Here is a 57671-nt window from a genome sequence, read left to right as displayed (position 1 = left end):
CCTGGTAAGCGCCCAGCGGCAGCTCGGTGCGCTCGCGGATGTCGCGCAGGATATCAAGGTACGCGCCCGCCGGTTTCACCATCAGGCAGTCTGCGCCCTGGGCTTCATCAAGCAGGGATTCACGAATCGCTTCCCGACGATTAAGCGGGTTCATCTGATAGGTTTTACGATCGCCCTTCAGCGCCGTGCCTGCAGCTTCACGGAACGGGCCGTAGAAGGAGGAGGCAAATTTGGTGGAGTAAGACATGATGGCGGTGTCGGTAAAGCCCGCCGCGTCCAGCGCCTGACGAATCGCCTGAACCTGTCCGTCCATTGCGGCAGAGGGCGCGATGAAGTCCGCACCCGCAGCGGCAGCCACGACCGCCTGTTTGCCGAGGTTCAGCAGGGTGGCATCGTTATCCACGCCGTGATCGCACAGCACGCCGCAGTGGCCGTGAGAGGTGTATTCGCAGAAGCAGGTATCGGACATGACGATCATTTCCGGCACGGTCTCTTTGCAGATGCGGGACATGCGGGCGACGAGGCCATCTTCTTTCCACGCGTCGCTGCCGGTGGCATCGGTATGGTGGGAGATGCCGAAGGTCATCACCGAGCGGATCCCCGCGTTGGCGATGCGTTCAATCTCTCGCGCCAGATATTTCTCCGGAATGCGCATTACGCCCGGCATGGCTTCGATGGCTTTGTAGTCATCGATCTCTTCTTCGACAAAAATCGGCAACACCAGATCGTTTAAGGTCAGGGTTGTCTCTTCAAACATAGCGCGCAGTGCAGGTGACTTGCGCAGGCGGCGGGGACGTGCAATTAAATCGGTCATGGTATGCCTGATGTTTGTGGAACAAAGAAGGCTAGTGTACCTCAAAGTGAAGACAGGTGTTTTGGTAAAAGTGGGCATTTTATTTTTAAAAATGTGATGGGTCTGATTTTCTGGCATCAATATATAAGATAGGTCAGTGTAACGCTGAAATGGGGATGAGATATTCATGTTGTTTTTATAATAAAGAGAATACATCATTTAAAATGATTCATTATTTATTTTTATATGTATCTCATTTTTTCGTGTTTATTTTAATGCTTTGTTTTTATGGTGTTTATCTGTAGTGGCAGATGCTTTCCAGGTTTTGACCTGTTATTAGTCTGGATACGGACTTAATGGAAACATTCATTGAACCTTTTAGAAATGAAAATGCATAATTCCCTCCGCAATTAAACATTGCAAAATCATTGATGGACAAACTTGCTTACGTCCCTGAGGAGGGATGACCCAATGCAAACATGGAAAAAGAAACTCGTTGTATCTCAACTTGCATTAGCCTGCACCCTGGCTATCGCTTCTCAGGCCAATGCGAAGGATATTTCCGGTACGACATATAATACATTCGGATACGATAATACCGCTTCCACTCCCTGGTATTATGGCTATGCCGACTGGGATTACTCAGACGCGACCCACGACGGCGATATTTATCCGGTGATTAATAAAAGCACCGTGAACGGTGTTATTTCAACATACTATCTGGATGATGGCATCAATGGTCGGGCGAATGCGTTAAGCATTTCCAACAGTACCATTAATGGCATGATTACCTCTAAGTGTATGACCTCCTCGTGTGCTGACGGTCTGGATACCGATGGCACCAATCATTCTCAATACGATCGTTTTAGCCTGACCGTAGATAATTCCACCATCAACGATACCTATGAGCATTATGCGTATGACGTCGTGAACGGGGAAAATACGGAAAGACACTATCTGGACACGTATAATCTGGGTAATGCGATCACCCTGGATGTGGAATCCGATATTGTCATCCAGAATAATTCCCACATTGCCGGTATTACCCTGACGCAGGGTTATCAGGAGTCGGATAACACTCCTTACGACGGTGTGGAAGGCGTAGCCAACAGCAGCAAAGTCTTTACCGACACGCTGGTGGTGAAAGATTCCGTTCTGACCTCAGGCGCATACAGCGATCTGGGGACCAGCGGATTCTATGGCCAGACCGCGAAGCCGAGCGACTACGGTGAAACGAATGCCACGGCGGCGGATGATGCGGCGCTGATCGTTGCCGCTAGCGCGTCTGATAACGCGATGCAGACCACTGCCACGTTCGATCATTCCACCGTTACTGGCGATATTCTGTTCTCCAGCACCTTCGACAATAACTTCTATCCGAACGGCGACCCGGCAACGGATACCACTGATGACGGTGTCTATAACCCAACCACCAACGGCTGGGACGGTACCGATAAGCTGGATGTCACCCTGACCAACGGCAGCAAATGGGTCGGTGCAGCACAGTCCAGCGTCGAGGCTATCGGCCCAGCGCAAATGTATGGTCTGGGCTACAGCAACGTAGACTGGAGCAGCTTATCCCCTAACAGCATTTGGCCGGATTCCGTTTATGACAGCAACGGACACGTTGCGGGTGAAGCGGTGTATCAGAGCGGGCTGTTTAACATCGCGCTGGATAACGGCTCTGAGTGGGATACCCGCAAGCTTTCTAATATCGATACGCTGACGGTAAACAACCAGTCTCAGGTTAACGTTGAAGACTCTGGTCTGCTGGCGGACTCCATCACCCTGACCAATGCTTCATCAATGAATATTGGGGACAGCGGTGCTGTGGCGACCGACCATCTGTATCTGGACAGCTATAGCCGTGCGGCACTGACGGAAGAAACGGCCCAACTGTATGCCAACACCATCACCGTGGATAACGGTGCCGAGCTGGCGCTGGGGCTGGGTCAGGTTGATACGCACAATATGGTTCTGACCGATGGCGGGGTGCTGAACGTTGCCAGCCGTGATTACGTCCTGAACAGCGATCTGAACAACGCACGCTATATCACTAACGATAAATACAATGCCGATTACGACTACGGTGTTGTAGCGATGAACTCAGATGGCCATCTTTCAGTAAACGGTGATGTTGCTGGTAACTACCAGGTGCGCATCGATGATGCGACCGGTGCCGGTTCCGTTGCTGATTACAAAAACAAAGAGATTATTCGCGTCTATGACAATAACGCGGATACCACAGCCAGCTTTACTGCCGCAAACAAAGCCGATTTAGGCGCTTACACCTACCAGGCGCAGCAGCAGGGTGACGCCGTTGTCCTTCAGCAGAAAGAGCTGACCGACTCTGCCAATATGGCGCTGAGCATCCCATCTGCCAATACCAATATCTGGAATCTGCAGCAGGATACCGTCGGCACGCGTCTGACCAACAGCCGTCACGGCCTGGCGGATAACGGCGGAGCGTGGGTGAGCTACTTCGGTGGCAACTTCGACGGTGACAATGGCGTTATCAGCTACGATCAGGACGTGAGCGGTATTATGGTGGGTCTGGACACCCAGATTGACGGTAATAACGCGAAGTGGATCGTCGGTGGGGCGGCAGGTTTCGCGAAGGGTGATACCAGCGATCGTACCGGTCAGGTCGATCAGGATAGCCAGACTGCGATGATCTATGCGTCAGCGAAGTTCATGAACGATCTGTTCCTCGACAGCTCCCTGAGCTACACCCGCTTCAACAGCGATCTCTCCGCTAACATGAGCAACGGTCAGTATGTTGACGGCAATACCACGAATGATGCTGTTGGTTTTGGGCTGAAGCTGGGCTATGACTGGAAACCAAACCTCTCTGGCTACGTTACGCCATATGCAGCCGTATCTGGCCTGTTCCAGTCTGGTGATAATTATCGTCTGAGTAATGACATGCGCGTTGATGGGCAATCTTACGATAGCCTGCGTTATGAGCTCGGCGTTGATACGGGTTACACCTTCAACTACGGCGGCGAACAGGCTCTGACGCCTTACTTCAAACTGGCCTACGTCTATGACGACGCCGATAACAATGCCGATATTAACGGCGATAGCATTGATAACGGCGTGAAAGGCTCCGCTGTGCGGGTAGGGCTGGGCACCCAGTTCAGCTTCACGAAGAACTTCAGTGCGTACACCGATGCCACTTATCTGGGCGGCGGCGACGTTGATCAGAACTGGGGCGCAAATCTGGGTGTGAAATATACCTGGTAATGAATAAAAGCGGGGGAGTGGTTATCTCCCCCGCTTTTTATAGAAGTAATAAAAATAATATTGAACCGACAAATACGGATGTCTTGAGGTCTGCATGAACGTTAATGCGAAACCGCTTTCTGAATTACGCCGGCTCGAACAGTATTTAACAGCGGCCAGTACCCCTTTTACATGTGCGCCCCAGCAATTGATTACGTCAGACGAATGGAATGAACCTTGTACGATCGTATTACAAACCGGCGTTATTGAGGTTTATCGAACTTCTGATGAACTGCTGGTGGGGATTGCGACCGCCCCTTTTATATTCGGGCTGTCTACGGTAGTGATTAATCACTCTCACGAATACAGGGTGATTGCTAAAACAGCCTGTACCGGTTTTTATTTGCCCACGGAAACCACCCGTCAACTCATCCAGCAGTATTCACTCTGGAAAGAGGCCTTCTGCTGGTTATCCTGGATAACTTACATTCTCGAGAAACGCGATAAGCAGCTGGTGGGAAATAACTCCTATCACCAGATCCGTTCGATGCTGCTGAATATGGCGGAATGGGATGAAACGCTGCGTTCAAAAATCGGTGTGATGAATCATATTCAACAAAGTACACGAATTTCACGCTCCGTTGTTGCCGAGGTGCTTGCCGCCCTGAGGCAGGGAAACTATATCAATATGAGCCGGGGCAAGCTGGTCAGTATCAACCGCTTGCCCACGGAATATTAGATTAGTTAGACGCGGTGAGCACCTGGGCTTTATTGGCGCTCAGTTCAGCCACTAAGTTATTAATCCCGTCACTCATATTGACGAAACGCGTATGCGGGGAGCGGGTGACCACCACAAACGCGCCGACGTTTGACTGCGGGATCATGGCCATATAGGTGATGAATCCACCGCCGCCGCCGGTTTTCTGAATAATACCCGGACGGCCATTTTTCGGTGCCATATAGACCCAGCCCATGCCGAGCGCATCGGCTTTACCCGGCACGTCCATCCCGATGACGCGGTGAAGCTGAGTACGCTGATAAATCAGGGTCTGCATGCGATCGGCCTGGCTGCTGCGGGCGTAGAAATCTGAGGAAAGGAACTGCTGCATCCAGCGCATCATGTCGCCAGGCGTGGAATAGACCCCGCCGCTGCCCACGGCCGCGAGGGTGTTATTACAGGGGCTAGCTCCTTTCTCCGCCACCATCAGGCGACGGCACTGATCCGGAGACGGGGTAAAGGTGGTGTCTTTCATACCCAGCGGACGGGTTATCTGCTCTTCAAACAGCTGCGTGTAGGGTTTACCCGCCGCCGTTGAGAGGGCGTCCGCCAGCAGGTCAAAGGCCAGGTTTGAATAAGAGGCCTGTGAACCCGGAGCCGCCTTCAGCGTGGCGGTACTCAGGTAGCTCCAGCGCTGGTCGCGCGTTGGCCAGACAAATACGTCACGGTGCGCCGCCCCGCCTGGCTGCTCGCGCGGCAGGGCGCTGGTGTGGGTGGCAAGGTTCACAAGCCGGATCGGCGTACCCTGCCAGGTTGGAACCCGGGCGCCTGGAGGCGCGTATTTGCTAAGCGGGTCGTCGAGTTTCACCACGCCCTGGTCGAGCAGTTTCACCAGCATTTCGCTGGTCATCAGCTTGGTTAAGGACGCGATGCGGATAACCGAATCCAGCTGCGGGTGAACGTTATTTCCTGGGCGCGTTTCGCCAAAGCTGCGGAACACACGCTGGTTGCCGTCGATGACGACCATCGCCATCCCGGTCGCGCCGCTGCCGTAATAGATAAGGTTCGCGTAGCGATCGGCAATATCTGAAGCTAAAACGGGTGCCGTCAGCGGTTGGGCTGCCTGGGCGGTAGAAAAGCTCACCGCACACAGCGCGGCAAAAGAGAGCAGACAACGTTTCAACGAAAAGCATCCATGAAGTGAATGAGGAAAGTAATGGGTATTTATACTACTAATCGGAACCGCGCAATGCCCCGAATTGCATAACGATAGCTAGAAAAACGTAACCATGGGTAAATATGAACAATTTACTTACGAGCCATCTCCCATTTTATGACATCGGGCTTATGATAGGCACCGGTGTCACTCAATCTTACGGAGAACGGTATGTCTGAGAAGCGTGTGGTTATGGTTGTCGATATGCAGAACGGGGTATTTGAAACCCCTCGTCATCAGCGCGAAAAGTGTGTCTCTCTGATCAACCAGCTTACGCAGGCAGCCGACAAGGTTATTTTTATTCAGCATACCGAGGCCGGGGGCCTGGAAGAGGGGAGCGAGGGGTTTGCGCTACTGCCTGAACTCCATCAGCCTGCTGACGCGCTTTACGTGACCAAAACCGCCTGTGATGCCTTCTACAACACCGTGCTTGAGGCGCTGCTACGTGAGCAGAGCATTCGCGAGTTTGTCATCTGCGGCTGCGCCACCGACTACTGCGTCGATGCGACGATCAAGAACGGCGTCAGCCGGGGTTATCACATCACGGTTGCGGAAGATGCCCATACTACCGCCAATCGCCCGGCGGCAGATGCGCAGATCCTGATAAACCACCACAACGACGTCTGGCGTAACTTCATCGCGCCGGCGAATCCTCTCGCAGTGAAACGCACCGAAACAATTCTCGAAAACTGGAAAGCGAACTAATAATCAACCCTCGGGTCTGACCTTTTTGCCTGAGCCGGGAGGCTGGCTTGGGCACGTTTTTCGTGTGGTAACGTGTTGTGCACAGCAACAGCCATAACAACAAGAAGGAAGCATTATGTTTAAGTCTTTTTTCCCAAAGCCGGGGCCTTTTTTCCTCTCGGCATTTATTTGGGCACTCATCGCTGTCATTTTCTGGCAGGCGGGCGGCGGCGCATGGCTGATGCGTATTACGGGGGCAACGGGCGAGGTGCCGATTAGCGCCGCGCGCTTCTGGTCGCTCAGCTATTTGCTGTTTTACGCCTACTACATGGTATGCGTAGGGCTGTTTGCCCTGTTCTGGTTTATGTATTCTCCGCACCGCTGGCAGTACTGGTCGATCCTCGGCACATCGTTGATTATTTTTGTCACCTGGTTCCTCGTGGAGGTGGGCGTGGCGGTTAACGCCTGGTATGCGCCGTTCTACGATTTGATCCAGACCGCGCTGAGCTCGCCGCATAAGGTGACCATCAACCAGTTCTACCATGAAGTTGGGATCTTCCTCGGTATCGCCCTGATTGCGGTGATCATCGGCGTGATGAACAACTTCTTCGTCAGCCACTACGTTTTCCGCTGGCGTACCGCGATGAACGAACACTATATGGCGCACTGGCAGCACCTGCGCCATATCGAAGGCGCCGCGCAGCGCGTGCAGGAAGACACCATGCGTTTTGCCTCCACCCTTGAAGACATGGGTGTAAGCTTTATCAACGCCATCATGACGCTGATCGCCTTCCTGCCCGTGCTGGTAACGCTCTCGGCGCACGTGCCGGATCTGCCGATTGTTGGTCATCTTCCGTATGGCCTGGTGATTGCCGCGATCGTCTGGTCGCTGATGGGTACGGGTCTGCTGGCAGTGGTGGGAATCAAACTGCCGGGTCTGGAGTTTAAAAATCAACGCGTGGAAGCCGCTTACCGTAAAGAACTGGTTTACGGCGAAGATGACGCCAACCGCGCCTCGCCGCCGACCGTCCGCGAGCTGTTTGGCGCCGTGCGTCGTAACTACTTCCGACTCTACTTCCACTATATGTATTTTAACATTGCCCGTATTTTGTATCTGCAGGTGGATAACGTTTTCGGTTTGTTCCTGCTGTTCCCGTCGATTGTTGCGGGTACGATTACGCTCGGTCTGATGACGCAGATCACCAACGTTTTCGGTCAGGTTCGCGGGTCGTTCCAGTACCTGATCAGCTCCTGGACCACCCTGGTAGAACTGATGTCCATCTACAAACGTCTGCGCAGTTTTGAACGTGAGCTGGACGATCGTGACCTGCAGGAAGTCACCAACACATTTAGCTAATACAGGAAGTTGCTATGTCATTTGCCGTACCGCGCGCGTTACCGTTGTCCTTGCTGGCCGCTCTTGTGCTGGCAGGCTGTGCCGAAAAAGGGGCTGCTCCGCTCAAAAAGGGGGAGAAGCCCGTCGATGTGGCGAGCGTTGTACGGCAGAAAATGCCCGCCAGCGTGAAGGATCGCAACGCGTGGGCAGATGCGCTGGCAAAAACATTTGAAAGCCAAAAGATCGCGCCGACCGAGGAGAATATCTGCTCGGTGCTGGCGGTGGCGCAGCAGGAGTCAATGTACCAGTCAGACCCGGTGGTGCCGGGTCTGAACAAAATTGCCTGGAAAGAGATCGACCGCCGCGCGGAGTCCATGCATATCCCGGTTTTCCTTGTGCATACCGCGCTTAAAATCACCTCGCCGAACGGCAAAAGCTACAGCGAGCGACTGGATGCGGTGAAAACCGAAAAACAGCTTAGCGCCATCTTTGATGATTTCATCAGTATGGTTCCGATGGGGCAGAAGCTGTTTGGCTCACTGAATCCGGTACACACCGGTGGCCCGATGCAGGTGAGCATTGCGTTCGCGGAGAAGCATACCGACGGCTACCCGTGGAAAATCGACGGTACGGTGCGCCAGGAGGTCTTCTCCCTGCGCGGTGGGCTGTGGTTCGGCACGTATCATCTGCTGAACTATCCGGCGAATTACAGTGAGCCGATGTACCGCTTTGCCGACTTTAACGCGGGCTGGTATGCCAGCCGTAATGCGGCATTCCAGAGTGCGGTCAGCCGCGCAAGCGGCGTCAAGCTGGCGCTGGATGGCGATCTCATCGCTTACAGCAGCAGCGAGGCGGGAAGCACCGAGCTGGCGGTACGGAAATTATCCACCACGCTTGGCTTGAGCAACAGCGACATTCGCCGTCAGCTTGAGAAAGGCGACAGCCTGGCATTCGAGAAAACGGATCTGTACAAGAAGGTGTTTGCGCTTGCAGAGAAGAAGAGTGGGAAAGCGTTACCGAGGGCGATCCTGCCGGGGATCCAGCTGGAAAGCCCGAAGATCACGCGTAACCTGACCACCGCATGGTTCGCAAAACGCGTGGACGATCGCCGGGCTCGCTGTATGGGGCTTTAACGGCGGCGGCGAAAGCGCAACACTAACGCCACAACGCCCAGAATCATACATCCCGCGAGGAAGGGGATCAGGCCGAACAGGGTGCTGACACCAAAGCCAATCTCAACTCGCGGGCGTCCGTTATCCTGCACCTGCATCAGGTGTTCATAAACGCCTGGCGCATGGACCAGCATATTGAGCAGCTGTGAGCCGGCCCAGAAGCAGAACAGGACAAACAGGGCATAAGCGATATTACCCGCCGTGGAGGTTTTTGGTTTGCCGCCAAAAATCGGTTTCGACAATGTAAAGTCAGCCATGTTGACCTCCCGTGGTATCACTCTGTATTAATACGCGTCTTACGGGGTGAGTTTGACAGGTCATCGCATTTGTCAATATCAGAATCGTGGTAATTTACGCGCCGGAATCCTCCTGGATTGTCGATTTCTGCAGCACATCACAATTTCATCACTTAAGTGAAATTACGTCGCGTTTCAGAATTTCCGTATCTGCCACAGACCTGGCCGAAAAACTGTGAGAGGATGTCTTTTTTTCCTGCCGGAGTTGTTATGAAGCTCACGTCCAAACTACGCCGTGACTGGCACTACTACGCCTTTGCTATCGGGCTGATCTTTATTCTTAACGGTGTCGTGGGCCTGCTGGGGTTTGAAGCAAAAGGGTGGCAAACGTATGCCGTCGGGCTGGTGACCTGGGTGATAAGTTTCTGGCTGGCGGGGCTGATTATCCGCCGTCGTCCTGAAGAGACGACAGCGGATGAGGCGGAGTCGGCGAAGCGCGCCGATTAACCGTTTACGGAACTTTTAAGCGCGCTGTCGGCGGCGTGACGCTCCAGCGCCAGTTCGATCAGGCGGGTAATCAATTCCGGGTAGCTCAGACCGCTGGCCTGCCACAGTTTCGGATACATGCTGATGTTAGTGAACCCCGGCAGCGTGTTGATTTCATTGATCACCACTTCGTTTTCCGGCGTCAGGAACACATCCACGCGCGCCATGCCGCAGCAGCCGAGCGTCTGATAAGCGCGAATGGCGATCGCCCGGATCTTATCGTTAATCGCCGGATCGATATCCGCAGGAACGACAACCTGCGCGCCTTTGTCATCAATGTATTTGGTGTCGTACGAGTAGAAATCGCTGTTTAGCACCACTTCGCCGCAGGTGCTCGCCTGTGGGAAATCGTTGCCCAGCACGGCGCACTCAATTTCACGGCCTTTAATGCCCTGCTCAACCACCACTTTATGGTCGAACTCAAACGCCAGACGGACGGCCTGCGTAAACTCTGCTTCGCTGGTGACTTTGCTGACGCCCACGGAGGAACCCTGGTTTGCCGGCTTCACAAACAGCGGCAGACCTAGCTCTCCGCTAATTTGCGCGAAGCTGTGCTTGTCACGGTTGGCGCGGGTGAGGGTCACGAATGGCGCAATGTTCAGCCCGGCATCGCGCAGCAGGCGTTTGGTGACGTCTTTGTCCATGCACGCGGCAGAGCCGAGGACGTCCGAGCCGACGAATGGCAGATTGGCCATGCGCAGCATCCCCTGCAGGGAACCATCTTCGCCCAGGGTGCCGTGAACGATAGGGAAGACAACGTCGATCTGAGCGAGAGCCTGTGCGTTGCCGGCGTCGATAAGCTGCCCCTTCACGACGCCGGGTACGGTGGCGACGCTCACTTCCGAAGGATTAAGGGCGATGTGCGCCGGATCGTGAGCATTCAGCAGATACTGGCTGGCATCGTTAACGTGCCACTGGCCCTGTTTATCAATGCCCAGCAGCACCACGTCGAAACGGCTTTTATCGATCGCATCAACGATATTTTTGGCCGATTGCAATGACACTTCGTGCTCAGCTGATTTTCCCCCAAAGACAATACCTACGCGCTGCTTAGCCATCTCACTCTCTTCCAGTCTGACGAAAAGCCAATAACATACCACGATGCCCGGCGGGTTTCGCGGCCTTCTGCCATAATGTTTTGGGGAATGCTGAGGGGGGAGAGTGAAAGGAAAAACGCTGCTGACCGTTTTCATCATTGTGGCCGTTGCAACGGTGGGTTACCGCTGGTTGCCGCCTTACTACAACCCTTTTATGCCACTGACGCTTGACGACCCGCCAGGCCGTATCACCCAGTATAAGCTTCGGCGCCTAACCCCCGAGGCGTGCGCAAGCCTGCTTTCGCAGGCTAACCAAAGAGATCTCATCCGCACCCAGCCGGTGGCCGACAGCGGCGGCGCGTGTCCGCTTAACAACGTCGTACGCGTGCGTGATTTTGGCCCGGTCAGCCTCAACAGTAGTTTCCTTGCCAGCTGTCCGCTGGCGCTCAGCTCTGCACTGTTTATCAGCCAGCAGGCCCGGCCGCTGACAAAACGCTATACGGGCAGCGACCTGGCGCGCATCGATCATCTCGGCAGCTTTGCCTGCCGCAATATTTACCACCGTCCTGACGCGCGACGCAGTGAACATGCCACGGCTGAGGCGCTGGATATCGCCGCTTTTCGTCTGGCGAACGGGGAACGCGTCACGGTGCTGAACGGCTGGAAGGCGGCAACAACGCAGCCATGGCTGAAGGCCATGCTGGCGGCAAGCTGCGGCTACTACGGAAACGGCCTGGGGCCGGAGTATAACGCGGCGCATGCCAACCATTTTCATCTGGGAATGCGCGGTTTCGGACTCTGTCGGTGAAGCATAATATTCCGCCAGAAAATGGATGAATTGTGACTTATTTCACAAATATGATGACTGGGAAGATAAAACACCAAAGTCAGTCAGGCCGCATCTCTGGTGCGACGTCAAAACGCGTAACTTGCTAATCTGTAGGCGAATTCGCCTAAAAATGAAGACTATTTCTTTATGGAATCCTGGAAAGTTAATCTCATCTCGGTCTGGTTCGGCTGCTTCTTTACCGGGCTGGCCATCAGCCAGATCCTGCCGTTCCTGCCGCTGTACGTCTCGCAGCTGGGGGTGACTTCGCATGAAGCGCTCTCCATGTGGTCCGGCCTGACGTTCAGCGTCACGTTTCTGGTCTCCGCCATTGTGTCACCGATGTGGGGCAGCCTGGCGGATCGGAAAGGCCGAAAACTGATGCTGCTGCGCGCCTCGCTCGGGATGGCGATTGCCATTCTGCTCCAGGCCTTCGCCACCAACGTCTGGCAGCTGTTTTTCCTGCGCGCTGTGATGGGGCTGACGTCCGGGTACATTCCGAATGCCATGGCGCTGGTCGCCTCTCAGGTGCCGCGCGAGCGCAGCGGCTGGGCGCTGAGTACGCTCTCCACGGCACAGATCAGCGGCGTCATCGGCGGTCCGCTGCTGGGCGGCTTTCTGGCGGATCACGTCGGGCTGCGCGCGGTATTTATCATCACCGCGATCCTGCTGGTGGTCAGTTTTCTGGTCACGCTCTTTCTTATCAAAGAGGGAGGCCGCCCGGTGATCAGTAAATCTGAACGCCTGAGCGGCAAGGCCGTATTCGCCTCGCTGCCCTATCCGGGACTGATGATCAGCCTGTTTGTGACCACTATGGTTATCCAGCTCTGTAACGGTTCGGTCGGTCCGATTCTGGCGCTGTTTATCAAGTCGATGGAGCCGGAAAGTACAAATATCGCTTTTCTGAGCGGCATGATTGCCGCCGTGCCGGGCGTATCCGCCCTGATTTCCGCGCCGCGCCTGGGAAAACTGGGTGACAGGATCGGCACGGCGCGCATCCTGATGGCGACGCTGATCTTTGCGGTCGTGCTCTTCTTCGCGATGTCGTTTGTCACCTCTCCGCTTCAGCTTGGCGTATTGCGATTTCTGCTCGGGTTTGCTGATGGCGCAATGTTGCCTGCGGTACAAACTCTGCTGGTTAAATATTCCAGCGACCAGGTGACGGGGCGTATTTTTGGATATAACCAGTCATTTATGTATCTGGGGAATGTTGCCGGTCCGCTTATTGGCGCATCCGTTTCCGCGATGGCCGGTTTTCGTTGGGTATTTGCCGCCACGGCGATTGTCGTTTTAATCAATATTATCCAGCTGGCTATTGCGCTGCGTCGCCGCAGACAAATGGCGGAAGCGAAATCGTCGAGATAATCGTTTCGCTGATGTATTATATATTCTTATGGTAGCCGCATTTTTATATAACAAATTGCGGCGCTTCTTTATAGAAAAACGTTTCGCTTACCGCGGCGGTCCTTTATTTTCATTCCTGCATCACTTTTGCATACCATAATAAATTTCTTCTCTTTGCATTATGGATTCAGAATGCTAACTTCAGACAAAACTGAAAAAGGAACTGGCACGATGAAAAATCTCATTGCTGAATTGCTGGTCAAGCTGGCACAAAAGGAAGAGGAGTCAAAAGAGCTGGTAGCCCAGGTCGAAGCGCTGGAAATTGTGGTCACCGCGCTGCTGCGGCAAATGGCGAAAACCGATCAACAGGCGTTGATTGAAAGCGTGGAAGGCGCGCTGGACAGCGTCAGGCCTGAATCGCAGGTTCCGGTTGAGGATGCCGAGATGCTCCACCAGTACGTAAAGAAGCTGTTAAGGCATCCGCGCAGCTAAACCGTCACAGGACGTAACGACGTGTCATAGAATTGTCATGCAGGATGCCTATAGTCGCTCTGTTTTTATTTTTATGTATTTGTACATGGAGAAAATAAATTGAAACAGAGCGCACTTTTCATCGCATTACTTCCCCTGTTAATTACCCCTGCCGTTTATGCAGATACTGCCCAAACCAGCGTGCTGGATAATCGCGCGGCAAAAGGGGATATCACCCAGCCTGGAGGCGCACGCCGTTTATCAGAAGATCAAACTGCCGCTATTCGCGCTTCGCTGAATGATAAGCCGGCGAAAAATATTATTCTGCTGATTGGCGATGGAATGGGCGATTCCGAAATCACGGCGGCGCGAAATTACGCCGAGGGGGCGGGCGGCTTTTTTAAAGGCATCGACGCATTACCGCTGACCGGACAATATACCCATTACGCGCTGGATAAAAAAAACGGTAAACCGGATTACGTCACGGACTCCGCGGCATCAGCCACTGCGTGGTCCACCGGCGTGAAAACCTATAATGGCGCGCTGGGTGTGGATATTCACGAAAAAGATCACCAAACCCTTCTGGAGATGGCAAAAGCGGCAGGCCTTGCGACCGGCAACGTCTCCACCGCTGAACTTCAGGATGCAACGCCAGCGGCGCTGGTGGCGCACGTGACCTCGCGTAAATGCTACGGCCCGTCAGTGACCAGCGAAAAATGCCCAACAAACGCGCTGGAAAAAGGCGGCAAAGGCTCGATTACGGAACAGCTGCTGAACGCGCGTCCTGACGTGACCCTGGGCGGCGGCGCGAAAACCTTCGCAGAAACCGCGACGGCGGGCGAGTGGCAGGGCAAAACGCTGCGCGAGCAGGCGCAGGCCCGCGGCTATCAGCTGGTGAGTGACGCAAATTCGCTGTCAGCCATCACCGACGCGAACCAGGACAAACCGCTGCTGGGGCTATTCTCTGACGGCAACATGCCCGTGCGCTGGGAAGGACCAAAAGCCTCATATCACGGCAATATCGATAAACCTGCCGTAACCTGTACGCCTAACCCGAAGCGCACTGACAGCGTACCGACGCTGGCGGCGATGACCGATAAAGCCATCTCACTGCTGAGCAAGAGCGAAAAAGGGTTCTTCCTGCAGGTGGAAGGCGCGTCGATCGATAAGCAGGATCATGCGGCGAATCCGTGCGGTCAGATTGGCGAAACCGTCGATCTGGACGAAGCGGTGCAGAAGGCGCTTGAGTTCGCGAAAAAAGACGGCAACACCCTGGTGATCGTCACCGCGGACCATGCCCACGCCAGCCAGATCATTCCGCCAGATACCAAAGCCCCGGGCCTGACGCAGGCGCTGAATACCAAAGATGGCGCCGTCATGGTGCTGAGCTACGGCAACTCTGAAGAAGAGTCCATGGAGCATACCGGCACCCAGCTGCGCATTGCAGCCTACGGTCCGCACGCGGCAAACGTGGTAGGCCTGACCGATCAAACCGATCTGTTCTACACCATGAAGGCGGCGCTGGGCCTTAAATAATAAAATCCCGGCGGAAATCACATCTGCCGGGTGGTTTTTTTCCTGTCACGAACCAGACTTACAGGGAATGTTCACAAAAGGATGGTGCAATGAAAACAACATTACTGGTTACTCTGCTCTCTGGCCTGTTCCTGATCGCATCGGCGAACGCGGAAGAGAAAACGCTAACGCCGCAACAACAGCGTATGACCACCTGTAATCAACAGGCGACGTCTCAGAGTCTGAAGGGAGATGCTCGCAAGACCTACATGAGCGACTGCCTTAAAAACGGCGCCGCGAAACCGGCTGAAAAAAGCCTGACGCCGCAGCAGCAAAAAATGCGCGAGTGTAATGCGAAAGCAACCGAGCAGTCCCTGAAAGGGGACGACCGCAGCAAGTTCATGAGTGCCTGCCTGAAGAAAAAAGTGTAGTTCTAACGGGTGAGCGGCTCCGGCGGCTCACCCGAAATTTCATACTTTCCCCGCAGACCCCCTCTCTATAATTTGGGAAAATGTTTCAGAATATTCCCAAAAATGATGAATGATGAAACGTATTACAACAAAAAGCGCATTCGGGAAGAGTGGAATTTAACCCTTTCTCAGGATGACCCTCACCGCGCTGGCATTCAGTTTGCCAGGCGAGTCCGGCTGGCGCGCGCCGTCGGGCTGGCGGCAATGTTTTTCCCCGTTGCGGGGATGCTGGTCACCCATTTTTTACCCGGGGGCTGGTGGCTTTTACTGGTGGGGTGGTCCTTCGTCTGGCCCCATTTTGCCTGGCAGCTGTCCTGCCGTGCCGCTTCACCCCATCAGCAGGAAATTTTCAATCTTAAAATCGATGCCATTATTGCCGGGCTCTGGATCGGCGTGATGGGGATGAATGCGTTACCCACGGCAGCGCTGGTGATGATGGTAGGGATGAATATGATGGGCTCTGGCGGCTGTCGTCTGTTCATCCCGGGGATTGCGTTGACGCTGCTCTCCGCGCTGGTGACCCTGCCACTCGCCGGGAAGGTAGTCGTCTTCAACCCCGACCCCATAGAGTGGAGCCTAACGCTGCCCGTACTCATGCTTTATCCCATGCTGTTTGCCTGGCTCAGCCACCGGACCGCCGTCAGGCTTGCGGAACATAAGCAGCGGCTGGAAATGATGAGCACACGAGACGGGATGACCGGGGTCTTTAACCGTCGGCACTGGGAAATGCTGCTGCGAAATGAATTTGAGCACTGTCGGCGCGACCACAGCACCGCCACGATACTGCTGATTGATATCGACCACTTTAAAAACATCAACGACACCTGGGGGCACGACGTGGGCGACGAGGCGATCGTTGCTATTACGCGCCAGCTCCAGCGGTCAGTGCGGTCAGGCGATGCGATCGGCCGGTTTGGCGGGGATGAGTTTGCGGTGATCATGTCGCAGACAGCGGCGGAAAGCGCCATCGCCGTGATGTCGCGGCTGCATGAGCGGCTGGAAAACCTGAGGTTACCGTGCGCGCCAAAAGAAGCGCTGCGCATCAGCGTAGGCGTTGCCCCCTGGGGACCGCAGTTTGGACACTATCGGGAATGGCTGAAGGCGGCTGACGTGGCGCTGTACAAGGCGAAAAATGCCGGGCGCGGCCGCACCGAAGTGGCGGCCTGACGCCCGACGGCGATTATCAGGATTTACTCAGCTTCTCTGATTTTTCCATGCATTTTGCCATCGCTTCAATGACCGCCGAGCGGAATCCGCGCTCTTCCAGCACCCGCACCGCTTCGATGGTGGTACCGCCCGGAGAGCAGACCATATCTTTCAGCTCGCCCGGATGTTTGCCGGTTTCCAGCACCATTTTGGCGGAGCCCATGACGGCCTGCGCGGCGAACTTATACGCCTGCGCGCGCGGCATTCCGCCAAGCACGGCGGCGTCGGCCATCGCTTCTAAAAACATGAAAACATAGGCAGGGGCTGAGCCGCTCACGCCGACCACCGGATGGATCATCGATTCGGCAATCACTTCTGCTTCACCGAAGCAGCGGAAAATGTTCAGCACGTCGGCCACTTCTTCCGTGGTCACCAGCGCGTTAGGCGTGACGGAGGTCATGCCGGCATTGACCAGCGAGGGGGTGTTAGGCATCGCACGGACGATTTTACGATCGTGACCCAGCGCGCGCGCCAGCTGATCGAGCGTGACGCCTGCGGCAATCGACACGACCAGCGTCTCTTTATTCAGGCTGGAGGTGATATCGCTCAGCACTTTGATCATGATGTTTGGCTTGACGGCGCCAAAGACGATATCGGCGACCTGGGCCACTTCCTGCGCGCTTTCGGCAGCATTGATCCCGTATTGATCGCGCAACGCGGCAACCTTGTCCGGTGACGGGGTATAGACCCAAATCTGACCCGGCAGCACCTGCCCGCTGGCGATCAGACCGCCCAGGATGGCTTTGCCCATGTTACCGCAGCCGATAAACCCGATTTTCTTGTCCATCACGATTCTCCGTCATTATGCGTTGTTTTCTCTGATTGATAGCTTAACAACGAAATGCAGGCGACAATAGTCGGCAGAGTCATTATGGGGAGACAATATGGCGATTTGGGTTGATGCGGACGCGTGTCCGAACGTGATTAAAGAGATTTTATTTCGCGCCGCCGAGCGCGTTCAGATGCCGCTGACGCTGGTGGCGAACCAGAATATCCGCGTACCGCCTTCGCGGTTCATCCGCTCTTTGCGCGTGCCGGCCGGGTTCGACGTGGCGGATAACGAAATTGTTCGCCTGTGCAGCGCGGAGGATCTGGTGATCACGGCGGATATCCCGCTGGCTGCCGAAGTGCTGGAGAAAGGGGCGGCGGCGCTTAATCCGCGCGGGGAGCGTTACTCGCCTTCGACCATTCGGGAAAAGCTCACCATGCGCGATTTTATGGATACGATGCGGGCCAGCGGCGTGCAGACCGGTGGACCGGACAGCCTCTCCCAGCGCGACCGTCAGCAGTTTGCTGCCGAACTGGATAAATGGCTGCTGGAAGTGAAGCGCCGCACTGCGTAATGATAATTATTGTCAATTTGTGGTACAGTGTGGCCTCCACAGGGTTGTCATCCCGTACCGCTTTGCAGTAAAGTAATCGCAACATCTTCTGCAATTATTTCTTTACACTCTTCAGCCATTCGGCATCAAGGGGAACACCTGGCATGACCCAACCCATCTTTTTAGTTGGCCCCCGCGGCTGTGGGAAAACCACCGTTGGCCTGGAGCTGGCACGCGTGTGTCATCGCCAGTTCGTTGATACCGACCACTGGCTGCAAACCGAGGCCGGAAAAACCATCGCTGAGATCGTTGAGCAAGAGGGATGGGAGAGCTTTCGCGCGCGCGAAACCGCCGCGCTGAAAGCGGTCACTACCCCGTCAGCCGTGATCGCGACCGGCGGTGGTATTGTTCTGGCGGAGTGTAATCGCCACTTTATGCGCGAAAAGGGGATTGTGATTTATCTCAGCGCGCCGGTGTCGGCTCTGGTAGGGCGTCTGGAAGCTTTTCCGGAAGAGGGGCAACGTCCCGCGCTGACCTCCAGGCCGCTCAGCGAAGAGGTGAGTGAAGTGCTGGCCGAACGCGATGCGCTATACCGCGAAGCGGCTCACCACGTGGTGGATGCGTCAGCCTCTCCCGAAGACGTTGTGATTCAGATTATTACCGCCCTGCGTTTGGCTTGTGCCAGCTAACCGGCGTCTATACTTATAGCTCAGACATAAAAAAAGGATGAGCTATGCCAACCAGACCTCCCTATCCGCGTGAAGCGCGCATTGTTACCGTTGAAAAAGGCCATACGGGTCATACCGTGACCTGGTATCAACTGCGTGCCGATCACCCCAAGCCGGACTCGCTGATCAGTGAACACGAGACTGAACAGGAAGCGCTGGACGCGAAACGGCGCTACGAAGATCCCGATAAAACCTGAATGTTTTCCTAAACGCTCCAATATCGTGCCTGAATCACACTTTTTACTCATCGGAAAAGTTAAGCAGGAGTTAATATTTAGTTATTACAAGTAACTCCGGTATCGGCAGGCGATCTTTACATTTCGATGTCGGGATCACCTGCTACGCTTGGTGCTGTTTTGTTGAAAAAATGAACTGTGCAGCGTAGTGAGCCTGTACCTGTGTGCACGATGTTGGAGTAATGGAAGGCGATCAAGATGAAGGCAACGTTGGCGATCCTCACCATTGGTGTGGTCCCTGTAAGCGAAGTGTTACCGCTCTTAACCGAGCATGTATCTGAACAACAGATAACGCATCTTAGCCTGCTGGGGAAGATGAGTCGGGAAGAGGTCATGGAAGACTACGCTGTCGAGGCGGGGGAGGATCCCCTGGCGACGTTATTAAGCGACGGTAAACTGGCGCATGTTTCACGGCAGAAAATCGAGCGCTCGCTGCAGGGCGTGATTGAAGTGCTCGATAATCAAGGTTATGACGTTATTTTGCTGATGAGTACCGCGCCCATTAAGGGCCTCACTGCGCGTAATGCGATTTTGCTGGAGCCGATGCGGATCATTCCACCGCTGGTGGCCTCCATCGTGGATGGTCATCAGGTGGGGGTGATTGTGCCCATTGAGGAGCTCATGGATAACCAGGAGGCAAAGTGGCACGTGCTGGAAAAAGTGCCCTTGTACGCGCTGGCAAATCCGTTCTGGGACAGTGAGGCCAAGCTCATAGCTGCCGGGAAGGAACTGCTTGAGAGAGGGGCAGATGTCTTGATCCTCGACTGCCTCGGTTTCCACCAGCATCATCGTGATCTGCTGCAAAAAGCGCTGGATGTCCCCGTGCTGTTATCCAACGTTCTGATGGCCCGCCTGGCCTCGGAACTCCTCGTGTAATGATTTTGCGTGACAGGTGATGAGCATGGCCCCTATAGTGAATTTTTATCTATAAATATAAGGGCCAGTTCATGCTTCAAAGTAACGAATACTTTTCCGGTAAAGTGAAATCCATTGGTTTTACCAGCAGCAGCACTGGTCGCGCCAGTGTCGGCGTTATGGCGGAAGGGGAATACACCTTTGGCACGGCGGAAGCTGAAGAAATGACGGTCGTCAGCGGGGCGCTGAACGTCTTACTGCCGGGTGAAACGGAATGGAAAGTTTACGCTGCCGGGCAAGTTTTCAACGTCCCTGGCCACAGCGAGTTCCATTTGCAGGTCGCTGAACCTACCTCTTATCTGTGCCGCTACCTGAAATAAAAAATAAGCCGGGTGGCGCTCACGCTTACCCGGCCTACGTTTTGCCTGTTATCTCTGCGCTTCGCCGCCGAGACCTTCCACCAGATTCTGAATCAACGCGGCCAGCTCGCCGGTCATCAGGATGAAGTCCGCGTCAAAGCGCTGGGCGTAATCTTCTCTGTCGATATCTTCGTTCTGATCGCGCAGCTCGTCGCAGAACTTCAGTCGCTTCACGGAGCCGTCGTCGCACATCACGAACTGAATACGCTGCTGCCAGTCGAGCGCCAGTTTAGTGACCACTTTGCCCGCTTCGATATGTACGGCGATTTCGTCGCTCACCAGATCCTGCTTCTTCGCGCGGATCACGCCGCCATCTTCCAGCAGGGCTTTCAGCTCTGCTTCATCAAGGATCTGGAAACCCTGTGCAGCAGCACCGCTGCGTACCCATTCGGTCAACGTCAGCTCGATCGGCGTTTCAAGCGCCAGCGGAACGACCGGTAAAGATCCGATGCTTTTACGCAGCAGGGCCAGCGTATCTTCTGCTTTCTTGGCGCTGGCGCAGTCCACCATGATCAGTCCGTTGACGGTGTCGATCCACATCATGGTCTGGCTGAAGCGGCTGAAGGCGCGCGGCAGCAGGGAGTGCAGCACTTCGTCTTTCAGCGAATCTTTCTCGGTCTTTTTCAGCTTGCGGCCCTGTTCGGCTTCCAGCTTGAAAATTTTCGCTTCGAGCGCCTGCTTGACGACCGGCGTCGGCAGAATTTTCTCTTCTTTACGAGCGCAGACGATGATTTGACCCGTGCTGCTGGCGTGGGTCAGTGCATCGCTTTGTGAACCCATTGGCGGAACCCAGCCGGTTTTCGCCATATCCTGGCTACCGCAAGGGGAAAAGGTATAAGCGGCTAACTGTTTTTCCATCTCTTCTGCACGCAGCGAAACGTCGCGGCTGAGACGGTAAACCATCAAATTTTTGAACCACAGCATGATAATTTCCACGGCCTTGTCGTTAAATCAGCGGGCATGATAACGAATTGTCGCATCGCTTGCATTGCTAATCGGGAAGCGTGCTTCTACTCTGTTGATAATCAAAATAATGAGGAGAGTCTTGTGCGTATTGGGATCGATTTGGGCGGCACCAAAACAGAAGTCATCGCACTGAGCGAGCAGGGGGAGCAGCTGTTCCGCCACCGTCTGCCGACGCCGCGCGATGATTATCACCAGACTATCGAGACGATTGCCAGCCTGGTTGAGATGGCAGAGCAGGCGACAGGGCAAACCGGCAGCGTCGGGATGGGGATCCCGGGGTCGATCTCGCCTTATACCGGGGTGGTTAAAAATGCCAACTCCACCTGGCTCAACGGTCAGCCGTTTGATAAAGATTTGAGCCAACGTCTGAACCGGGAAGTGCGTCTGGCCAACGACGCCAACTGTCTGGCAGTGTCTGAGGCCATCGACGGCGCGGCGGCCGGTGCTCAGACCGTGTTTGCCGTGATCGTCGGTACCGGCTGCGGAGCGGGCGTGGCGTTCGGCGGGCGCGCCCATATCGGCGGCAACGGCACCGCGGGCGAGTGGGGACACAACCCGCTGCCGTGGATGGATGAAGACGAGCTTAAATACCGCGCTGAGGTGCCGTGCTACTGCGGAAAGCAGGGCTGTATTGAGACGTTTATCTCCGGCACCGGTTTTGCGACCGACTACCACCGCCTGAGCGGGCAGCCGCTCAGGGGCAACGAGATTATGCGTCTGGTCGAAGAGCAGGATCCGGTCGCCGAGCTGGCCCTTAGCCGCTACGAAATGCGGCTGGCGAAATCCCTCGCGCACGTGGTGAATATTCTCGATCCGGACGTGATTGTGCTCGGCGGCGGCATGAGCAACGTCGACCGGCTGTACACCACGGTACCGAACCTGGTGAAACAGTGGGTGTTCGGCGGCGAGTGCGAAACACCGATCCGCAAAGCTCTTCACGGTGACTCCAGCGGCGTGCGCGGCGCGGCGTGGTTGTGGCCGGAATAAACGCAAAACGGCAACTTGCGCTGCCGTTTTTGATGTTTGTACTCTCTCCCCGTGGGAGAGGGCCAGGGTGAGGCAAGGTAAAAGCAAAACAGCAACGCAAGTTGCTGTTTTTGGTGTTTTTACCCTCTCCCTGTGGGAGAGGGCCAGGGTGAGGGCATCAGACCGCACCGACCTACCATTCAGCCCACCGCAAATTCCTTATCCAGCCTGCTATAACCCAGCCCGTTAATCTTCTTCACCTTGATCTGCACCGGAATGCGCTCTTTCATCGCCTCAACGTGGCTGATCACGCCGATGGTTTTCCCGGTGGCGTTCAGCGCGTCGAGCGCATCCAGCGCGGTATCCAGCGTTTCACTGTCGAGCGTGCCGAACCCTTCATCCAGGAACAGGGAATCGATCCGCGTCTTATGACTCACCAGGTCGGAAAGGGCCAGCGCCAGCGCCAGGCTGACCAGGAAGCTTTCGCCGCCCGAGAGTGTGCGGGTATCGCGCACCGCGTCCGCCTGCCACGTATCGACCACTTCCAGCTCCAGCGCGTCGCTGGCCTTACGCTGCAGCAGATAACGCCCGTGCAGACGGTTAAGCTGCTGGTTAGCAAGCCAGACGAGATTGTCCAGAGTCAGCCCCTGCGCGAATTTACGGAACTTGTCGCCGGTGCTGGAGCCGATCAGCGCGTTCAGATAACCCCAGTCGTCCGCCTGGCGCGCGGCCTCTTCAATCTGCTGCATCAACGCCAGCTGGTGCTGACGGTTATCGCTGTCCTGCTTAAGCTGCTGGCGGATCTCGCCCTGATGCGTCGTGTTCTCGCGAAGCCGTTGCGCCAGCTGCTGCAGCTGGCTTTGCAGCGCAGGAGCATCTGCGTTGAGCCCTTCCGGCCGCAGCGCCAGATGAGCCTGCAGCTGCTGATTAGCCTGCCCGCAAAGGGCCGCAGCCTGCTGTATCTGGTTTTCCAGCGACTGCTTCAGCTGCTCGAGGCGACGAATAGCGTCGTCATCCAGCAGGGCGGCAAGGAACGCGTCCCGATCGGCAAAGCAGCTCGCTGCGAGCGCCGCGGTGAACTGCGTCTGGGACTGCTGCAGTCGCTCTTGCTCCAGCTTTTCCTGCTGCTGCTGCGCGGTGAGCTGGCTTTGTAGCGACACGCATTCGTCGTGCACGTCGCGCCAGCCGTCCGGAATGGCCGGTTCGGCCTCTTCGCTGTGCGTGTCCGGAAGCGTGTCGAGCAGCGGCTTCAATGCGTTTATGCGTTCCAGAAGCACGCCGTGCTGCGTTTGTTTCTCCTGCCACTGCGCGAATTCCGCTTCGCGGGCGTGCAGCCAGGCGGCTTCATTACCGTCTTCCGGTACGTTAAGCGATAGCGAGAGCAGGGTGTGTTCCAGCGCCTGGCGCGCGGCCGTCAGCTGCTGCTGATGCTGTCGCTCCTGCACTTCCTGCTCGTTCAGCTGGTTTTGCAGGGTCAGACGCTGGTTGAGCTGATAGAGCTGGCGCTCGTACTGTTCCTGCTCGTTCATCCATGGCGCGATATCTTCCTGAATATTCAACGCGATGTTCAGGGAAGCGCAGGCTTCCATCCACTCTTTAGTGAGCGCTTGCTCTTCCTGAGAGAGAGTCTGCGCTTCGTCTGTCTCGCGCTGGATCTGCTGCGTCAGGGCATGAACCTGTCCCAGCACCAGCAGGCCTTCCTCTTTAAGCGCGGCGACCTCTTTTTCCAGGGCATCGCGGCGGCGCTGGTTATCCGTAAGCTCAAGAGACTGGTATTGCTCAACGGCGGGATGCTCGCTGGAGCCACAAAGCGGACAGGGTTTGCCCGCCTCAAGCCGGGAACGATAGCTTTCCAGGTCTTTAATCGTCGCTTCACGTTCGCACAGGGCCTTCAGGTCCAGATAGTGCTGGTGTTTCTCTTTGTACTGCTGGCGGCGCAGCGTCAGCGTTTCATTAAGTTTATTTTGATCGGCCTGGGCCTTCTGCACGCTTTCGCCGCTCTGGCGCAGGCGCTTTTGCAGCGGCTGATAGCGGGCATGCAGCGACGTTAGCCGCTGGCGCAGCGTGCGTGACCGGGACTGCTGCTCCATGGCCGCGCTGACCTCATCCGCCGTCAGGGTCAGCGCATTTTCCGGCATCTCAGCCAGCCTGTTGCGTAATTCACTCATCCGCGCAGCAAGCGAGGCTAACTGCGTTTTGTCGCGGTTAAGCTGCGAGAACTGGGCACGCCAGCCGGCAATCTCCTGTCCCAGCAGGCGATAGCGCTCGTGCTCCGCCAGCCACTGCGCCAGCGCCGTCAGTTCGGTCTGAAGATGCTCATGATTCCGCTTGGCGGTATGACGGATCCGCGCGCGCAGCGCGGTTTTGGCTTGTAAGCGAGTATTTACTTCGATAATTCGCTGCTGGGTTTGCGTCAGACGCGCGGTTTGCTCCTGCTGGTGCTCCCAAAGCGGTCGAAGCTGGGCGGCGGGCAGTGCGAGCTGGAGCTTTGCCAGCTCCGGCGCAGCGTTCGTCAGCGCCTGCTGCGCCTGCTGCTGCATCGCGGTGACGCGCTGGTGCTCAAGTACGAGCTCATCATGGCGCGTAAGCCACTGAAAATCTTTCTGTTGGCTTTGCTGCTGAACCAGCAGGATTTTCTCTTCGTCAGTAAGCGCCTGCAAACTTTGCTGCAACTGCTGCTGTTGCTCTTCGCTCAACAGCACGACGCCCGCCGCCTGCGCCTCGCATTTTTCAAGCACGCTGCGGGCGGCTTTGTGTTTCTCAAACACCATGGCGGAAATCTGGCCGTAGATCTCGGTGCCGGTCAGCTCTTCCAGCAGCTCGGCACGATCGCTCGGCCTGGCATTAAGGAAGGCGGCAAACTGCCCCTGTGAGAGCAGCATGGAGCGGGTAAAGCGGCCATAGTCCAGCCCGGTGAGCGCAGCGGTTTGCTCCAGTTTATCCGTCACTTTATCGGCCAGAATTTTGCCATCTTCGCAGCGCGCCAGCTCCACGCGCGGCGCCTGCAGGTTTCCGTCCGGCTGGTTGCGCGCCCGGTTCTGGCTCCAGAAGGCGCGGTAGGCGGTGCCTTTTACCTCGAATTCCACTTCCGCCAGGCACTCGGCGGTGTCGCGCGTCATCAGGTCGTTTTGCGCCTGAGAAACCTTCTGCAGTCGCGGCGTTTCGTGATAAAGCGCCAGACAGATGGCGTCAAGCAGGGTGGTTTTACCTGCCCCGGTCGCGCCGGTGATGGCAAACAGACCGTTGCTGGCAAACGGCTCCGCGGTAAAGTCAATTTTCCACTCGCCCTTAAGGGAGTTGAGATTTTTCAGGCGCAGGCTCAAAATTTTCATGCGTTTTCTTCCTCATCATTGAGCGCATGCAGGGTATGGCTGAACAGTTCGCTGAGTCTTGCGCGCTTCGCGTCGTCAATTTCCTCCTGCGAGAGCCTGCGTTCAAACACTTCTTCAACCCGCAGCTCACTGAGCGTTTCGCGTTGAGCGCTTAACAGAATTTTCTCGCGCTGCTCGCGGCTGCGGCGAACCAGTAAGACTTCGACGGGCAAATCTTCCGTCAGCACCTGAATTTTTCGCTGCATATCGTGCAGATAGTCATCGGTGGTGATTTCGATATCCAGCCAGACGGGCGGGTTAAGCGCCGCACCGCGCCACTGCTCAAGCTGGGCGGTAATGGCGTCGAGATCGCCCTTAAGCACCGCCAGCTGCTGGGTGACGGGCACCTCCAGCGTCTCTACCGCGCTGAGTTTACCGTCGGAGAAGCTCACCAGATGGACGGATTTGGCTTTGCCCGTTTCGTCAAAGCTGAGCGAAAGAGGCGAGCCGCAGTAGCGGATATGCTCGCTGCCGCCGACGATCTGCGCCCGGTGTATATGCCCGAGCGCAATGTAGTCGGCTGGCGGGAAGTTTTGCGCCGGAAAGGCGTCCAGCGTGCCGATATAGATGTCACGTACCGCGTCACTTTTACTGGCCCCGACGGTGGTGAGATGCCCGGTCGCAATCACCGGAATCGGCTGGTCGCCGCGCAGGGCGCAGGCATCGGCGTGCTGCTGGTGATAATAAGCGGTGATGGCCTGCAGGAGATGCTGCTGCTTTTCCGCACCCGACAGCCCCGCCTGGCTTTGCACTATGTCGCGCGGCCGTAAAAAGGGAATGGGGCACAGCACCGCCCCCGGCGTGCCGTCGCGTTTTTTCAGGATCTGCGGGGAGTGCCCGGCGCTGGCGACGACGGTGGTATTGAGAAATGCCAGGATGTCGCGGGATTCATTGAGCGTCGCGACGGAATCATGGTTGCCGGCGACAATCACCAGATGACAGCCGGTTTGCTGCAAATTCACCACGAAGCGGTTGTACAGTTCACGCGCATAGCTGGGGGGCGAGCCGGTATCAAAGATGTCACCCGCTACAATAATCGCGTCCACCTCGTGCGTCCGGGCCGTTTCCAGCAGCCAGTTCAGGAACGCTTCATGTTCAGCCGCACGGCTTTTGCTGTAAAAATTTTGACCCAGATGCCAGTCCGAGGTGTGAAGTATGCGCATAGCTGATCCGTGGCAAAAAAGAGAAAGCAGGATTATAAACGTTCAGAGACGGGAAAATAACCGCTGTAATAAAACAACGGTTTGCCTGTTATCGTGGTACTGTTTTTCATAAATCTGTCATAAATCTGACGCATAATGGCGCCGAATTACAAACTTGTAACTTAAATAAGATAAGACAGGGCAAAGTATGGCGAGACGTATTCTGGTCGTAGAAGATGAAGCTCCAATTCGTGAAATGGTGTGCTTCGTGCTTGAGCAAAACGGCTTCCAGCCGGTTGAAGCGGAAGATTATGACAGCGCAGTGAACCAGCTGAATGAACCCTGGCCCGATCTGATTCTGCTGGACTGGATGTTGCCCGGTGGCTCCGGACTGCAGTTTATCAAACACCTGAAGCGTGAGGCGCTGACCCGCGACATCCCGGTTGTGATGCTTACGGCGCGCGGAGAAGAAGAGGATCGCGTTCGCGGTCTGGAGACCGGCGCGGACGATTACATTACTAAACCGTTCTCCCCAAAAGAGCTGGTTGCCCGCATTAAAGCCGTGATGCGCCGAATTTCGCCGATGGCGGTGGAAGAGGTGATTGAGATGCAGGGGCTGAGCCTTGACCCCACCTCACACCGCGTGATGACCGGTGAAAATCCCCTCGACATGGGGCCTACCGAATTTAAACTCCTGCACTTCTTTATGACCCACCCGGAACGCGTTTACAGCCGCGAGCAGTTGCTGAATAACGTCTGGGGAACTAACGTGTATGTCGAAGACCGGACGGTTGACGTACATATTCGCCGCCTGCGAAAAGCACTGGAACTGAGCGGCCACGATCGCATGGTGCAGACGGTCCGCGGCACGGGTTATCGTTTTTCTACCCGTTTCTGAACAATGACAGGAGTGTGACGCGTGCTGGAACGTCTGTCATGGAAAAGGCTCGTCTTTGAACTGATCTTATGCTGTATTCCGGCCTTCCTTCTGGGGGCCTTTCTTGGACACCTGCCGTGGTTTCTGCTGGCGTCGGTCACCGGGCTGCTGATCTGGCATTTCTGGAACCTGCTGCGCCTCTCCTGGTGGCTGTGGGTTGACCGAAGTATGACGCCGCCGCCGGGAAGCGGCAGCTGGGAGCCGCTGCTGTACGGTCTGCATCAGATGCAGATGCGTAATAAAAAGCGTCGCCGCGAGCTGGGAAGCCTGATTAAGCGTTTTCGCAGCGGTGCAGAGTCGCTGCCGGATGCCGTTATTCTGACGACCGAAGAAGGGACGATCTTCTGGTGTAACGGCCTTGCGCAACAGCTGCTGGGCCTGCGCTGGCCCGATGATAATGGTCAGAATATCCTCAACCTTCTGCGCTATCCCGAGTTCACGCTGTATCTGAAAAAACGTGATTTTACCCGCCCGCATAATCTGAAGCTCAATAATGGTCGCCATCTGGAAATCCGCGTGATGCCCTACAGCGATAAGCAGTGGCTAATGGTGGCGCGCGATGTTACCCAGATGCACCAGCTGGAAGGGGCGCGTCGCAACTTCTTCGCCAACGTCAGTCACGAACTGCGTACCCCGCTGACCGTGCTTCAGGGCTACCTGGAGATGATGCAGGAGCAAACGCTTGAAGGCGCGCCGCGTGAAAAAGCGCTGCACACCATGCGCGAGCAAACGCACCGGATGGAAGGGCTGGTGAAGCAGCTGCTGACGCTCTCGAAGATTGAAGCGGCGCCAACGCTCGCGCTAAATGAGACCATTGATGTCCCGATGATGCTGCGGGTCGTTGAGCGTGAAGCGCAGACGCTAAGCCACAAAAAGCATCACTTGACCTTTGAGGTCGACAATACGCTGAAGGTGCTGGGCAGCGAAGATGAACTGCGTAGCGCCATTTCCAACCTGGTGTATAACGCGGTGAATCATACGCCGGAGGGAACGGATATCGTGGTGCGCTGGCATCATACCCCAACGGGGGCTGAGTTTAGCGTGGAAGACAACGGGCCGGGAATTGCGCCTGAGCATATTCCGCGCCTGACCGAGCGCTTTTACCGTGTGGATAAAGCGCGCTCCCGGCAGACAGGCGGAAGCGGCCTGGGGCTGGCGATTGTGAAACACGCGGTAAATCACCATGAAAGCCGTCTCGATATTCAGAGCACGCTGGGTAAAGGAACCCGTTTCAGCTTCGTTATTCCGGAACGATTAATTGCCAAAAAGATCGCCTGACGGCAGGCGTGTCATTTTACCTTTCCACGGGTCAGCGTCAGCTGGCCCGTTTGCTTTGCAGTCAAGCGAAACGCGGATGAATTTTATACGGCTGGCTGTTTTTTGTTCGCATGATTAGCCATGGGTTTTTCTTATAAATAGCGTATTGTTCTGAGGTGTATTTTCATGCTGGCATATTGTTCTGGTTTTACGATCCCACCTTGCCTTTAAACGTTATAAGCGTTTAAATTGCGCCCCAGATACTGTCAGACCGACTGTATTTGCGTGGTAAATCGAAAAACTATTCTTCTCCACGCCAGGACGGGAGCATTTCCCGCTGAAATTGAGCAAATTTTCGGCTGTATCGTCCCGTCAGGGATATCGAAAATCTCAATGTTTTCAACACCACATCCACAGGCAGTAAGGTTTTATGACCCATCACTTAAAATCGCGTGACATCATCGCGCTGGGCTTTATGACATTTGCGCTGTTCGTTGGCGCAGGCAACATCATTTTCCCTCCAATGGTTGGCTTACAGGCGGGTGAACACGTCTGGACCGCCGCGTTTGGTTTCCTGATTACTGCCGTGGGTCTGCCGGTTCTGACCGTCATCGCGCTGGCGAAAGTCGGCGGCGGTGTGGATAGCCTCAGCACCCCGATTGGCAAAGTGGCGGGCGTTCTGCTGGCAACCGTCTGCTATCTGGCCGTTGGCCCGCTGTTTGCGACCCCGCGTACGGCAACCGTGTCCTTCGAAGTGGGTATTGCTCCCCTGAGCGGTGACGGTGCGATGCCGCTGTTTATCTACAGCCTGATCTACTTCGCAATCGTGATTCTGGTTTCCCTCTATCCGGGCAAGCTGCTGGATACCGTGGGTAACTTCCTGGCTCCGCTGAAAATTGTGGCGCTGATTGTTCTGGCGGTTGCGGCCATCGTCTGGCCAGCGGGCCCGATTAGCGACGCGATGGACGCCTATAAAAACGCCGCGTTCTCTAACGGCTTTGTGAACGGCTACCTGACGATGGATACGCTGGGCGCGATGGTGTTTGGTATCGTTATCGTTAACGCCGCGCGTTCCCGCGGTGTGACCGAAGCGCGCCTGCTGACCCGCTATACCATCTGGGCTGGCCTGATGGCCGGTGTGGGTCTGACGCTGCTCTATCTGGCGCTGTTCCGTCTGGGCTCCGACAGCGCCATGCTGGTTGACCAGAACGCCAACGGTGCGGCTATCCTGCACGCCTATGTTCAGCACACCTTCGGCGGTGCGGGCAGTATGCTGCTGGCAGCGCTGATTTTCCTGGCGTGTCTGGTGACGGCGGTTGGCCTGACCTGCGCCTGCGCAGAGTTCTTTGCGCAGTATCTGCCGCTCTCTTACCGCACCCTGGTGTTTATCCTCGGTATCTTCTCCATGGCGGTGTCCAACCTCGGTCTGAGCCACCTGATTCAGGTCTCGATTCCGGTGCTGACGGCGATTTATCCGCCGTGTATCGTGCTGGTGGTGCTGAGCTTTACTCGCCCGTGGTGGAACAACTCTTCACGAATTATTGCGCCAGCCATGTTTATCAGCCTGATTTTTGGTATCCTTGACGGGATTAAAGCATCAGCTTTCGCGCACATACTGCCGGCATGGACACAGCGTCTGCCGCTGTCCGAGCAGGGTCTGGCCTGGCTGATGCCTACCGTTGTTGCACTGGTTCTGGCGATTATCTGGGACCGTGCTGCAGGGCGTCAGGTCGCATCGAACGCTCATTAATCAACGGCAACAAACTGTTTAACCACGGGGCTTAAGGCCCCGTGGTTTTTTGTTTTTTCGTGTTGAATGGCAAGATTTAAATGGAAAGCACTAACAAACTTAAACGTGGATTGAGCACGCGCCACATCCGCTTTATGGCGCTGGGCTCTGCTATCGGCACCGGTCTTTTTTATGGCTCGGCAGATGCCATCAAAATGGCCGGTCCTAGCGTTCTGCTGGCGTACATCATCGGCGGCGTGGCGGCGTATATCATCATGCGCGCCCTCGGCGAAATGTCGGTTCACAACCCGTCCGCCAGCTCCTTCTCCCGCTATGCGCAGGAAAACCTCGGCCCGCTGGCCGGGTTTATCACCGGCTGGACCTACTGCTTTGAAATCCTGATTGTGGCGATTGCCGACGTGACCGCGTTTGGCATCTATATGGGCGTCTGGTTCCCGGCGGTGCCGCACTGGATTTGGGTGCTGAGCGTGGTGCTGATCATTTGCGCCGTCAACCTGATGAGCGTGAAGGTGTTTGGCGAGCTGGAGTTCTGGTTCTCCTTCTTTAAAGTCGCGACCATTATCATCATGATCCTCGCCGGTTTCGGCATCATCATCTGGGGAATCGGCAACGGCGGGCAGCCGACCGGCATCCATAACCTCTGGAGCAACGGGGGCTTCTTCAGCAACGGCTGGCTCGGGATGGTCATGTCGCTGCAGATGGTGATGTTCGCCTACGGCGGCATCGAGATTATCGGTATTACCGCCGGGGAAGCGAAAGATCCGGAGAAATCCATTCCGCGCGCCATCAACTCGGTGCCGATGCGTATTCTGGTGTTCTACGTGGGTACGCTGTTCGTGATTATGTCCATTTATCCGTGGAACCAGGTCGGCACCAACGGTAGCCCGTTTGTTCTGACCTTCCAGCATATGGGCATTGCCTTTGCGGCCAGCATTCTGAACTTTGTGGTGCTCACCGCGTCGCTCTCCGCGATCAACAGTGACGTCTTTGGTGTGGGCCGTATGCTGCACGGCATGGCGGAGCAGGGCAGCGCGCCGAAGGTGTTCGCCAAAACCTCACGCCGCGGCACGCCGTGGGTGACGGTAGTGGTCATGACCGTGGCGCTGCTGTTCTCGGTTTACCTGAACTACATCATGCCGGAGAACGTCTTCCTGGTGATCGCATCGCTGGCGACCTTCGCGACGGTGTGGGTGTGGATTATGATCCTGCTGTCGCAGATCGCGTTCCGCCGTCGTCTGTCGCCGGATGAGACGAAAGCGCTGAAGTTCAAAGTACCGGGCGGCGTTGCGACGACCGTCGTCGGGCTGATCTTCCTGATGTTTATCATTGGCCTGATTGGCTACCATCCGGATACCCGCATTTCCCTGTACGTGGGCTGCGCGTGGATTGTCCTGCTGCTGGTGGGCTGGGTGTTTAAATGCCGCCGCGACCGTCAGCTGGCGGAAGCGCAGTAATCTTTGTATTACTTGTTCCGTGGAAGGGGATTGCCAGGCAATTTTTAACCTGAAGCGATGCATGTGGTTTCAGGAAAGTGAATGGCTTACAGCGATGCCCTGGTCCGGCTGTAAATCGCCGAAGCGTTTCCGTAAGGCCGGGGCGAGGCGCAGGGATGCGCCGAGAGGGCGTGGCCTGCAGGGATGCAGGCTCATGCCCGACCCGATAGCCTGAAGGAATAAGCTGAGGGCACCGCGAAGCGGCGATTTACCGCCGGGAGCCCGGGTCGCCAGGGTGGTGGCGACTGAGCCACCCTGGCACGTTCACAGGCCATGGCATTACAGAGTAGCAAGGAACATGAAGTGAACGGAATTACCCCAATAGCCGCATGTTTCCCCCTCACCCCAGCCCTCTCCCTCAAGGGAGAGGGAGCCGTCCGTGCGGGCATTATTTCCTCCTCCCCCGTCCTCCTCCCCCAATAAATCACGTCATGGTGAGCTATCCTTAACCACCCTGTGGCAAGGTGACGTCAATTTCATCAGAGGGGATTCGTGATGTTAAACGCCTGGCACCTTCCGGTTGCCCCATTTGTTAAGCAAAACAAAGACAACCTTGTGATTACGCTCTGGCTGGCGGGGGAAAATCAGCCTGAACGCGTGACGCTCCGCGCCGAAATAGATAACGAAGAGACCGGGCTGAAAATGCACAGGCTGCGCAGCCAGCCGCAGCCGGGGATCACGGCGTGGCGGGCTAATATCGACCTGAATACTGGGCAGCCTCGCCGCCGTTACAGCTTTAAGCTTTTGTGGAATAACCGCCAGCTGTGGTTTACCCCGCAGGGGTTTAGCCGTTTCCCGCCCGCACGGCTGGAGCAGTTTGCGGTCGATTATCCGGATAACGGCCCGCAGTGGGTCAACGATCTGGTGTTTTACCAGATTTTCCCGGACCGTTTTGCGCGCAGCGAAAAGCGCACCGCGCAGCAGGATAAGGTTTATTACCACCACGCGGCGGGTCACGACGTCATTATGAAAGCGTGGGATGACCCGGTGACGGCGCAGGCTGGGGGATCGACCTTTTACGGCGGCGATCTCGACGGCATCAGCGAAAAGCTGCCGTACCTGAAAAAGCTCGGCGTGACGGCGCTGTATCTCAACCCGGTGTTTAAAGCCCCGAGCGTGCACAAATACGATACCGAAGATTATCGCCACGTTGACGCGCAGTTTGGTGGTGACGAGGCGCTGCTGCGCCTGCGTAAGAACACTCAAAACGAAGGCATGCGCCTGATTCTGGACGGCGTGTTCAACCACAGCGGAGATTCGCACGCCTGGTTTGATCGCCATAACCAGTCGATGGGCGGGGCATGTCATAACCCGGACTCGCCGCAGCGCGACTGGTACAGCTTTAACGAGGAGGGCCGTGCGCTGGACTGGCTGGGCTACGCGAGCCTGCCGAAGCTGGATTTCCAGTCGTCGACGCTCGTGAATGAAATCTACGGCGGCGAGGACAGCATCGTCCGTCACTGGCTAAAGGCGCCGTGGAATATGGACGGCTGGCGCCTGGACGTGGTGCATATGCTCGGTGAAGCGGGCGGGGCGCGGAATAACCTTCAGCACGTCGCCGGGATCGCGCGCTCGGCAAAAGCGGCCCAGCCGGAGGCGTTCGTCTTTGGCGAGCACTTTGGCGACGCGCGCCAGTGGCTGCAGAACGATGCGGAAGATGCGGCGATGAACTATCGCGGCTTTACCTTCCCGCTGTGGGGATTCCTCGCTAACACCGATATCTCCTACGATCCGAATCATATCGACGCTGAAACCTGCATGGCATGGATGGAGAACTATCGCGCCGGTCTTTCCCATCAGCAGCAGCTGCGGATGTTCAACCAGCTCGATAGCCACGATACCGCCCGCTTTAAATCCCTGCTCGGCAAGGATGTGGCGCGTCTGCCGCTGGCGGTGACCTGGCTCTTCACCTGGCCGGGCGTGCCGTGCATCTATTATGGAGACGAAGTGGGGCTGGACGGCAACAACGATCCGTTCTGCCGCAAAACCTTCCCGTGGGAGCCAGCGAAACAGGATAAGGTGCTGTTCAGCCTGTATCAGCGCCTGGCGAAGTTGCGTAAGCAAAGTCTCGCCCTGCGCTACGGCGGCTGTCAGGTGGTGTACGCCCACGATAACGTGGTGGTTTTTGCTCGCGTCTATAACCAGCAGCGCGTGCTGGTGGCGATCAACCGGGGCGAGGCCTGCGAAGTGGTGCTGGATGATTCACCGCTGCTGAAGGTGGCTGCGTGGAAGAGCAAAGAGGGCAAGGCGACGATACAGGACGGCGTGCTGGCGCTGCCTGCGGTATCTGCGACGATCTGGTTCGGCAGTTAAGACCTGCTGATGTTTCCACCTTTTAAGATGGCGCAAATGCAACTATTTGTGTCAATCTTAACGGATCGTTTACGGTGAAGGTGGAAACATGGACGAGCTTTACATCCTTGGCTGTTTGTTCCTGGTTTTTGCGCTGGTGGTGGCACCCGTGCTTGCGGTTATAGGCTTTAATCGAAGTACGGCGGCGCGACAGGAGATCGCCCGGCTACGCCAGCGCATTGAGGCGCTTGAGCAGCGCGGTGCGAATGAGATAGCGCCAGAGCCGGTGCAGTCTGCCGCTCCGGCGGTCGTGACCGCGCCGGTGGTTGAAGACGCTCCCGCGCCTGTCGACCCCTGGCGCCCCGATACTCCCGCTACCCTGGCAGAACCCGCTCCGGCCCCGACGCCAGCGGCAAAACAGCCTTCTGCCTTTGGCGGCATCCTGACGTCGCTGGCGCGCTGGTTTATGCAGGGTAACCCGCTGGCGAAGCTTGGGATCCTGCTGCTCTTCCTCGGTCTTTCATTCCTGCTGCGCTATACCGTGGAACATTCCCTGTTCCCGCTTGAGCTGCGCCTCGTGGCAACGGCGCTGTTTGCCATCGTTCTGCTGGCGGTCGGGTGGCGGCTGCGGCACAGGCAGCGTGTCTATGCGCTAATCCTCCAGGGCGGGGCGACCGGCGTGCTCTACCTGACGGTGTTTGGCGCATTCCGACTCTGGCAAATGCTGCCGATGACGCTGGCTTTTGCGCTTCTGGTGGTGATATGCGCGGCAAGCGTCGGGCTGGCGGTCCTGCAGAAGGCGCTGAGCCTTGCCATGCTGGCGAGCCTCGGTGGGTATCTTGCGCCGCTGCTCTTGTCTACCGGGGGCGGTAGCTTTGTGGCGCTGTTCTCTTTCTATCTCCTGCTTTCCATCGGCATTCTCGCTATCAGCATCTGGCAGCACTGGCGCGAGCTGAACCTGCTCGGGCTGCTGTTTACGTTCGGCGTGGGCGGCCTGTGGGGGCTGAATGACTACCAGCCTGAAGACTATTGGGTCTGCCAGCTGTTCCTGATTGCCAATACGCTGATATTCGGCGTCCTGAGCGTGGCGCTGTCGCTGCGGGCGCAGGAGAAAGGGAAGCAGATTATCGACGGCGTGCTGCTGTTTGCCCCGCCGCTGATCGGTTTCGGGATGCAGTACGGCATGACCCGGCACTGGGAATATGGCCCGGCCCTGAGCGCGCTGGGATACGGCGCATTTTATCTTACCCTCGCGTTCCTTGCGCTGCGGCGCTATCCCTCCATCGGACGACCGCTGGTCATGGCGGCGCTGGCCATCGGCGGCGGGTTCGCGACCCTCGCCATTCCGCTGGCGCTGTCGGCGCGCTGGACGGCGATGGCCTGGGCGCTGGAAGGGCTGGGTATCCTCTGGCTGGGCGTGCAGCAGCACCAGCGTCGCATGAGCTATAGCGGGACGGCGCTGCTGGTGCTGGCGCTCGGCAGCGCGCTGTGGGCGCAGACGAACGGCGTTACGTCGCTGAGCCTGCTGCTGATCTTCACCATCCTCAGCCTTTGCTGGCTGGCTGCGGCCCGGCTGTGGCGGACTCTCTTCCTGCCGGTCAGCCGGGCGCTGCTGGCCGGTGGTCTACTGTTCTGGCTCGTGGCGCTGTTGGGCGCATCGCGGCTGGTGCTGACGAAGGAATTACCCATTCTGGCGGGCGTGCTGGCGCTGACGGCGGCGTCGGTCTGGGGCTGGCGGCAGGTGGCTGCTCGTCTGGCGTGGCGGGAGCTGGATGCCAGTAAATGGCTGCTGTGGCCGGTTATGCTGCTGATGGTGGGTTATCAGCTCTGGCACCAGCAGATCGTTGCCGCCGGCTGGTCAAACCTCGCCTGGTGCGTTGCGCTTCCTGCCGCGCTGATGCTGTTGCGGCGCGACGGTGAAAGACTCCTGCCGCGCATCGCGATGGGGCTGCATTTGTCGCTGTTCTGGATGATTTTGCTGGCGCTGGCCGCTGAGCTTTACTGGTTTGCCTGGTCGTTGCCGTGGGGCATGGCGGCCTGGGGCAGCGGAGTAGCGATGGCAGCAGGCGGCGGGGTGATTATGGGGCTCTCTGCGGCAGTACGGCGTCGCGGGTGGCCGTTCCGGGAGTGGCCTGCGCTCTACGCCTGCCTGGCGCCGATCCCCGCGGTTGTGGCGCTGCTGGTATTGCTGGTTGTGACCAATTTCCAGGACGGCGTTGTCTATCGTCAGGCCTGGCTGCCGCTGGTAAACCCGCTTGAGGAAGGCGCGGCGTTTGCGCTGCTGGGGCTGGTCGTCTTTTATCGGGCTGTGGATCGCTACTACCCTGCGTGGCTCTCGCAGGCCCGACCGTGGCCTGCCGTAGCGATCATGGCATTTGGCTTCTGGTGGCTGAACGGCGCGCTGATGCGCACCCTGGCCTGGTACGGCGACGTGGCCTGGAATATGGCATCGCTGTGGGATTCGCGGCTTATCCAGACCAGCTTTGCCCTGTTCTGGATGCTGAGCGCGCTGGTGGTCATGATCCATGCCACCCGTCGGGCTTCCCGGCAGGAGTGGCTCTGCGGTGCCGCGCTGCTGGGCGTGGTGATGGTTAAACTGATGCTGGTGGACAGCGCGGGCGGAGGCGGTTTGTCGCGCGCGGTGGCGTTTATCGGCGTGGCGATACTGGTACTGATCGTGGGGTATTTCTCCCCGCTGCCGCCCAAAACAGGAGAAGAAAAATGAAATGGATGAAAGCGGTAGCCTGTACCGCGCTGCTGGCGCTTTCCGGCCCGGCGTTTTGCGACGAGGGACAAACGGAATCGCCCCGGGACTATGCTTTTGGTCTTTCGCTCGATACGTCTGTTCCTTCCCAGTGGTATCGGGTGATGCTGCCGCTCGCCGTCTATGAGCAAAGCACGTCGCCGGATCTGCATGATGTCCGCGTCTTTAATCAGTCGGGCGAGCCGGTTCCCTTTAGCCTGGTCAGCGCGACGCGTCCGCAGACGCCAGCGCAATCCACGGCGCTGCGCCTCTTTCCGCTGGACGCCTCGCCGCTTGCGGCTTCGCGAGGATCCGGTGACAGCGATAAGATCCTGCTCCGTTCCGGAAACGGCGTTGAGATTGTGCTGGAGGGGCAAAAAGCCGCCGCAGCCGGGCAACATTATCTGCTGACCCTGCCGGAGCAGGCGACGGGGGAGATGGCCATATCCCAGCTGCAGCTGCTCTGGAATACCCCTCAGACGCCGTGGCAGGGAACGGCGTCGGTCTATTACAGCGAGGATCTTAAACGCTGGTATACCCTGCGCGAGGATATGCCATTGCTGGACGTCGTCAGCGGCCAGGACCGTCTTAAGCTCGATCGGATAGATACCGATACGGTTTTATCTCCCGATGCGAATCGCTATCTCATGGTGGTGGTGAACGCGCAGAGCCAGGGGATAACCTTGACCGGCGTAAACGCAATCAGCGCACCTGCCCAGGCGGCCGCGGAAGCTATCGACCTTGAGGGGCAAGGGGAGCAGCTATCGACAAGCGAAGCACAGTGGCACTGGGCGCGCCCGCAGCCGCTGAGTGCTGTCAGCATCTCACTGAATGGCGATGGCGTCCTTCCCGTGGAGATCGCGTGGCGGAGTACGGAAAAAGACGCATGGCATCCTCTGAAGAAAGAGGTCCTTTACCGTCTTGAGGGAAAAGCGTCGCCACCGGTTTCGCTTCACGGGGGGCTGGTGCAGGCCGTGAAAATCACGACGCTGAATGCGCGTCTGCCAGAATATCTGCCGAGCGTCACGGGACATCGCGACCGCTATGACCTGGTGTTCAACGCTCAGGGGAAAGCGCCGTACGTGCTCGCCTGGGGCAACGGCGCCGCGAAGCCTGCCAGCGTGGAGCCCGGCATGCTGATCCCGGCCGACCTGCGCAAGACCTATGATATGGCGAACCTGCCGCAGGCCGACATTCAGGCTGATGTCGCGTTAGGCGGCCAGGAGCGTCTGACCGCTACCTCTGCGGCCGAGCGGGGGAGCAGGATGAACACGCTGCTGGTATGGGGCGTGCTGATTGCTGGGGTGATTCTGCTGGCGGGCATGGCCTGGCGCATCTGGCGAGAGACGCAGCGTAAGACATAAAAAAAGGCCCGCTTGTGCGGGCCTTTTTCGTAAACCGTGCCGATTACAGGCTGGATACGTTCTCAGACAGGTATTTAGCCACGCCGTCTGGAGACGCGTTCATGCCTTCTTTACCTTTTTCCCACTGAGCCGGGCACACTTCGCCGTGCTCTTCGTGGAACTGCAGCGCGTCAACCATGCGCAGCATTTCGTCGATGTTACGACCCAGCGGCAGATCGTTCACAACCTGGTGACGAACGATGCCGTTTGCGTCGATCAGGAAGGAACCACGCAGCGCAACGCCAGCGTCCGGATGTTCGATACCGTAAGCCTGCTGGATTTCGCGTTTGATGTCCGCAACCATTGCGTATTTCACCGCACCGATGCCGCCTTTGTCGACAGGGGTGTTACGCCATGCGTTGTGTACAAATTCAGAGTCGAAGGAGACGCCAACAACTTCCACGCCACGCTTCTGGAATTCTTCATAACGTTTGTCGAAGGCGATCAGCTCAGACGGGCAAACGAAAGTGAAGTCCATTGGCCAGAAGAACAGAACGGTCGCTTTACCGTTGGTGTGCTGTTTGAAGTTGAAGTTTTCAACGATTTCACCGTTGCCCAGAACTGCTGCAGCTGTAAAATCCGGAGCCGGACGAGTTACCAGAACCATATGATTCTCCTGTAGATACTAAGGTTATTTGGAACGCAACGCGAGCCAGTATAGAGAGTGTTCATGGATAAGACAAAGAGGTGGTGACAATCGTTCCGCCAGCTTTTACCTATCAATGTCATTTTTATACACAAAATCATTCAAGTTGCATCAAGGCGGCAAGTGTGGGAATCCCCGGGAGCTTACTGAAGTAAGTGACTGGGGTGAGCAGACGTAGCCAACGCAGAGGCAGCTTGAAGGATGAAGTGTATTTAGAGCTGTTTGTTTTTCGCCTGCACCATCATGCGCGGGTAAAACTGCCAGAAACGCGCTTCCAGCGCGTCATAATGTTCATCCAGGTCATACCAGGAATCCCGCAGCGCATCCAGTCGCGGTCGGCGGCTCGCCATCCCGTTCAGCACGTTCTGGATGAAATCCATCTCGCGATAGCGCTCCAGCCAGCGTTCCGACCACAGATAGTTATTCAGATTCACAAAGCGCGGCGGCGAGTCGGGCAGGATGATTGACACCTGCTGGTGGGCATAGCGCACAAAATCCGGCAAGGGCATCTCCGGCGACAGCTGTTCCCAGTGGCGCGACAGAAAGTGGTCCCACATCACGTCGAGCGTGATCGGCGCAACGCGGCGCGTTTCAGGGCGAAACCACGCTTTGGCTTCCGTCACTTCCGGCAGCTTATCCGTCAGCACGTCGATGCGGCGGTGCATGAAAATGCCGTCGACAACCTCTGGGGAATAGTCCTCAGCCGGGTTGCCGCGTACGAAATCGGCCAGCAAATTGCCGGACAGGGAGCTGTCAGCGAGGTGAGCGAGATGCAGGTGAGCGAGAAAATTCATGCGTTTTATTTGTCCGGGGGCGGCTAGTTGTTGCAGCAAAAGGGTGTGAGCACTAGACTATGCCGCCTGTTTTTAAGTCACGAGTATACGTCATGCGCGTCGCCGATTTCTCCTTTGAACTACCTGAATCCCTGATTGCTCACTATCCCATGCCTGAGCGCAGCAGCTGTCGCTTACTGTCACTGGATGGGCCAACGGGCGAGCTGACGCACGGTACTTTCACCGATTTGCTCGACAAGCTCAACCCTGGCGATCTGCTGGTCTTTAACAATACCCGCGTGATCCCGGCGCGCCTGTTTGGCCGTAAAGCCAGCGGCGGTAAGATTGAAGTGCTGGTCGAACGTATGCTCGATGATAAACGTATTCTGGCACATATTCGCGCTTCTAAGGCGCCGAAGCCGGGCGCTGAACTGCTGCTGGGCGATGATGAGAGCATCAAAGCGACCATGACCGCGCGCCACGATGCGCTGTTTGAGGTGGCGTTCGACGACGAGCGCACCGTGCTCGATATCCTGAACGCCATCGGCCACATGCCGCTGCCGCCGTATATTGAGCGTCCGGACGAGGAGGCCGACCGCGAGCTGTACCAGACCGTCTACAGCCAGAAGCCTGGCGCCGTCGCTGCGCCGACCGCGGGCCTGCATTTTGATGAGCCGCTGCTGGAGAAACTGCGCGCGAAGGGCGTGGAGATGGCGTTTGTGACGCTGCACGTCGGCGCGGGGACCTTCCAGCCGGTGCGCGTGGACAGCATTGAAGATCACATCATGCACTCTGAGTATGCCGAAGTGCCTCAGGATGTGGTGGACGCGGTGCTGGCGGCGAAAGCGCGCGGCAGCCGTGTGGTTGCCGTAGGTACGACCTCTGTGCGTTCGCTGGAAAGCGCCGCGCAGGCAGCTAAAAACGGTCTTATCGAGCCGTTCTTTGGCGATACGCAGATCTTTATCTACCCGGGCTATCAGTACAAAGTGATTGACGCGCTGGTGACCAACTTCCATCTGCCTGAATCAACGCTGATTATGCTGGTGTCGGCATTTGCCGGTTATCAGCATACGATGGCGGCCTACAAGTCTGCGGTAGAACAAAAATATCGCTTTTTTAGCTACGGGGACGCGATGTTTATCACGTACAATCCGCTGGCTTTGAATGAGCGTGTCGGGGAATAAGTCCGCGGCACCGTTTTACAACGTTGGACTGTTTTTCTGACGTCGGAGAAAAAATGAAATTTGAACTTGATACCACCGATGGCCGCGCGCGTCGCGGTCGCCTGGTGTTTGATCGCGGCGTGGTGGAAACCCCCGCGTTTATGCCTGTGGGCACGTACGGCACCGTCAAAGGGATGACGCCGGAAGAAGTCGAAGCCACTGGCGCACAGATTATCCTCGGCAATACCTTCCACCTGTGGCTGCGTCCGGGCCAGGAGATCATGAAGCTCCACGGCGACCTGCACGATTTCATGCAGTGGAAAGGCCCAATCCTGACCGACTCCGGCGGCTTCCAGGTCTTCAGCCTGGGCGATATCCGCAAGATCACCGAGCAGGGCGTTCACTTCCGTAACCCGATCAACGGCGATCCGATTTTCCTCGATCCCGAAAAATCGATGGAGATCCAGTACGATCTCGGCTCTGACATCGTGATGATCTTCGACGAATGTACGCCGTACCCGGCCGACTGGGACTACGCAAAACGCTCTATGGAGATGTCCCTGCGCTGGGCGAAGCGTAGCCGTGACCGTTTTGACTCCCTGCAGAACAAAAATGCGCTGTTCGGCATTATCCAGGGCAGCGTTTACGAAGATTTACGCGATATCTCTGTTAAAGGTCTGGTAGAGATAGGTTTTGATGGCTACGCTGTCGGCGGTTTGGCTGTGGGTGAGCCGAAGGAAGACATGCACCGCATTCTGGAACATGTCTGCCCGCAAATCCCGGCGGATAAACCACGATACCTGATGGGCGTGGGTAAACCAGAAGATCTGGTTGAAGGCGTACGCCGCGGCATTGATATGTTCGACTGCGTCATGCCAACCCGCAACGCGCGTAACGGCCATTTGTTCGTTACCGATGGCGTGGTGAAAATCCGTAACGCGAAGCATAAGAGTGACACCAGCCCGCTCGATTCCGAGTGCGATTGCTATACCTGTCGCAATTATTCTCGCGCGTATCTGCATCATCTCGATCGTTGCAACGAGATTTTGGGCGCGCGTCTCAATACCATTCATAATCTTCGTTATTATCAGCGCTTAATGGCTGGTTTACGTAAGGCTATCGAAGAGGGTAAATTAGAGAGCTTCGTGACCGATTTCTACCAACGTCAGGGGCGGGATGTTCCACCGTTGAACGTTGATTAATTTTAATAATGAGGGAATTTGAATGAGCTTTTTTATTTCTGATGCGGTAGCGGCAACAGGTGCTCCAGCGCAGGGCAGCCCGATGTCTCTGATTCTGATGCTGGTTGTGTTCGGTCTGATCTTCTACTTCATGATCCTGCGTCCACAGCAGAAGCGCACCAAAGAGCACAAAAACCTGATGAACTCCATTGCGAAAGGCGATGAAGTACTGACTAACGGTGGTCTGGTGGGTCGCGTAACCAAAGTGGCTGAAAATGGCTACATTGCTATCGCCCTGAACGACACCACTGAAGTGGTCATCAAACGTGACTTCGTAGCTGCCGTTCTGCCGAAAGGCACCATGAAGGCGCTGTAATCCCAACTTTTCCCAAAGGGAACTGCCGTGTTAAACCGTTATCCTTTGTGGAAGTACATCATGCTGGTCGTCGTGATTCTCGTCGGCCTGCTGTACGCGCTTCCCAACCTGTATGGTGAGGATCCGGCTGTTCAAATCACTGGCGCGCGCGGTGTCGCCGCCAGTGAGCAAACGCTGATCCAGGTCCAGAAAACGTTACAAGAAGAAAAAATTACCGCTAAGTCTGTGGCTCTGGAAGAGGGTGCAATTCTTGCTCGCTTCGACACCACCGACACGCAGCTCCGCGCTCGCGAAGCGCTGATGGGCGTGCTGGGTGACAAATACGTCGTGGCGCTTAACCTTGCCCCTGCAACCCCGCGTTGGCTGGCTGCGATGAAAGCAGAGCCAATGAAACTCGGTCTTGACCTGCGTGGCGGCGTTCACTTCCTGATGGAAGTGGATATGGATACCGCGCTCGGTAAGCTGCAGGAACAGAATATCGACAGCCTGCGCAGCGATCTGCGTGATAAAGGCATCGCCTATACCACCGTGCGTAAAGAAGATAACTACGGCATGAGCATCACGTTCCGCGACAATGCGGCGCGCGATCAGGCTGTAGATTACCTGACCCAACGTCACCGTGACCTGGTAATCACCTCTCAGGGCAGCAACCAGCTGCGCGCGGTGATGACCGATGCGCGTCTGAAAGAAGCGCGTGAATATGCCGTTCAGCAGAACATCAACATTCTGCGTAACCGTGTAAACCAACTGGGCGTGGCTGAGCCGCTGGTACAGCGTCAGGGTGCTGACCGTATCGTGGTTGAACTGCCGGGTATCCAGGATACCGCGCGTGCGAAAGAGATTCTGGGTGCGACTGCAACCCTGGAATTCCGTCTGGTGAACTCCAACGTCGATCAGTCCGCTGCTGCCGCAGGGCGTATTCCGGGTGACTCCGAAGTGAAACAGACCCGCGAAGGTCAGCCAGTTGTGCTGTACAAACGCGTGATTCTGACCGGTGACCACATCACCGACTCCACGTCGAGCCAGGACGAATACAACCAGCCGCAGGTTAACATCTCGCTGGATAGCGCGGGTGGTAACATCATGTCTAACTTCACCAAGGACAACATCGGTAAACCGATGGCGACCCTGTTCGTGGAGTACAAAGACAGCGGTAAGAAAGATGCAAACGGTCGTGCGGTGCTGGTGAAAGAGGAAGAGGTGATTAACATCGCCAACATCCAGTCTCGTCTGGGTAACAGCTTCCGTATTACCGGTATTAACAACCCGAACGAAGCGCGTCAGCTCTCTCTGCTGCTGCGTGCCGGTGCGCTGATTGCGCCAATTCAGATTGTTGAAGAACGTACCATTGGTCCAACTCTGGGTATGCAAAACATTCAGCAGGGTCTGGAAGCGTGTCTGGCCGGTCTGGCGGTCTCTATCCTCTTCATGATCTTCTTCTATAAGAAGTTTGGTCTGATTGCGACCTCCGCGCTGATCGCCAACCTGGTGCTGATCATCGGCATTATGTCCCTGCTGCCTGGGGCGACGCTGACCATGCCGGGGATTGCGGGTATCGTTCTTACCCTTGCGGTGGCGGTCGACGCCAACGTACTGATTAACGAACGTATCAAAGAAGAGTTGAGCAACGGTCGCTCTATTCAGCAGGCGATTGACGAAGGCTATAAAGGCGCGTTCAGCTCCATCTTCGATGCGAACGTAACAACACTGATTAAGGTTCTTATCCTGTATGCAGTGGGTACTGGCGCGATCAAAGGCTTTGCGATTACAACCGGTATCGGTGTCGCAACGTCAATGTTTACCGCTATTGTCGGCACCCGTGCCATCGTGAACCTGCTGTACGGCGGCAAGCGCGTCAAAAAGCTGTCTATCTGAGGAGTGCGTTGTGGCACAGGAATATACTGTTGAACAATTGAACCACGGCCGTAAAGTCTGGGACTTTATGCGCTGGGACTACTGGGCCTTCGGCATTTCAGGTTTTCTGCTGATTCTGTCCATCGTCATTATGGGCGTGAAAGGCTTTAACTGGGGTCTCGATTTCACCGGCGGTACGGTCATCGAGATCTCCCTGGAAAAACCGGTCGATATGGACCAGATGCGTCTGTCTCTGCAGAAAGCGGGCTTTGAAGAGCCGCTGCTGCAGAACTTCGGCAGCAGTCGCGACATCATGGTGCGTATGCCGCCGGTGCACGATGCCAACGGCAGCCAGGAGCTGGGCAGCAAGGTTGTTAGCGTGATTAACGAAACAACCAGCCAGAACGCGGCGGTCAAGCGTATTGAGTTCGTCGGCCCAAGCGTGGGTGCCGATCTGGCGCAGACCGGTGCGATGGCGCTGCTGGTGGCGCTGATCTCCATCCTGGTATACGTAGGTTTCCGCTTTGAGTGGCGACTGGCGGCCGGTGTGGTTATCGCTCTGGCGCACGACGTGGTGATCACCATGGGCATACTGTCGCTGTTCCACATTGAGATTGACCTGACGATTGTGGCATCCCTGATGTCCGTTATCGGTTACTCACTGAACGACAGTATCGTGGTATCTGACCGTATCCGTGAAAACTTCCGTAAGATCCGTCGCGGTACGCCGTACGAAATCTTTAACGTGTCGTTGACCCAGACGCTGCACCGTACCTTGATCACATCCGGTACCACCCTGATGGTGATCCTGATGCTGTTCCTCTTCGGTGGTCCGGTACTGGAAGGCTTCTCGCTGACCATGCTGATCGGTGTCACCATCGGTACGGCGTCGTCTATCTACGTCGCGTCCGCACTGGCACTGAAACTCGGCATGAAGCGCGAGCACCTGCTCCAGCAGAAAGTCGAGAAAGAAGGGGCGGATCAGCCGTCCATTCTGCCGTAAGGCCACGTTTAGCGCGTTATCGAAATCCCGGTCGGTTGACCGGGATTTTTTTTATCTGCTCCTGACAAACACTCCTGACAGTATGCTGTCAGGAGCCCTGCCGTAGACTCCTTCTGAACCCAAACAACAGTCAGGAGGATGTATGAAAAGCGTAATTAACTGGTTTGAAATTCCGGTCGCGGATATGGATCGCGCCATCAAATTTTATGAGCCGGTGATGCAGCTCGCGCTGCGTCGCGAGAAAATGGACTGCGCGGAGCTGGCCGTTTTCCCGCATGAGGATCCGGGTACCGGCGGGGCGCTGGCAAAATTTGACGGCGTTACACCGTCTTTGCAGGGCGCTATTATTTACCTGCATACTGACAATCTGGCGGCCACGCTCGATCGCATCGCCTCCGCGGGCGGCGAGTGCGTGTTTGGCCCGCTGGAACTGCCGCATGGCATTGGCACTATCGCATTGTTTACCGACAGCGAGGGTAACCGCGTCGGCCTCCATCAACCTGCCTGAGAGCGGAATAAGATATGACCCGACGCGCTGACCGTTTGTTTCAGATTGTGCAGATCCTGCGGGGCAGGCGTCTGACAACGGCAGCGCATCTGGCGGACCGGTTTGGCGTGTCCGAGCGCACGGTCTACCGCGATATCCGCGACCTGTCGCTTTCCGGCGTGCCGGTGGAAGGTGAGGCGGGGAGCGGATATCGGCTGATGTCGGGTTTTGACCTGCCGCCGCTGATGCTGACAAATAAGGAATCAGAGGCGCTGATCGTCGCGATTCGCCTGCTCAAAACCTGGGGAGGGGAATCGCTGTCGCGCGAGCTGGAGTCGGCTCAGGAGAAGGTTCTGGCTATCCTGCCCGAGGAGAGTCGTCGAAAGGCGGAGCAGACGCGGATCTACGCCCCGGATTTTTGCATGCAAAGCCACTCCCGCAGCGATTTTGACATGATTCATCAGGCGATTTCCGCCCAGCGCGTGCTGGCGCTGCATTACCGTGATGAAGCAGGGCAGCTCTCAAAGCGCGAGGTTCAGCCGCTGGGCTTGTTCTTCTGGGGGGAGCGCTGGCTGCTGGCGGCGTGGTGCGAACGGCGCGATGACTATCGCTGTTTTCGGCTCGACCGCTGTCTCAATATTGTGCAGACGGAGAGGCGGTTTAGCGAGAGTGCGGACAGGTCTCTGGCGGATTTTTTGCGAAAGGTTAAGCAGTAAAAAGCCAGCTCTTGTGCTGGCTTTTTTGCCCGGCGGCGCTGCGCTTGCGCGGGCCTACAGGTTTTATAGGCCGGGTAAGGCGTAGCCGCCACCCGGCACCAACCACAAGATTAGAAGTTATAACCCACAACCAGGTAACCACCCCAGCCGGTAGAACGAACGCTGAAGTCGCCGTTGCCGAAGTTCAGGCTCGCGTCGTCGTTCCACTGACCACCGTTGTGCCAGTAACGCGCAACAACAGAGTAGTGCCAGTGATCGTAGTTCAGCGCCAGGATGTGGCTGGAGGCGATGGAGTCGTTGGTACGCGCTTTCTTACCGTTCAGGTCGCGGAAGTCGTTGTCGCCCAGATCTGAACCCCAGTCAAAGTTGGTGAAGCCGATATAGCTCAGGTTGCCGCCCCACAGCTGGGTAATTGGCACAAAGTATTTCACTTTGAAACGGTAGCCATCCCACTCGTTTTCGTTCGCGGCGCCGTAGTTCTGCCATTGGTACTTAGCATAAACGTTCAGAGACAGGCTCATTGGCAGGCCGGTATCGATGTCCGTACCCAGACCCATGTACCAGGTGCTCTGGCGACCGGACTTGTTACGGCCCATGTCGTAGATGTAGTTGTTCGCGAAGTACCACTCTTTGAACGGACCAAACGCCAGGCTGGTACCGGTCAGTTTATCAATAGAGAAGCGAGGTTCAATTTCCATGAACAGCGGAGAACCGTGGTTCCAGATACCTTTCGCGTCGGTGTTACCACCGAAGAATACAGGTGCATCCATATAGCCATAGAAATCAAACCAGTCTTTCTTGGCGAACGCTTCGTACTCCAGGTAGGTATCGTTGCGGATCTGAGGTCCGAAACGGGTGTGGTAGCTGCCGACTACGTTAACGCTCTGGTGCCACCAGTCGGAGAGGTATTGTGGTTTATCGTTTTCCGCTGCGTTAACAGTGAAAGAGGAAGAAAGTGCCAGCACGGCGCCAGCTGCGAGTAATGTTTTTTTCATAATCATGCCACTGATTGAAATTCCCTTCCGGGAGTGAAAAATGCGCGAATTGCGTTTCTAAATATTTCGTGTTTCTGCGGTGCCTATTATAGGAATCCCTGCTCACAAAAATATGTGTTGTTTCACATATCCCTCACACGCGTAATCGATTGCGTTCACGTTTGCGTACTTTAAACGGCCGGGATTGTAGCGGCAATCATTTATGTTGCCAATCCATACGAAATGTAAATGTTAGCGGAGTGACATTGCACTCCGCTAAAAGAGGGGTTACTGCGCGGCGGGCTGGATATCGTGAATGCGGATAAAACCTAACTGCTCCGGAGTGAGTCCGTTAAGCTGCAGCGGAATGTCAACATCGCTCGGAGCCAGCACGCTGGCCGGTGCGGTGAACAGCTGACTGTTAACATTCACCTCCTGGTAGCTCTCTGTGGTGCCCTGGATCTGTCCCCATTCGACTGTACCGCTGAAGGCTGGCAACGGATCGTTGGACTCGCCCTGGATGCGTAATGTTGCGCGAGTACCATTTGCATTCGCCGCCACATTCACCAGAGACATTTTCAGCGTGCCAATCTGGCTATTGAGACGCGCAGGCGTATTCGCTCCCGGCAGGAGATAAACCCCGCTGCTGGATTTGGCGTTCAGCGCGTTTTGCTGGGTGATCTTCACCGTTTCTTTGTTCAGTTTGTCCATCGCCGTATTGAGCGTGTTCACGCTCTGTTTCATCTGACGGACTTCGGTTTGCTGTGCACAGGCGCTAAGGGTGAAGAGGCTCCCCACCAGCAAAATTTTAAGGTAACGTCTTGTCATTGCGTTTATTTCCTTGAAATAACGGATCGCTTTAATGGTAGCCAGCATCACCGTCCCAGACATAGATCCTTTGTCTCAAAAAGCTCTTCCTTTGTTGTCAGGCCAGATCAGGGTAAAATGAAAATTAGTTAACCAGATAACAGGGATACCGTATGCATTGCCCATTCTGCTCCGCTGTGGATACCAAAGTCATCGACTCTCGTCTTGTGGGCGAAGGGTCTTCCGTACGCCGTCGTCGGCAGTGTCTGGTGTGCAACGAGCGTTTCACGACCTTTGAGGTTGCAGAGCTGGTAATGCCGCGCGTGGTAAAAAGCAACGACGTGCGCGAGCCGTTTAACGAAGAGAAACTGCGCAGCGGGATGCTGAAGGCCCTGGAAAAACGCCCCGTCAGCGCGGACGACGTTGAGATGGCGTTAAATCACATAAAATCTTACCTTCGTGGTTTGGGCGAGCGTGAAGTGCCAAGCAAAATGATCGGCAACCTGGTGATGGAGCAGCTGAAAAAGCTCGATAAGGTCGCCTATATCCGCTTCGCCTCGGTCTACCGCAGCTTCGAAGACATCAAAGAGTTTGGCGAAGAGATCGCCCGCTTACAGGATTAAGCTCATGCAGGATGAGATTTACATGGCGAGAGCCATGAAGCTGGCGCAGCGCGGTCGTTTTACCACCCATCCCAACCCGAACGTCGGGTGCGTTATCGTTAAAGATGGCGAGATCGTGGGGGAGGGGTTTCACTATCGTGCTGGCGAGCCGCATGCCGAGGTCCATGCGTTGCGCATGGCCGGTGAGAAGGCGCGCGGTGCCACAGCCTACGTCACGCTGGAGCCCTGCAGCCATCACGGGCGCACGCCGCCATGCTGCGAAGCGCTGATCGCGGCGGGCGTTTCACGCGTGGTCGCCTCGATGCAGGACCCGAATCCGCAGGTGGCCGGACGCGGCCTGTATCGCCTGCAGCAGGAAGGCATTGACGTCAGCCATGGGCTGATGATGCAGGACGCGGAAGCGATCAACAAAGGCTTTCTGAAGCGCATGCGTACGGGGTTCCCGTATATTCAGCTTAAGCTGGGCGCCTCGCTGGATGGACGTACGGCGATGGCAAACGGCGAAAGCCAGTGGATAACCTCGCCGCAGGCAAGGCGCGATGTGCAACGTCTTCGCGCGCAAAGCCATGCTATTCTCACCAGCAGTGAAACCGTTCTGGCTGACGATCCGGCCATGACCGTGCGCTGGGACGAGCTGAATGCAGATACTCAGGCGCTTTACCCGCAGGAGAACCTGCGTCAGCCGCTGCGTATTATTATTGATAGCCAGAACCGCGTGACGCCGGAGCACCGTATTGTCCAGCAGCCGGGTGAAACCTGGATTGCCCGCACTAAAGAAGATACGCGCGAATGGCCGGAAGGCGTGCGCAGCATTATGGTGCCGGAGCATAACGGTCATCTGGATCTGGTGGTGCTGATGATGCTGCTCGGCAAGCAGCAGGTGAACAGCATCTGGGTGGAAGCGGGGCCAACGCTCGCCGGTGCGCTTTTACAGGCCGGGCTGGTGGATGAGCTAATTGTTTACGTTGCACCCAAACTGTTAGGTTACGACGCGCACGGCCTGTTTGTGCTGCCCGGCCTTGAAAAACTGGCCGACGCACCGCAACTCAAATTTAGCGAGATTCGTCCGGTAGGCCCGGATGTCTGCCTCCACTTAACGACAGCGTAATTGCTCCTGAAATAGGGAAGCAGTGCGCAAAGTATTATGATAAAATCCGCCCCCCTGCGGGGCCAAATGAACCCGTAAAGGAAGAGTATGAACATTATTGAAGCTGCTGTAGCTACCCCGGACGCTCGCGTCGCCATCACCATTGCGCGTTTCAACAACTTCATCAACGACAGCCTGCTGGAAGGTGCGATTGACGCCCTGAAACGTATCGGCCAGGTTAAAGATGACAACATTACCGTTGTTTGGGTTCCAGGCGCTTACGAACTGCCGCTGGCGGCGGGCGCGCTGGCGAAAACTGGTAAATACGACGCGGTGATTGCGCTGGGTACCGTTATTCGTGGCGGCACTGCGCACTTCGAATACGTTGCGGGCGGTGCAAGCAACGGTCTGGCACACGTTGCGCAGGATGCTGAAATTCCTGTCGCGTTCGGCGTGCTGACCACCGAAAGTATTGAACAAGCCATCGAACGTGCTGGCACCAAAGCCGGTAACAAAGGTGCAGAAGCTGCACTGACCGCGCTTGAAATGATCAATGTATTGAAAGCCATCAAGGCCTGATTTTTTTGTAAGGGGAATTCCGTGAAACCTGCTGCTCGTCGCCGCGCCCGTGAATGTGCCGTCCAGGCACTTTACTCCTGGCAGTTGTCCCAGAACGACATCGCTGATGTTGAATACCAGTTCCTGTCAGAACAGGACGTGAAAGACGTTGACGTTCTGTACTTCCGTGAACTGCTGTCGGGAGTGGCGACTAATAGCGCGTATCTCGATGGTCTGATGAAGCCTTACCTGTCCCGCCTGCTCGAAGAGCTGGGTCAGGTAGAAAAAGCAGTGTTGCGTATCGCGCTGTTTGAGCTGTCTAAACGTGATGATGTGCCGTACAAAGTGGCCATCAACGAAGCGATCGAACTGGCGAAAACCTTCGGCGCTGAAGACAGCCACAAGTTTGTAAACGGCGTACTTGATAAAGCAGCACCTGCGATCCGTCCCCACAAAAAGTGATCCGCAAACCGGAGTCCTGCATTGCCTGACGGGCAGTGCGGCTCCGGTTTTTTCTTTTATTTGCTGAGGCATAACGTATGGCATGCGGCGAATTCTCCCTGATTGCCCGTTATTTCGACCGTGTCAGAACCTCTCGTCTTGATGTTGAAACCGGCATTGGCGATGACTGTGCACTTCTCAATATTCCCGAAAAACAGACGCTGGCAATCAGCACCGACACCCTGGTGTGCGGCCGTCATTTCTTACCGGATATCGATCCTGCCGATCTGGCATATAAAGCCCTGGCGGTTAACGTCAGCGATCTGGCGGCGATGGGTGCCGATCCCGCGTGGCTGACGCTGGCACTGACGCTGCCTGAGGTGGATGAAGCCTGGCTGGAAGCCTTTAGTGACGCGCTGTTTGAGCAGCTTAGCTATTACGATATGCAGCTGATTGGCGGTGATACCACTGCCGGTCCGCTGTCGATGACGCTGGCGATCCATGGCTACGTGCCGCTTGGCCGCGCGCTGAAGCGCTCGGGCGCAAAACCGGGCGACTGGATCTACGTGACCGGTACGCCGGGCGACAGCGCGGCTGGGCTGGCGATCCTTCAGAACCGTTTAACGGTTGAAGACGCTGACGATGCGGCGTATCTGGTGAAACGGCATCTGCGGCCAACGCCGCGTATTTTGCACGGCCAGGCGCTGCGCGAACGGGCAAGCTCGGCTATCGATCTTTCTGACGGGCTGATCTCGGACCTCGGGCATATCCTGAAGGCCAGCGGCGTCGGCGCGCGCGTTGACCTCGATCTGTTTCCGCTGTCGGAGCAACTGCTTCGTCATGTAGAGCCTGAGCAGGCCCTGCGCTGGGCGCTGTCCGGTGGTGAAGACTACGAGCTGTGCTTCACGGTGCCTGAGCTCAACCGTGGAACGCTGGACGTGGCGTTAGCGCATCTCGGCGCGAAGTTTACCTGCATCGGTCAGATCATGCCGGAGAGCGAAGGGCTGAAGTTTGTCCGTGAAGGTGCGCCGGTAACGCTCGACTGGAAAGGGTACGATCACTTCGCGTGAGTTTGTGCGCTCTGTATTGCCGGGTGGCGCTGCGCTTACCCGGCCTACAAACAGGGGGCGATCGTAGGCCGGGTAAGGCGAAGCCGTCACCCGGCAAGTGTTTACTTAAACCCCACCACCGGATGCTGCTGATACGGCGTCTCCAGCTCGGCAACCTGCTCCGGCGTCAGCGTGATATCCACCGCATTCAGCAGCTCATCCAGCTGTTCTTCCCGCGACGTACCGATAATCGGAGACGCGACCCCGCGCTTGCCCAGCAGCCACGCCAGCGCTACCTGGGCGCGGGTTGCACCGGTATCGTCTGCAATTCCGGCTAAGCGTTCGGCAATCAGCGCATCGCTGGCTTCTGTACCGCTATAGAGATTTTTCCCCACTTCATCCGATACCAGGCGAGCCGTGGTTTCACCCCACGGACGGGTCAGGCGGCCGCGCGCCAGCGGGCTCCACGGGATCACCGCCACGCCCTCCTGATGGCACAGCGGCAGCATCTCGCGCTCTTCTTCACGATAGATCAGATTGTAGTGATCCTGCATGGTGACAAAGCGCGCCCAGCCGTGCTGCGCCTGAAGATCCAGCGCCTGGGCAAACTGCGACGCGTGCATAGACGACGCGCCGATGTAGCGTGCTTTCCCGGCTTTGACCACGTCGTTCAGCGCTTCAAGCGTCTCCTCGACTGGCGTGTTGTAATCCCAGCGGTGAATCTGCAGCAGGTCGACGTAATCCATGTTCAGGCGTCTGAGGCTGTCATCAATGGAGCGCAGGATCTGCGCGCGAGAAAGGCCCTCAGCCAGGTCGCCCACGGGATAATAGACCTTGGTGGCGACGACAATGTCATCACGGCGGGCAAAGTCGCGCAGTGCGCGGCCGACAATTTCCTCGCTGCTGCCGTCGGAGTAGCTGTTGGCGGTGTCAAAGAAGTTAATGCCGCCCTCGATGGCGCGTTTGATGATCGGACGGCTGCTCTCTTCCGGCAGCGTCCAGGCGTGGTTTCCCCGATCGGGCTCGCCAAAGGTCATGCATCCCAGGCAAAGTCGGGAAACCTTAAGGTCCGTTTTTCCTAATGTTGTGTATTGCACGGTTCCGCTCCTGCTGTTTAAACACCAGGTTTAAGCATAGCAGGAGCGGAAAGGGGGGAAGGGGTCAGCCCAGCCAGGCGCGGATTTTGGCTTCGATACCGACGGCGTCCAGGCCAATAGCCGCGCGGGCTTCATCCTGGGTGCCCTGAGGGATGAAATGGTCCGGCAGGCCGAGGTTCAGCACCGGCACGGCTTTACGATTTGCCATCAGCACCTCGTTCACGCCGCTGCCCGCGCCGCCCATGATGGCGTTTTCTTCCAGCGTGACCAGCACGTCATGCGTCTCAGCCATACTCAGGATCAGAGCGTCGTCGAGCGGCTTCACAAAGCGCATGTCCACCAGGGTGGCATTCAGCGCTTCAGCCGCTTTCGCCGCCTCTGGCATCAGCGTGCCGAAGTTCAGGATCGCCACTTTTTCACCGCGACGCTTCACCAGACCTTTACCGATCGGCAGTTTTTCCAGCGGCTGCAGCTCAACGCCCACTGCATTGCCGCGCGGGTAGCGAACGGCGCTTGGGCCATCCTGATAGTGGTAGCCGGTAAACAGCATCTGACGACATTCGTTCTCGTCGCTTGGCGTCATGACAACCATATCCGGAATACAGCGCAGGAAGGAGAGATCAAACGCGCCCTGGTGCGTCTGGCCGTCTGCACCGACGATGCCCGCACGATCGATAGCAAACAGTACCGGCAGCTTCTGAATCGCCACGTCGTGGATCACCTGATCGTAGGCGCGCTGCAGAAAGGTGGAGTAGATAGCGACAACCGGCTTGTAGCCGCCAATCGCCAGGCCCGCTGCAAACGTCACCGCATGCTGTTCGGCAATGGCGACGTCGAAATACTGGTCAGGGTATTTTCGGGAGAACTCCACCATGCCGGAGCCTTCACGCATGGCAGGCGTCACCGCCATCAGCTTGTTGTCTTTCGCTGCGGTTTCGCACAGCCAGTCGCCGAAGATTTTTGAATAGCTCGGCATGCCGCCGCTGCTTTTTGGCAGACAGCCGCTGGACGGGTCAAATTTCGGTACCGCGTGGAAGGTGATCGGATCTTTTTCCGCCGGTTCGTAGCCACGCCCTTTTTTGGTCATGATATGCAGGAACTGCGGGCCTTTCAGGTCGCGCATGTTCTTGAGCGTGGTCACCAGGCCCAGCACGTCGTGACCGTCAACCGGGCCAATATAGTTAAAGCCCAGCTCTTCAAACAGGGTGCCCGGCACCACCATGCCTTTGATGTGTTCTTCGGTACGCTTGAGCAGCTCTTTAATCGGCGGTACGCCGGAGAAGACCTTCTTGCCGCCTTCACGCAGCGAGGAGTAAAGCTTGCCGGAGAGCAGCTGGGCCAGATGGTTATTCAGCGCGCCGACGTTCTCGGAGATCGACATTTCGTTATCGTTGAGGATAACCAGCATGTCCGGCTTGATGTCGCCCGCGTGGTTCATGGCTTCGAAGGCCATACCGGCGGTAATGGCGCCGTCGCCAATCACGCAGACGGTGCGGCGCTGCTTGTTCTCTTTCTCGGCAGCAACGGCAATCCCGATGCCCGCAGAAATGGAGGTGGAGGAGTGGCCGACGCTCAGCACGTCGTACTCGCTCTCACCGCGCCACGGGAACGGGTGCAGGCCGCCTTTCTGACGAATGGTGCCAATTTTATCGCGACGTCCGGTCAGAATTTTGTGCGGATAAGCCTGGTGGCCCACGTCCCAGATGAGCTGGTCGAACGGCGTGTTATAGACGTAATGCAGCGCCACGGTCAGCTCTACCGTGCCAAGCCCGGAGGCGAAATGGCCGCTGGAGCGGCTTACGCTGTCGAGCAGGTAGCGACGCAGCTCGTCGCACAGCTTCGGCAGGCTCTCTTTCGGCAACAGACGTAACTCCTGGGTGGAGTCAACTAACGCCAGTGTCGGGTATTTGGCAATATCAAAACTCATCAAAGGCTCATCGAGATATATAGTTTATTTATTACGCTGGATTATATAGTCCGCTAGCGCTTCCAGTACCGAGGTATCCAGCGATTGCGCGGCCAGTTCATTTAGCGACTGGCGGGCATCAACAATCAGATCCCGGGCTTTACGTTGGGCTTGCTCAAGGCCCAGCAGGGCGGGGTAGGTACTTTTGCCAAGCTGCTGGTCCGCACCCTGACGTTTACCCAATGTTGCAGTATCGCCCACCACATCCAGAATGTCATCCTGAACCTGGAATGCCAGACCGATACTTTCTGCGTATCTGTCCAGAATCGGCAGGGCTTTGCGCCCTTGTTCACCCGCGCTCAGCGCGCCCAGGCGAACGGCGGAACGAATCAACGCCCCTGTTTTATGGCGATGAATACGCTCCAGCTGTTCCAGATTAACCTGACGTCCTTCTGCTTCAAGATCCAGCGCCTGTCCGCCGCACATGCCGGCCACGCCGCTGGCCATGGCCAGCTCGGAGATCATCGCCAGGCGGTCGCGGTCGGCCACTTCCGCCATCGGCGCGTCGCTCAGAATCGAGAACGCCAGCGTTTGCAGGGCATCACCCGCCAGAATGGCATTCGCCTCGCCAAACTTGATATGGCAGGTGGGTTGACCCCGACGCAAATCGTCGTCGTCCATGGCCGGGAGATCGTCGTGGATCAGCGAGTAGGCATGGATGCACTCCACGGCGGCTGCCGGGGCGTCCAGCGTGTTATCGCTGATACCAAACATATTGCCCGTGGCGTACACCAGGAACGGGCGCAGGCGCTTTCCACCCAAGAGTGCGCCATAGTGCATGGCTTCAACCAGTGGAGTGTTCTGAAAAGGCTGTGGCGCAATAAAACGGCGCAGGGCGTCGTTGGCGCGTACGACACGCGCCTGAAGCTCGTTGGAAAAATCCATTTACTCGGCGTCCGGTGTAAAAGGCGAGGTTTTCGCGTCTTCGCTGTCGGAAAGCAGGATCTGCACGCGCTGCTCGGCCTGCTGCAGTTTGACCTGCCCCTGGCGCGCCAGCTGCACGCCACGCTCGAATTCGTTGAGCGCCTCTTCCAGCGGGAGATCGCCGCTCTCAAGACGGGTAACGATTTGCTCCAGTTCACTCAGCGCAGTTTCGAAACTGGCCGGTGCGTCGTTCTTCTTCGGCATAGTGAATTGACTCTTATATTCTCAGCCCCGACATGGTAACGGACTCAGGGCAATTATCAAATAACGCGCAATGTGCACAGGAGCGGCGCGATGGTGGTATACTTGCGCGCCTGGATGCAGCCACGGGTGTGGGCTGCTGTACTCTTTTCCATTACAAGCCTTAATACGCTTGCCTAAGAAACATTGCCGCCATGAAGTTTATCATTAAATTGTTCCCTGAAATCACCATCAAAAGCCAATCTGTGCGTTTGCGCTTTATTAAAATTCTCACCGGGAACATTCGTAACGTATTAAAGCACTACGACGAAACCCTCGCCGTGGTGCGCCACTGGGACCACGTTGAAGTGCGCGCCAAAGACGAAAACAAACGTCAGGATATTCGCGACGCGCTGACCCGTATTCCGGGGATCCACCATATCCTGGAAGTGGAAGATGTTCCGTTCAGCGATATGCACGACATCTTCGAGAAAGCGCTGGTCCAGTACCGCGACCAGATTGAAGGCAAAACCTTCTGCGTACGCGTGAAGCGTCGCGGCAAGCACGAGTTCAGCTCCATTGAAGTGGAACGTTACGTTGGCGGCGGTTTGAACCAGCACGTTGAAACGGCGCGCGTTCGTCTGACCAACCCGGACGTGACCGTGAACCTGGAGATCGAAAACGATCGCCTGCTGCTGGTGAAAGGGCGCTATGAAGGTATCGGCGGCTTCCCGATTGGCACCCAGGAAGACGTATTGTCCCTGATCTCCGGCGGCTTCGACTCCGGCGTTTCCAGCTATATGCTGATGCGCCGCGGCTGCCGTGTGCACTACTGCTTCTTCAACCTGGGCGGCGCGGCGCACGAAATCGGCGTACGTCAGGTGGCGCATTACCTGTGGAACCGCTTCGGCAGCTCCCACCGCGTGCGTTTCGTGGCGATCAACTTCGAACCTGTGGTCGGCGAAATCCTCGAAAAAGTGGACGACGGCCAGATGGGCGTGGTGCTGAAGCGCATGATGGTGCGTGCGGCGTCCAAAGTGGCGGAACGCTACGGCGTGCAGGCGCTGGTCACCGGCGAAGCGCTGGGCCAG

The 57671-nt window shown here is 56.7% G+C and carries 54 protein-coding genes (2 of these 54 running past the window's edge); 38 read left to right on the top strand and 16 right to left on the bottom strand.

Annotated elements, in window-relative coordinates; all coding sequences use genetic code 11:
• On the bottom strand, positions 1-814 hold the 5' portion of the coding sequence (gene hemB, locus P346_RS05175; RefSeq protein ID WP_024906774.1) for a porphobilinogen synthase. It extends 161 nt beyond the left edge of the window; only the first 814 of its 975 coding nucleotides appear in the window; it begins with the start codon at positions 812-814; its stop codon lies off the left edge, out of view.
• A gap of 450 nt (positions 815-1264) precedes the next feature.
• On the opposite strand from hemB, the gene P346_RS05180 reads away from it, so the two are divergent.
• Entirely contained in the window at positions 1265-4039 is a 2775-nt protein-coding gene (locus P346_RS05180) for an autotransporter outer membrane beta-barrel domain-containing protein (RefSeq protein WP_032661610.1), read from the top strand.
• 94 nt (positions 4040-4133) lie between these two features.
• The gene (locus P346_RS05185; protein ID WP_023310523.1) at positions 4134-4757 is read left to right on the top strand and encodes a helix-turn-helix domain-containing protein; all 624 of its coding nucleotides are present in this window, start codon (positions 4134-4136) and stop codon (positions 4755-4757) included.
• Between the two features lies 1 nt (position 4758).
• Here P346_RS05185 and ampH read toward each other — a convergent pair whose 3' ends face one another.
• Complete coding sequence (gene ampH / locus P346_RS05190) at positions 4759-5919, bottom strand: D-alanyl-D-alanine-carboxypeptidase/endopeptidase AmpH (protein ID WP_032661607.1); 1161 nt, start codon at positions 5917-5919, stop codon at positions 4759-4761.
• Positions 5920-6123: 204 nt separating this feature from the next.
• Between ampH and P346_RS05195 the strand changes: the two genes are divergently transcribed.
• From P346_RS05195 to P346_RS05205, 3 genes are all read left to right on the top strand, one after another.
• Complete coding sequence (locus P346_RS05195; RefSeq protein ID WP_032661604.1) at positions 6124-6657, top strand: isochorismatase family protein; 534 nt, start codon at positions 6124-6126, stop codon at positions 6655-6657.
• Positions 6658-6772: 115 nt separating this feature from the next.
• Positions 6773-7993 carry a peptide antibiotic transporter SbmA gene (gene sbmA, locus P346_RS05200; RefSeq protein WP_032661602.1) on the top strand — a complete coding sequence of 407 codons (1221 nt, stop codon included), beginning with the start codon at positions 6773-6775 and terminating at the stop codon, positions 7991-7993.
• A gap of 14 nt (positions 7994-8007) precedes the next feature.
• Positions 8008-9105, top strand: a complete 1098-nt coding sequence (locus P346_RS05205; protein ID WP_032661599.1) for a DUF1615 domain-containing protein — start codon at positions 8008-8010, stop codon at positions 9103-9105.
• Here P346_RS05205 and P346_RS05210 read toward each other — a convergent pair.
• Positions 9102-9401 (bottom strand): DUF2755 family protein, encoded by a 300-nt coding sequence (locus P346_RS05210; protein WP_008503287.1) that lies wholly within the window; start codon positions 9399-9401, stop codon positions 9102-9104. The two genes, P346_RS05205 and P346_RS05210, sit on opposite strands and share 4 nt — an antisense overlap.
• Positions 9402-9650: 249 nt before the next feature.
• On the opposite strand from P346_RS05210, the gene P346_RS05215 reads away from it, so the two are divergent.
• A complete protein-coding gene (locus P346_RS05215) occupies positions 9651-9887 on the top strand; it encodes a DUF2754 domain-containing protein (protein ID WP_023334666.1) in 237 nt (78 codons plus the stop codon).
• On the opposite strand, the gene ddlA is transcribed toward P346_RS05215, so the two are convergent.
• Positions 9884-10984 (bottom strand): D-alanine--D-alanine ligase, encoded by a 1101-nt coding sequence (gene ddlA, locus P346_RS05220; RefSeq protein WP_029739746.1) that lies wholly within the window; start codon positions 10982-10984, stop codon positions 9884-9886. The genes P346_RS05215 and ddlA overlap by 4 nt on opposite strands.
• Before the next feature lie 103 nt (positions 10985-11087).
• Here ddlA and P346_RS05225 point away from each other — a divergent pair, with 103 nt between their 5' ends.
• From P346_RS05225 to adrA, 6 genes are all read left to right on the top strand, one after another.
• On the top strand, positions 11088-11771 hold the full coding sequence (locus P346_RS05225; protein WP_032661596.1) for an extensin-like domain-containing protein: 684 nt from the start codon (positions 11088-11090) through the stop codon (positions 11769-11771).
• Positions 11772-11939: 168 nt separating this feature from the next.
• A complete protein-coding gene (locus tag P346_RS05230; RefSeq protein WP_029739748.1) occupies positions 11940-13154 on the top strand; it encodes a multidrug efflux MFS transporter in 1215 nt (404 codons plus the stop codon).
• A gap of 210 nt (positions 13155-13364) precedes the next feature.
• The gene (iraP, locus tag P346_RS05235) at positions 13365-13625 is read left to right on the top strand and encodes an anti-adapter protein IraP (RefSeq protein ID WP_024906786.1); all 261 of its coding nucleotides are present in this window, start codon (positions 13365-13367) and stop codon (positions 13623-13625) included.
• 99 nt (positions 13626-13724) lie between these two features.
• Positions 13725-15140, top strand: coding sequence for an alkaline phosphatase (phoA, locus tag P346_RS05240; protein ID WP_032661594.1), 1416 nt, complete (start codon positions 13725-13727; stop codon positions 15138-15140).
• 89 nt (positions 15141-15229) lie between these two features.
• Entirely contained in the window at positions 15230-15550 is a 321-nt protein-coding gene (psiF, locus tag P346_RS05245; RefSeq protein WP_023310534.1) for a phosphate starvation-inducible protein PsiF, read from the top strand.
• Between the two features lie 102 nt (positions 15551-15652).
• Positions 15653-16756 carry a diguanylate cyclase AdrA gene (adrA, locus tag P346_RS05250; protein ID WP_032661591.1) on the top strand — a complete coding sequence of 368 codons (1104 nt, stop codon included), beginning with the start codon at positions 15653-15655 and terminating at the stop codon, positions 16754-16756.
• 16 nt (positions 16757-16772) lie between these two features.
• On the opposite strand, the gene proC is transcribed toward adrA, so the two are convergent.
• Complete coding sequence (proC, locus tag P346_RS05255) at positions 16773-17582, bottom strand: pyrroline-5-carboxylate reductase (RefSeq protein ID WP_024906789.1); 810 nt, start codon at positions 17580-17582, stop codon at positions 16773-16775.
• Between the two features lie 97 nt (positions 17583-17679).
• On the opposite strand from proC, the gene P346_RS05260 reads away from it, so the two are divergent.
• The 5 genes from P346_RS05260 (at position 17680) to ppnP (ending at position 20316) form a co-directional block, all read left to right on the top strand.
• Positions 17680-18138, top strand: coding sequence for a YaiI/YqxD family protein (locus P346_RS05260; RefSeq protein WP_010428006.1), 459 nt, complete (start codon positions 17680-17682; stop codon positions 18136-18138).
• Between the two features lie 143 nt (positions 18139-18281).
• A complete protein-coding gene (aroL, locus tag P346_RS05265) occupies positions 18282-18806 on the top strand; it encodes a shikimate kinase AroL (protein ID WP_029739752.1) in 525 nt (174 codons plus the stop codon).
• Between the two features lie 44 nt (positions 18807-18850).
• On the top strand, positions 18851-19042 hold the full coding sequence (gene yaiA, locus P346_RS05270) for a protein YaiA (protein ID WP_032661588.1): 192 nt from the start codon (positions 18851-18853) through the stop codon (positions 19040-19042).
• Between the two features lie 237 nt (positions 19043-19279).
• Complete coding sequence (locus tag P346_RS05275; protein ID WP_032661586.1) at positions 19280-19957, top strand: AroM family protein; 678 nt, start codon at positions 19280-19282, stop codon at positions 19955-19957.
• A 71-nt stretch (positions 19958-20028) separates the two neighbouring features.
• Positions 20029-20316: a pyrimidine/purine nucleoside phosphorylase gene (gene ppnP / locus P346_RS05280; protein ID WP_008503270.1), complete on the top strand. Its 288-nt coding sequence runs from the start codon at positions 20029-20031 to the stop codon at positions 20314-20316.
• A gap of 48 nt (positions 20317-20364) precedes the next feature.
• On the opposite strand, the gene rdgC is transcribed toward ppnP, so the two are convergent.
• Positions 20365-21279 (bottom strand): recombination-associated protein RdgC, encoded by a 915-nt coding sequence (rdgC, locus tag P346_RS05285; RefSeq protein WP_023310540.1) that lies wholly within the window; start codon positions 21277-21279, stop codon positions 20365-20367.
• 123 nt (positions 21280-21402) lie between these two features.
• On the opposite strand from rdgC, the gene mak reads away from it, so the two are divergent.
• Complete coding sequence (gene mak, locus P346_RS05290; RefSeq protein ID WP_032661583.1) at positions 21403-22308, top strand: fructokinase; 906 nt, start codon at positions 21403-21405, stop codon at positions 22306-22308.
• A gap of 179 nt (positions 22309-22487) precedes the next feature.
• On the opposite strand, the gene sbcC is transcribed toward mak, so the two are convergent.
• Together sbcC and sbcD are read right to left on the bottom strand one after the other, a co-directional pair.
• Entirely contained in the window at positions 22488-25619 is a 3132-nt protein-coding gene (gene sbcC, locus P346_RS05295) for an exonuclease subunit SbcC (protein ID WP_032661581.1), read from the bottom strand.
• Positions 25616-26821, bottom strand: a complete 1206-nt coding sequence (sbcD, locus tag P346_RS05300; protein WP_032661578.1) for an exonuclease subunit SbcD — start codon at positions 26819-26821, stop codon at positions 25616-25618. The genes sbcC and sbcD overlap by 4 nt, the downstream gene beginning before the upstream one ends.
• Positions 26822-27008: 187 nt before the next feature.
• Here sbcD and phoB point away from each other — a divergent pair, with 187 nt between their 5' ends.
• The 7 genes from phoB (at position 27009) to P346_RS05335 (ending at position 38636) form a co-directional block, all read left to right on the top strand.
• Positions 27009-27698 (top strand): phosphate response regulator transcription factor PhoB, encoded by a 690-nt coding sequence (gene phoB / locus P346_RS05305; RefSeq protein ID WP_008503265.1) that lies wholly within the window; start codon positions 27009-27011, stop codon positions 27696-27698.
• 21 nt (positions 27699-27719) lie between these two features.
• Positions 27720-29015 carry a phosphate regulon sensor histidine kinase PhoR gene (gene phoR / locus P346_RS05310; RefSeq protein WP_032661575.1) on the top strand — a complete coding sequence of 432 codons (1296 nt, stop codon included), beginning with the start codon at positions 27720-27722 and terminating at the stop codon, positions 29013-29015.
• Positions 29016-29424: 409 nt separating this feature from the next.
• Positions 29425-30744, top strand: coding sequence for a branched-chain amino acid transporter carrier protein BrnQ (gene brnQ, locus P346_RS05315; protein ID WP_032661573.1), 1320 nt, complete (start codon positions 29425-29427; stop codon positions 30742-30744).
• Between the two features lie 80 nt (positions 30745-30824).
• Complete coding sequence (proY, locus tag P346_RS05320; RefSeq protein WP_032661570.1) at positions 30825-32198, top strand: proline-specific permease ProY; 1374 nt, start codon at positions 30825-30827, stop codon at positions 32196-32198.
• Positions 32199-32732: 534 nt separating this feature from the next.
• Positions 32733-34550: a maltodextrin glucosidase gene (malZ, locus tag P346_RS05325; protein ID WP_032661567.1), complete on the top strand. Its 1818-nt coding sequence runs from the start codon at positions 32733-32735 to the stop codon at positions 34548-34550.
• 88 nt (positions 34551-34638) lie between these two features.
• Positions 34639-37254: a DUF2339 domain-containing protein gene (locus P346_RS05330; RefSeq protein ID WP_032661565.1), complete on the top strand. Its 2616-nt coding sequence runs from the start codon at positions 34639-34641 to the stop codon at positions 37252-37254.
• Positions 37251-38636, top strand: coding sequence for a DUF3999 domain-containing protein (locus P346_RS05335; protein WP_032661562.1), 1386 nt, complete (start codon positions 37251-37253; stop codon positions 38634-38636). Before P346_RS05330 ends, P346_RS05335 begins: the two co-directional genes overlap by 4 nt.
• 43 nt (positions 38637-38679) lie before the next feature.
• Here P346_RS05335 and P346_RS05340 read toward each other — a convergent pair whose 3' ends face one another.
• Together P346_RS05340 and acpH are read right to left on the bottom strand one after the other, a co-directional pair.
• The gene (locus tag P346_RS05340) at positions 38680-39282 is read right to left on the bottom strand and encodes a peroxiredoxin (protein ID WP_014168840.1); all 603 of its coding nucleotides are present in this window, start codon (positions 39280-39282) and stop codon (positions 38680-38682) included.
• A gap of 251 nt (positions 39283-39533) precedes the next feature.
• On the bottom strand, positions 39534-40115 hold the full coding sequence (gene acpH, locus P346_RS05345) for an ACP phosphodiesterase (RefSeq protein WP_032661561.1): 582 nt from the start codon (positions 40113-40115) through the stop codon (positions 39534-39536).
• A 92-nt stretch (positions 40116-40207) separates the two neighbouring features.
• Here acpH and queA point away from each other — a divergent pair, with 92 nt between their 5' ends.
• From queA to P346_RS05380, 7 genes are all read left to right on the top strand, one after another.
• Positions 40208-41278 carry a tRNA preQ1(34) S-adenosylmethionine ribosyltransferase-isomerase QueA gene (gene queA, locus P346_RS05350; RefSeq protein WP_032661558.1) on the top strand — a complete coding sequence of 357 codons (1071 nt, stop codon included), beginning with the start codon at positions 40208-40210 and terminating at the stop codon, positions 41276-41278.
• 53 nt (positions 41279-41331) lie between these two features.
• The gene (tgt, locus tag P346_RS05355; protein ID WP_003859110.1) at positions 41332-42459 is read left to right on the top strand and encodes a tRNA guanosine(34) transglycosylase Tgt; all 1128 of its coding nucleotides are present in this window, start codon (positions 41332-41334) and stop codon (positions 42457-42459) included.
• A gap of 22 nt (positions 42460-42481) precedes the next feature.
• The gene (gene yajC, locus P346_RS05360) at positions 42482-42814 is read left to right on the top strand and encodes a preprotein translocase subunit YajC (protein ID WP_003859109.1); all 333 of its coding nucleotides are present in this window, start codon (positions 42482-42484) and stop codon (positions 42812-42814) included.
• A gap of 27 nt (positions 42815-42841) precedes the next feature.
• A complete protein-coding gene (secD, locus tag P346_RS05365; RefSeq protein WP_071995986.1) occupies positions 42842-44689 on the top strand; it encodes a protein translocase subunit SecD in 1848 nt (615 codons plus the stop codon).
• A 10-nt stretch (positions 44690-44699) separates the two neighbouring features.
• Positions 44700-45671 (top strand): protein translocase subunit SecF, encoded by a 972-nt coding sequence (gene secF / locus P346_RS05370; RefSeq protein ID WP_024906803.1) that lies wholly within the window; start codon positions 44700-44702, stop codon positions 45669-45671.
• A 142-nt stretch (positions 45672-45813) separates the two neighbouring features.
• A complete protein-coding gene (locus P346_RS05375) occupies positions 45814-46179 on the top strand; it encodes a VOC family protein (RefSeq protein WP_023310553.1) in 366 nt (121 codons plus the stop codon).
• A gap of 14 nt (positions 46180-46193) precedes the next feature.
• The gene (locus P346_RS05380) at positions 46194-46874 is read left to right on the top strand and encodes a helix-turn-helix transcriptional regulator (RefSeq protein WP_032661553.1); all 681 of its coding nucleotides are present in this window, start codon (positions 46194-46196) and stop codon (positions 46872-46874) included.
• A 110-nt stretch (positions 46875-46984) separates the two neighbouring features.
• Here P346_RS05380 and P346_RS05385 read toward each other — a convergent pair whose 3' ends face one another.
• Together P346_RS05385 and P346_RS05390 are read right to left on the bottom strand one after the other, a co-directional pair.
• On the bottom strand, positions 46985-47869 hold the full coding sequence (locus P346_RS05385) for a nucleoside-specific channel-forming protein Tsx (RefSeq protein ID WP_025756198.1): 885 nt from the start codon (positions 47867-47869) through the stop codon (positions 46985-46987).
• A gap of 267 nt (positions 47870-48136) precedes the next feature.
• The gene (locus P346_RS05390; protein WP_032661748.1) at positions 48137-48676 is read right to left on the bottom strand and encodes a DUF3251 domain-containing protein; all 540 of its coding nucleotides are present in this window, start codon (positions 48674-48676) and stop codon (positions 48137-48139) included.
• 152 nt (positions 48677-48828) lie between these two features.
• On the opposite strand from P346_RS05390, the gene nrdR reads away from it, so the two are divergent.
• The 5 genes from nrdR to thiL all read left to right on the top strand — a co-directional run bounded on the left by nrdR (position 48829) and on the right by thiL (position 52434).
• Positions 48829-49278: a transcriptional regulator NrdR gene (gene nrdR, locus P346_RS05395; RefSeq protein ID WP_008503337.1), complete on the top strand. Its 450-nt coding sequence runs from the start codon at positions 48829-48831 to the stop codon at positions 49276-49278.
• A 4-nt stretch (positions 49279-49282) separates the two neighbouring features.
• Entirely contained in the window at positions 49283-50386 is a 1104-nt protein-coding gene (gene ribD, locus P346_RS05400; protein ID WP_032661551.1) for a bifunctional diaminohydroxyphosphoribosylaminopyrimidine deaminase/5-amino-6-(5-phosphoribosylamino)uracil reductase RibD, read from the top strand.
• 87 nt (positions 50387-50473) lie between these two features.
• Positions 50474-50944, top strand: a complete 471-nt coding sequence (ribH, locus tag P346_RS05405; protein WP_006176874.1) for a 6,7-dimethyl-8-ribityllumazine synthase — start codon at positions 50474-50476, stop codon at positions 50942-50944.
• Between the two features lie 21 nt (positions 50945-50965).
• Entirely contained in the window at positions 50966-51385 is a 420-nt protein-coding gene (gene nusB / locus P346_RS05410; protein WP_006809908.1) for a transcription antitermination factor NusB, read from the top strand.
• A 77-nt stretch (positions 51386-51462) separates the two neighbouring features.
• A complete protein-coding gene (gene thiL, locus P346_RS05415) occupies positions 51463-52434 on the top strand; it encodes a thiamine-phosphate kinase (protein WP_032661549.1) in 972 nt (323 codons plus the stop codon).
• A gap of 101 nt (positions 52435-52535) precedes the next feature.
• Here the strand turns inward: thiL and P346_RS05420 are convergent, their stop codons facing one another.
• The 4 genes from P346_RS05420 to xseB all read right to left on the bottom strand — a co-directional run bounded on the left by P346_RS05420 (position 52536) and on the right by xseB (position 56604).
• A complete protein-coding gene (locus P346_RS05420) occupies positions 52536-53510 on the bottom strand; it encodes an aldo/keto reductase (protein WP_032661547.1) in 975 nt (324 codons plus the stop codon).
• A 64-nt stretch (positions 53511-53574) separates the two neighbouring features.
• Complete coding sequence (gene dxs, locus P346_RS05425; protein ID WP_032661544.1) at positions 53575-55437, bottom strand: 1-deoxy-D-xylulose-5-phosphate synthase; 1863 nt, start codon at positions 55435-55437, stop codon at positions 53575-53577.
• A gap of 24 nt (positions 55438-55461) precedes the next feature.
• Complete coding sequence (gene ispA / locus P346_RS05430) at positions 55462-56361, bottom strand: (2E,6E)-farnesyl diphosphate synthase (protein WP_032661542.1); 900 nt, start codon at positions 56359-56361, stop codon at positions 55462-55464.
• Positions 56362-56604, bottom strand: coding sequence for an exodeoxyribonuclease VII small subunit (gene xseB / locus P346_RS05435; RefSeq protein WP_032661539.1), 243 nt, complete (start codon positions 56602-56604; stop codon positions 56362-56364).
• 191 nt (positions 56605-56795) lie between these two features.
• Here xseB and thiI point away from each other — a divergent pair, with 191 nt between their 5' ends.
• A protein-coding gene (thiI, locus tag P346_RS05440) for a tRNA uracil 4-sulfurtransferase ThiI (protein ID WP_032661537.1) crosses the window boundary here: on the top strand, positions 56796-57671 show its 5' portion. It continues 573 nt past the right edge of the window; the window shows 876 of its 1449 coding nt (coding positions 1-876); its start codon is at positions 56796-56798; its stop codon lies beyond the right edge, outside the window.

Source organism: Enterobacter sp. DC1 (assembly GCF_000568075.1).
In the GTDB taxonomy this organism is placed as follows: Bacteria; Pseudomonadota; Gammaproteobacteria; order Enterobacterales; family Enterobacteriaceae; genus Enterobacter; species Enterobacter asburiae.
This window is presented reverse-complemented; position numbering and strand designations above follow the sequence as displayed.

Bases quoted from the DNA above. Each gene is read 5' to 3' on its own strand.
- ddlA (WP_029739746.1), bottom strand. From the start codon at position 10,984: ATGGCTAAGCAGCGCGTAGGTATTGTCTTTGGGGGAAAATCAGCTGAG.
- phoB (WP_008503265.1), top strand. From the start codon at position 27,009: ATGGCGAGACGTATTCTGGTCGTAGAAGATGAAGCTCCAATTCGTGAA.
- queA (WP_032661558.1), top strand. From the start codon at position 40,208: ATGCGCGTCGCCGATTTCTCCTTTGAACTACCTGAATCCCTGATTGCT.
- ispA (WP_032661542.1), bottom strand. From the start codon at position 56,361: ATGGATTTTTCCAACGAGCTTCAGGCGCGTGTCGTACGCGCCAACGAC.
- P346_RS05180 (WP_032661610.1), top strand. From the start codon at position 1,265: ATGCAAACATGGAAAAAGAAACTCGTTGTATCTCAACTTGCATTAGCC.
- P346_RS05390 (WP_032661748.1), bottom strand. From the start codon at position 48,676: ATGACAAGACGTTACCTTAAAATTTTGCTGGTGGGGAGCCTCTTCACC.
- malZ (WP_032661567.1), top strand. From the start codon at position 32,733: ATGTTAAACGCCTGGCACCTTCCGGTTGCCCCATTTGTTAAGCAAAAC.
- brnQ (WP_032661573.1), top strand. From the start codon at position 29,425: ATGACCCATCACTTAAAATCGCGTGACATCATCGCGCTGGGCTTTATG.
- P346_RS05375 (WP_023310553.1), top strand. From the start codon at position 45,814: ATGAAAAGCGTAATTAACTGGTTTGAAATTCCGGTCGCGGATATGGAT.
- P346_RS05330 (WP_032661565.1), top strand. From the start codon at position 34,639: ATGGACGAGCTTTACATCCTTGGCTGTTTGTTCCTGGTTTTTGCGCTG.
- psiF (WP_023310534.1), top strand. From the start codon at position 15,230: ATGAAAACAACATTACTGGTTACTCTGCTCTCTGGCCTGTTCCTGATC.
- P346_RS05260 (WP_010428006.1), top strand. From the start codon at position 17,680: ATGGCGATTTGGGTTGATGCGGACGCGTGTCCGAACGTGATTAAAGAG.
- xseB (WP_032661539.1), bottom strand. From the start codon at position 56,604: ATGCCGAAGAAGAACGACGCACCGGCCAGTTTCGAAACTGCGCTGAGT.
- P346_RS05205 (WP_032661599.1), top strand. From the start codon at position 8,008: ATGTCATTTGCCGTACCGCGCGCGTTACCGTTGTCCTTGCTGGCCGCT.
- P346_RS05275 (WP_032661586.1), top strand. From the start codon at position 19,280: ATGAAGGCAACGTTGGCGATCCTCACCATTGGTGTGGTCCCTGTAAGC.
- proY (WP_032661570.1), top strand. From the start codon at position 30,825: ATGGAAAGCACTAACAAACTTAAACGTGGATTGAGCACGCGCCACATC.
- P346_RS05185 (WP_023310523.1), top strand. From the start codon at position 4,134: ATGAACGTTAATGCGAAACCGCTTTCTGAATTACGCCGGCTCGAACAG.
- tgt (WP_003859110.1), top strand. From the start codon at position 41,332: ATGAAATTTGAACTTGATACCACCGATGGCCGCGCGCGTCGCGGTCGC.
- rdgC (WP_023310540.1), bottom strand. From the start codon at position 21,279: ATGCTGTGGTTCAAAAATTTGATGGTTTACCGTCTCAGCCGCGACGTT.
- ribD (WP_032661551.1), top strand. From the start codon at position 49,283: ATGCAGGATGAGATTTACATGGCGAGAGCCATGAAGCTGGCGCAGCGC.
- dxs (WP_032661544.1), bottom strand. From the start codon at position 55,437: ATGAGTTTTGATATTGCCAAATACCCGACACTGGCGTTAGTTGACTCC.
- P346_RS05335 (WP_032661562.1), top strand. From the start codon at position 37,251: ATGAAATGGATGAAAGCGGTAGCCTGTACCGCGCTGCTGGCGCTTTCC.
- ppnP (WP_008503270.1), top strand. From the start codon at position 20,029: ATGCTTCAAAGTAACGAATACTTTTCCGGTAAAGTGAAATCCATTGGT.
- adrA (WP_032661591.1), top strand. From the start codon at position 15,653: ATGATGAATGATGAAACGTATTACAACAAAAAGCGCATTCGGGAAGAG.
- sbcC (WP_032661581.1), bottom strand. From the start codon at position 25,619: ATGAAAATTTTGAGCCTGCGCCTGAAAAATCTCAACTCCCTTAAGGGC.
- P346_RS05215 (WP_023334666.1), top strand. From the start codon at position 9,651: ATGAAGCTCACGTCCAAACTACGCCGTGACTGGCACTACTACGCCTTT.
- P346_RS05210 (WP_008503287.1), bottom strand. From the start codon at position 9,401: ATGGCTGACTTTACATTGTCGAAACCGATTTTTGGCGGCAAACCAAAA.
- ribH (WP_006176874.1), top strand. From the start codon at position 50,474: ATGAACATTATTGAAGCTGCTGTAGCTACCCCGGACGCTCGCGTCGCC.
- P346_RS05385 (WP_025756198.1), bottom strand. From the start codon at position 47,869: ATGAAAAAAACATTACTCGCAGCTGGCGCCGTGCTGGCACTTTCTTCC.
- yajC (WP_003859109.1), top strand. From the start codon at position 42,482: ATGAGCTTTTTTATTTCTGATGCGGTAGCGGCAACAGGTGCTCCAGCG.
- iraP (WP_024906786.1), top strand. From the start codon at position 13,365: ATGAAAAATCTCATTGCTGAATTGCTGGTCAAGCTGGCACAAAAGGAA.
- acpH (WP_032661561.1), bottom strand. From the start codon at position 40,115: ATGAATTTTCTCGCTCACCTGCATCTCGCTCACCTCGCTGACAGCTCC.
- aroL (WP_029739752.1), top strand. From the start codon at position 18,282: ATGACCCAACCCATCTTTTTAGTTGGCCCCCGCGGCTGTGGGAAAACC.
- yaiA (WP_032661588.1), top strand. From the start codon at position 18,851: ATGCCAACCAGACCTCCCTATCCGCGTGAAGCGCGCATTGTTACCGTT.
- P346_RS05230 (WP_029739748.1), top strand. From the start codon at position 11,940: ATGGAATCCTGGAAAGTTAATCTCATCTCGGTCTGGTTCGGCTGCTTC.
- proC (WP_024906789.1), bottom strand. From the start codon at position 17,582: ATGGACAAGAAAATCGGGTTTATCGGCTGCGGTAACATGGGCAAAGCC.
- sbcD (WP_032661578.1), bottom strand. From the start codon at position 26,821: ATGCGCATACTTCACACCTCGGACTGGCATCTGGGTCAAAATTTTTAC.
- P346_RS05195 (WP_032661604.1), top strand. From the start codon at position 6,124: ATGTCTGAGAAGCGTGTGGTTATGGTTGTCGATATGCAGAACGGGGTA.
- sbmA (WP_032661602.1), top strand. From the start codon at position 6,773: ATGTTTAAGTCTTTTTTCCCAAAGCCGGGGCCTTTTTTCCTCTCGGCA.
- thiL (WP_032661549.1), top strand. From the start codon at position 51,463: ATGGCATGCGGCGAATTCTCCCTGATTGCCCGTTATTTCGACCGTGTC.
- P346_RS05380 (WP_032661553.1), top strand. From the start codon at position 46,194: ATGACCCGACGCGCTGACCGTTTGTTTCAGATTGTGCAGATCCTGCGG.
- P346_RS05340 (WP_014168840.1), bottom strand. From the start codon at position 39,282: ATGGTTCTGGTAACTCGTCCGGCTCCGGATTTTACAGCTGCAGCAGTT.
- nrdR (WP_008503337.1), top strand. From the start codon at position 48,829: ATGCATTGCCCATTCTGCTCCGCTGTGGATACCAAAGTCATCGACTCT.